Source organism: Galbitalea soli (genome assembly GCF_010686725.1).
Lineage (GTDB): Bacteria > Actinomycetota > Actinomycetes > Actinomycetales > Microbacteriaceae > Galbitalea > Galbitalea soli.
Genome location: NZ_JAAGWZ010000001.1, coordinates 919448 through 977118 on the forward strand (window position 1 = coordinate 919448; position 57671 = coordinate 977118).

The window sequence follows — 57671 nt, forward strand, 5'->3', positions numbered from 1 at the left end:
TGGCGCGCTCCCCCATGTAACCGCCCATGCTCACGAGAAGGTCGCGGAACGCCGCGAAGGCCTCGAAGACCGCCCGCTCGCCGGTCTTGCCGGAGTCGATGCGCGCGTTCACGTCGTCGCGCAGGGTGGGATCCTCGGCCATGAACGCTTGCGCGTCGAGCACGTCCTTCGCCGAACCGCCTGCCCTCTCGCCGCGCAGCCGGATGTCGGCGGCCGTTGCGGCGAGCGCACCGGCCACCCGCACCTTCTCGGCGTCCGGCGCGAGCGCGCTGGGCTCGTCGCCGGGCTCGGCGAGGGGTTCGGGCATCCGGAGGATCGGGCCGACGGCGAGGCCGCGGCCGATCCCGACTCCCTGAAGCACCATGGTCTGCAGCACTCCGCTCACGCGTCGTGGTCGGTGGTGAGCAGAGCGGCGAGCTGGTCGAGCACCGCGTCGGCCCCGTCGCCCTCGGCGCGAAGCGTCACCTGGTCGCCGTGCTCGATTCCGAGCGAGATCACTCCGAGGATGCTCGCGGCGTTGAGCGTCTTCTCGCCCTTGGTCAGCTCGACCGGGATGCCCGCGGCGTTGACGGCCTGCACGAACAGCGAGGCGGGTCGCGCGTGCAATCCGTGCGCGGAGGCGATCGTGACGGTGCGTTCAGCCATGAGGATGTCCTTCGTTATCGGGGGAGGTGGTGAGGAGGGAGAGCGTGAGGTCGAGCGCCTGCTCGGCACCGCTCGGACCGAACGCGGTCTCCGGCAGCAGCGCGGCGGGAACCCCGAGGGCTGCGGCCTGCGCGCTCAGCTCGCCGAAGGCGCCCGCGAGGTGCGGGCCGACCAGGAGGGCGGCGGCGTCCGGGAGCCGGTTCTGGATGTCGAGGTTGCTCGCGGCGCGCGCCACGAGGTCGAGGCCGCGGGAGGCGGCGAGGGCGCGCATCCGGCTGGCGAGGAAGGTGCTCGATGCACCGGCACCGCAGACGACCAGAACCGTGGTCATGGGATCGCCTCCTTGCGTTCCTCGTGGTGCGGCCGAACACGTGCGTTGTTCTTCCATGATTCACGGCGACTTCACGGTTTCGCCATCAGAGCTGTTTCCTCCCCCGCGGAAAAAAGGGTGCGGAACCGGTCGGGCCCCGCGCATTCTGGCTACAGTGACTGATGAATGAGCGATAAGTATGAGCGCCTGCTGGAGCAACTCCTCCAGGCCGACGGCTGGGTGACGGCGTCTGAGCTGGCGGATCAGCTGGGCGTGACCACCAGGAGCGTGCGCAGCTATGTCACGGCGGCGAAGGCGGCCGCGCACCCCCTGGCGATCATCACGGCGTCGACGAGCGGCTACCGCATCAACCGCGAGGCCTACGCGAGCTTCATCTCAGGGGCGCGCTCGCGCGACAGCGAGCCGGCGACCCCGCGCGACCGCGTGCATCACCTGGTGCGGCGACTCACCGAGGCGCCCCAGGGGCTCGACATCCACGCGCTCGCCGACAGCCTCTTCGTGAGCGAGTCGACGATCGAGTCCGATCTGCGCAAAGTGCGCGCGCTGGGAGAGGATGCCGGGGTCGCCCTGGCCCGGCGCGGAAGCGTCGTCACGCTGGCCGGCTCCGAGGTGGAGCACCGCAGGCTGCTCAGCAAGCTCTTCCACAGCGAGAGCGCGCAGGGATTCCTCGAACTCGAGAACGTGCAGAAGGAGTTCGCGTCCGACGGCCTCGCGGGCTTCAAGACCGATCTGATCGCGATGCTGGACTCGCAGGGCTACTTCGTCAACGAGTACGGAGTCAACAGCGTGCTGCTGCACGTGGCGATCGCCGTGGACCGCGTGGCCCGCGATCAGAGGCTGCCGGTGGTGGAGGGTCGACCTCGGGACGCGGCGACGGAACCGGTCTCGGCTGGGCTCGCGCAGCTCATCCAGCGTCACTTCGACGTCACGCTGGGCGACACCGACCTCGACTACATCGCGAAGCTGCTGACCACCCGGGTGATCACGCCCGGTCAGGGCCGCCCGGTCGCGGAGGTAGTGGAGAACTACGTCGACACCGAGAACCTCGCGCTCGTGCACCAGATCGTCGCGCAGGTCTCCGAGGAGTATCTGGTCGACCTCGACGACGAGGCCTTCATGGTGCGGCTCTCGCTGCACCTCGGCAACCTCGTCGCCCGGGCGCACGACAACTCCTACTCACGCAACCCCATGGTGCGATCGATCAAGACCTCCTACCCGATGATCTACGACGTCGCCGTCTTCATGGCCTCTCAGATCCAGCGGGCCAAGTCGATCACCATGAACGACGACGAGATCTCCTACATCGCGCTCCACATCGGCTCCTTCCTGGAGCGGCAGTCGCGACGCGAGGAGCGCCTCAGCTGCGCGATCGTCTCCCCCGGCTACTACGACATCCACACGATCCTCAGGGAGCGGATCGAACGAGAACTCGGCTCGGAGCTCAGCGTGGAGATCGTCGTGACCCGCACCGACGTCGACTGGACCGACTTCTCCACCGACCTCGTGCTCACCACGATTGCCGGCCGCGGCATCGGCGACTCGGTCGTCGTCATTCAGCCGTTCCTCACCGATGCCGACATCGAGAACGTGCGGCGCGCGATCGGCCGGGTACGCCGCCACCGCCGTCGCGCCCGCATCAAGGATGACCTCCTCCGCTACTTCGACGAGGAGCTGTTCTTCCGCAACCTGCACGCCCCGGACGAGACCGCGATGATCCGCCTGCTGGGCGAGCGCATGGTCGAGCGCGGCATCATCGACCAGAGCTACGTCGAGGGCGCCATCGAGCGCGAGCTGATGTCGTCGACCGCCTTCACCGACACGATCGCGGTGCCGCACGCGATGGAGATGAGCGCCGAGCGCACCTCGATCGCGATCGCCGTGAACGAGACGCCGATGGCGTGGGGCGAGAACCGCGTGAACGTGATCGCCCTCATCGCCTTCGCCTCGAGCGGGCGGAGCTCGTTCCAAACAGTGTTCGATCAGATCGTCGAGGTCTTCGCCGAGCGCGGGGACGTGCTCGAACTCATCCGACGCTCCACCGACTTCGCGAGCTTCATCGAAGAGCTGGTGCACGTCATCGACGAGTGACCGTCGTCGTCTGTGATCATTCCTCGTTCTGGGGGTTGTGGCGACCGCGCGTTCACTGCACGGTTGAGCTATGGACACGGGGGCGGAACGATACTGCGCGCGCGAAGCGCACGGCGACTGCCAGCGCCCGCGCGATCACCGTGGGCCGCACGGCGACCCCGTGCCCGGTGACTGGCCGACGCCCGTTCCACTGCCCGCCGGCTGGATCGGTCTGGGTCCCGCCTTGCGCTCCCCCGGCGACGACGCCTTCGCGATCGCGAGCCCCAACTGGCTGATCGCCGCCGACTTCGCGCGCGAGTCGGACCACGTGCGGGTGACGTCGTGGGAGCCGTTCCCCCACCACAGCCGCGCCCGCCGCAGTTATCACGCGCGACTCACACCCGCGGGTCTCGAGCCCGTCGACGAGGATGCCCGGCGCTGGTTCAGTATGTATACGCGGGCGACCCCGCTCCTGACCGCACTCGCCGCGGAGTTCGCCGCTCTCGCCTGAGCACGACGGGGAGCGCGGTGATCCGACGCAGACCGCTCGACAACGACGCACCGGGAGGGCGCACCCATGAGTACGGCATCAGACAATCTGACGGCGGCACAGCGGCACGGCATGGCCATCCGGCCGCTGGTGGGAGGATTCCCCGTCTTGGCGAAGGTTCTGCACGAGGCAGGCGTTCGACGGAACGAGTGGACGCTGCCCGCGGCGCAGAGCCTCTCCCTCACCGACCTCGGGACCGTGGTCCAGCTCGGAGAGCCGCTGGGCAGCGGCGCACTTGACGTCGCCCCGTTCGATCGGGAGGCCGTCGTCGCGGCGATTCGCGCCGATCAGGCCGGGAAGAGCAGCTTTCCCGAATTCTTGCAGGCGGCGTGGCGCGCGGGAGTCGTGCGGTATGTCGCGGATTTCGACTCCCGCACGGTCACGTATTACGGCGCTGACGGCCAGAGTTACGCCGAGTCGTACCCCGATGTCGAGCTGCCCGCGGCCGACTGACCCCGCGAGTCCGGGCCCGGCCAGAGGCAGTGCCCGTGGTTAACGCAAGAACCGTGAACACTCGGAAACTGACGCTTCCGGTTGTTCACGGTTCTCGTGTTGTGTGTCTATTTTGTTGCGGGGACAGGATTTGAACCTGCGACCTCTGGGTTATGAGCCCAGCGAGCTACCGAGCTGCTCCACCCCGCGGCACAAGAGATAACACTACCACAGGCCTGGAGTGACGCGTGCCCGCGGACGCTCACGGAGGCTCGCCCGCGGACGCCGGCCGGCCCAGCGAGAGCGGACGCCGGTCCAGCGAGGCGGGCGCCCGCGGTGGGGCGCCCCGCCTCGCTCTACTGGCCGCTCGCGGCGAGTGCGCGCTGGATGGCCGCCTGCAGCTGAGCGTCGGCCTGGGCCGCCGCCACCAGGTCGTTCGCCTTGTACGCCGCGGTACGGGCATTCAGCGCCGCCTGCGCATCCCTGAGCGCCTGGTCGAGCGCCGCGTTGCCCGTCGGCGTCGCCGTGCTGCCGGGTGTCGGTGTCGCGGTGCTGCCGGGCGTGGGGGTCGAGGTCGACTCTGCGCCCTTGTCACCGGCGGTGACGCCCGAGTCCCCGCCGAAGAGCGAGTTGAGCGCGGCATCCAGCGTGTCTTCGAAGGCGATGCTCGACCCGAAGCTCACGAGTACCTTGCGCAGCAGCGGGTACTGGGTCTCTCCCGTCGACTGCACGTAGACAGGCTGCACGTAGAGAAGGCCGCCGCCCACCGGCAGGGTGAGCAGGTTGCCCAGTTTGACCTGGGTGTCGCCCTTCTGGAGGAGTGCCAGCTGGTTGGCGACGTTCGTGTCGGTCTTGAAGTTGTTCTCGACCAGACCAGGCCCCGGTGTCGTCGTCTTGCTCGGCAGGGTCAACAGAGTGAGCTTGCCGTAGTCGGCGCCCGCATCCGAATTCGCGGTCAGATACCCCGTGAGCACGCTTCGCGAGGAGTCGCCGCTGCTCTTCGGAATGAACGTCGTGTAGAGCGTGAACGCGGGGTTCGCGGTGCCGGGGACCTTCATAGTGAGGTAGTACGGGGGCTGCTCCGGCGCGTTCGTCGTGAGCGACGAGGTCGGTTCTGCCGGCGTCGACCACTGGTCGTTGCCGGAGTAGAAGGTGTTCGGGTCGGTCACGTGGTACGAACCCAGCACGGCCCGCTGCACCTTGAACAGGTCGGACGGGTACCGCACGTGCGCGAGCAGCTGTGCGCTCATCTTGGACTTCGGCTCCACCGTGGCGGGGAAGATCTTCTCCCACGTCTTGAGCAGCGGGTCCTGATCATCCCACGCGTACAGGGTCACCTTGCCGCTGTAGGCGTCGACCGTCGCCTTGACCGAGTTGCGGATGTAGTTGAGGTTGTCGAGCGCGAAGTCGGGCTTGGGCGTGTAGGTATCCGCGATCGTGTTGCTCAGCTGCTCCACGGTCGAGTACGGGTAGTTGTCGCTCGTCGTGTAGCCGTCGACGATCCAGACCACGCGGCCGTTCACGATGGCGGGGTACGGGTCGTTGTCGAGGGTCAGGTAGGGCGCGACGGCCCCGACGCGGCTGCGTGGGTCGCGGTTGTAGAGAATCTGCGACTGGTCGTTGACCGCGTTCGAGAGCACGATCTCCTCCGACTGGAACTTGATCGCGTAGACGAGCCGCGTGAACAGATTGCCCAGCCGCGGGCCCCCGTTGCCGGTGAAGGTGGTCTTCTGGCCCTGGCTGTTGTCCTCCCCGGTCGGGTAGTCGAGCTCGACGTGGTTGGTGGTTCCCGCGGGGCCGCCGACGATCGAGTAGGCCGGGGAGTTCTCGCCGAAGTAGATGCGCGGCTCGAAGCTGCCGAGCGAACCGGTGCTGGGGATGCCCGACTCCAGGAACACCGGCTGGCCGGTCGACGCTCGCTGGTTGCCGTAGGCGGCGACCACCCCGTAACCGTGCGTGTACACGACGGTGTTGTTGTACCAGCTGCGCGAGGTGCCGAGTCCGGTCTGGTCGAGGTCGCGGACCGCGATCACGGTGTCCTGCGTCTTGCCCGCGATCATGTAGCGGTCGACGTCGAGGTGGGCCGGGAAGCCGTAGTACTGCTTGAACTGCTCGAGCTGCTGGAAGGACTTCTCGACGAGAGCGGGGTCGAGGATGCGGATGTTGGCCGTGGTCTCGGCATCCTGCCGCAGCGCGTTCTTCTGGGCCTCGGGCACCGCGTCGTACTGGATCTCCTTCACGCCGGCGACGCCGTAGGCGTCCCTCGTCGCGGTGATGTTGCGCTGAATGTAGCTGGACTCGAGCGTCTTGGCGCTCGGCTCCGCCTGGAAGCGCTGAACGATCGCGGGGTAGACGACGCCGATCACGAGCCCCGCCACCAGCAGAAGCGCGGTGCCGATGATCGGCAGCCGCCAGCGCCCGATGATCGCGGTGACGATGAACAGGATCGCGACGAGAGCCGCGACGATCGACAGGATCGCCCGGCTGGGGATCGTCGCCGTCACCTCGGTGAATCCGGCGCCGGTCGCGAGGAAGCCCGCGCTCGGCTCGGTGAGCGTGGCGTATTGGTCGAGCCAGATGCTCACGGCTTGCAGCCCGACATACACCGCGGCGGTGATCGCCAACTGGATGCGCGCGGTGCGCGAGATGCGCAACTCGCGCCCGTTGACGCGCAGAGCACCGTAGAGATAGCTCGTCGCGAGGGCCGCGATGGCCGCGAGGATGACCACGGCCGAGGCGAAGCCCACGACGCCGCGCCAGAACGGCAGGTCGTAGAAGTAGAAGGAGAGGTCGAGGTGGAACTGGGGGTCGGTCTTGCCGAAGGAGGTGCGGTTCAGGTACTGCAGCGCGATCTGCCAGCGCGAACCGGTCGACACTCCCGCGAAGATGCCGAGGATGGCCGGGATCCCGTACATCGCCAGGCGACGCAGCGGCTCGACGACCTGCTGGTAGCGGTCGAGTTGAGAGTTGAGCTTCGCGTAGACCGGGCGGAAGCGGAAGGCGACCTCGATGCTCACGAACACGGGAACGGCCATGCCGATGAAGCCGACCAGGAACATCACGAGCTCGGCGATCCACTGGGTGGTCAGCACGCCCAGGAATCCCAGCTGCGAGAACCACAGCACGTCGGTGTAGAGCCCCGCGAAGATGAAGAAGGCGATCACGAGGACGGCGATGATGACGGCCGTGATCGTCAGTGTCGCCCGGGTTCGGTTGGCGGGGCGATTCGGCGTTGAGGTCACGTGACCACTCCTGGCTCTCTTGGGGTGCTGCAATCTTAAAGGGGTCGGGTGGGAGAACGCCCCGCTATGACCCCGCTGCGCAGCTGGAGAGTGACGCCAGCCCCTTCCCCGAGGAGATGGCCTTCAGGGCCGTGAGCGAATCGTCGAGGGTCGCGACGGAGTAGACGTGCAGGCCCGACGGGATGTGACCGACCACCTCGTCGCAATTGGACCGCGGCGCGAGGAAGTAGCGCGCACCCGCACGGGCCGCCCCGTACATCTTCTGGCGGATGCCCCCGATCGCGCCCACCGTGCCCGCGCTGTCGATCGTTCCGGTGCCTGCGACGCGCTTCCCGCCGTTGAGTTCGCCCGGCGTGAGCTTGTCGATGATGCCCAGCGCGAACATCATTCCCGCGCTCGGTCCGCCGACATCCTGGAGCTGGATCTTGATGGGAACGGGGAAGGTGTAACTCGTGCCCACCGCGATGCCGAGAATCGGTGCCGGGGTCGCCGCGGAGCTCATGACGGGCGTGATCATCGCGGTGTGCATGACACCGTCGCGGGTGAACACGATGGTCGCGGGCGTCGCGGTGCCGTTGGCCGCGACGGCGGCCCTGAGCGAATCGACGTCGGAGAAGGATTGACCGTCGACCGTCTTGATGACGTCGCCGACCCGCAGCACGCCGTCAGCCGGGTAGCCCTTCTCCACGGTCGCGACGCTCAGAACCGTCGGGAAGGTGTAGCCGAGGGAGTGCAGGGCGGCGGCCACCGCATCCTGCTGAGACTCGGCCATATCGGCGGCGTTCTGCTGGTTGGACTGATCGACGGTCTCGCCCTGGGGGTAGATCTCGTCGATGGGCACGATCGCCTGGCTCGGGTCGAGCCACGCCGCGGCGATCTCCGCCCAGCTCGGCGGCGACTGGCGATTGCCGGTGATCGAGACGGTGAGCATGTCGAGACTGCCCGCGGTCGGGTAGGTCTTCGTGGTGGAGGGGATCGCGATGACCGGCACGGTCGTGCCCTTGTACTGCGTCTCGCCGACCGTGTTGAAGACGGGCCCGGGCTGCTCGATCACGTACGGCGCGGGCAGCATCGCGGCGATCGCGACTCCCACGATTCCGATGGCGAGGATGCCCCAGCCGATGTTCCGGCGGCGTCTGCTGCCGCGCGGCGCGTCGGGCGCCGTATCGGTGAAAATGGCCACCGGTGTCCTTCGTGAGTGGGGCTGGGTACGGGTGCCTCGGGCCTGTTCGCCACGGGCGCACTGCCGAAGGGGCCAGCCTAAGCCAGTTTTACCGACCCGTCGTTCGTGCGAGGGCTAGCGTAGTTCGCATGCCTGATGATTCACGGGAAGAACCCGAGGATGAGTTTCGTGACATGCTCCGCGAGTTCCTCGCGGGCAACACGAACATCGATCCCGCGAAGCTCGCGAGCGCGGCGGGGCTCCCGAACGACCCCGCGGTCATCGCCCAACTGATCCAGCAGCTGCAGAACGCGCTCCAGTCCAGCGGGGAGGGGGTCAACTGGGGCCTCGCACTCGAACAGGCGAAGGGGATCGCCGCGCGCAGCACGATCGTCTCGCTGCCCGAGGAGCGCGCCGCGCTCGAACAGGCGTTTCACGTCGCCGAGCTGTGGCTCGACGACGCCACCTACGTGTCCGAGCTGATCACCCCGCCGCGGCTCATGAGTCGCTCCGAGTGGGTGACCGCGACGATGGCGGTCTGGACCCAGCTCGCCGAGCCCGTCGCGACCTCCATCGCCAACGCGCTCTCCGAGGTGCTGCGCCAACAGGCTCCGGAGGAGCTCGACGACGTCATGGCGGGCGCCAGCACGCTCATGCGCAACGTCGGGGGGACGCTGTTCGCGATGCAGCTCGGCCAGGTGGTCGGACAGCTGTCGACGGAGGTCGTGTCCGGCGGCGATGTGGGGATCCCGCTGCTGGAGGAGCAACAGGCGGCGATCATCCCGCAGAACGTGATCGCCTTCGGTGCCGACCTCGATATACCCGTCGACCAGATCCACCTCTATCTGGCGGTGCGCGAGTTGGCTCATGCCCGCCTCTTCCGGCACGCGCGGTGGCTGCGGCTGCGGCTGCTCTCGTCGATCACCGAGTTCGCCCGCGGAATCCGCATCGACACCGAGCGACTGGAAGAACTCGCGGCCGAATTCGATCCGGAGAACCCCGAGCCCCTGCGCGAGGCCATGACGAGCGGTGCGCTCATCCCGCCCAAGTCGGAGGAGCAGCTGGAGGCGCTCGCGAGTCTCGAGACCATGCTGGCCCTCATCGAGGGCTGGGTCGACGTGGTGACCGCGGAGGCGACGAAGCGGCTGCCGAAGAGCGACGCGATCGCCGAGACGGTGCGGCGGCGGCGTGCCTCGGGCGGGCCGGCCGAGTCGGCGTTCGCCGCCCTCGTCGGGCTGGAACTGCGGCCCCGGCGACTGCGCGAGGCGGCCGCCATGTGGCAGGCCGTCACCGATGCGGTCGGCGCGAAGGAGCGGGACGCGCTCTGGTCGCAGCCCGACCTCGTGCCCACCTCCGAGGACATCGCCGACCCCGCAGCACTCATCGCGCGCATGCGCGGCGAGGCGAGCATGGATGACGTCGACCGCGCGATCGAGGCCCTCCTCGGCGACGACACGGATGACCGCCCGCACGAAGACGACTGACCCGAAGCGCGCCCCCGGCCGAGGGCGTCCGGCCACCGGCTGTGGATGACCCGCTCGCGGTCCCGTGCCGTGCGGTCATGCTGGGCCGATGGCCCTGCGACTCGACCCGCGTATCCCCCTCGTCTGGCGCACCCCGTTCGACCTCCAGCTCGGCGTGGATCCGCCGATCGTCGTGCTCCACGACCTCCCCGGCGCCGAGGAGCGGATGATCGCGGCGCTCGCGACCGGCGCCACGCGGTCCGCGCTCCTCGTCGTCGCCCGGGGGTGCGGCACCACCGATGCCGATGCCCGGCGCCGGGTCGACGCCCTCCTGCGCACCCTGCAGCCCGCCCTTCTGCCCACCACTCCCCCGCCGCCGACGCCCGACGCAGAGGGGTCGCGTGCACCGACGCCCGACGCAGACGGCTCGCGTGCACCCAGGATCGCCGTGCACGGCGCGGGGCGCACGATCGACCTCATCGCCGCTCTTCTTCGCGCTGAGGGCATGACCGTCGTCAGTGGTGCGCGCGCGACCCGGGAGCCGGCCTCCCTCGGAATCGCGGTCTGCCACTTCGCGGCGGACGGTGCGGCGACCGCGCCCTGGCTGCGACGCGACGTGCCGCACCTGCTCATCCGCTACTCCGATGCCGCCGTCGAGGTGGGGCCTCTCGTGGAGCCGGGGGTGACAGCCTGCTCGCACTGCATCGAACGACACCGCCGCGACGCGGACGCGGCCTGGGTCGCCATCGCCTCCCAACTGCTGGGGCGACGGAGCGCGGCGGAGTCGGAACTGCTCGCGATGGAGGCCGCGGCGGCGGCGGCGCGCCTCGTCCGCGCGCGCATCGAGGGCGGCCCGGAGGCGTCGCGGCGCGAGTCGACGTCGATCGTGATCGACGCCTCGACGGGGCGCACCTCGCCGCGAACGTGGACTCCGCACCCCGAGTGCGGGTGTCGCGATCCGCTGGCCGCGATCAGCGCAGTTCGGCCAGGAAGCGACTGGGCTGGCGCTGCTGAGCGCGATTCGCCCCGGCAGCCGCCCAGGAGAGCTGCAGGGAGCGGCGGGCACGGGTGATGCCCACGTAGAACAGCCGTCGCTCCTCCTCGATCCCGGCATCGGTGCGCGCGTAGCTGATGGGAAGGAGGCCCTCGCTGACCCCGGCGATGTAGACCACGTCCCACTCCAGGCCCTTGGCGCTGTGCAGGGTAGCGAGCGTGACGGCCGACATCGTGGGCTCGTGCTGCCCCGCCTGGCGCTCGAGCAACTCGGCCACGAACTGCGCCAGCGTCGTGCCGGGGGCGGCCGCCTCGGCGAGCCCCATGATCGCGTTGAGCGACTCCCAGCGATCGCGCACCGAGCCCGGCGCCTCCACGGGTTCCTGGGTCCAGCCGAGCGAGCGGAGCACGTCGCTCACGGATTTGAAGAGCGGCTCGCCCACGATCGAGATCGATGCCCCCTTCAGCATCATGATCGCCTCCTTCACCTCCTTGAGGTCGAAGAATCTCGTCGATCCGCGCAACTGGTACGGCACCCCCGCATCGCCCAGCGCCGCCTCGAGCGCGGCCGCCTGCACGTTGATGCGGTAGAGAATCGCGATCGACTCGGGCGGGGTGCCCTCGGCGATGCGCGCCGCGATCGAGGTCGCGATCTGCCTCGCCTCCGCCGAGTCGGTCGCCGCGACCTCCACGTGCGGCGGTGCTCCCGCGGGGGCGCCCGGCACCGCGTGCAGGTCGAGCGCGCCCGGGCGGCCCCGCATCACCCGATTCGCGGCGTCGATGATCGCGGGCGTCGAGCGATAGTTCTGTTCGAGCCGGATGACCGTCGCGTGCTCGTGCCGCGTCGCGAACCCCAGCAGGTAGTCCGGCGTCGCGCCGGCGAAGGAGTAGATGGTCTGACTGGCGTCGCCGACGACACAGACGTCGTTGCGCTCCCCCAGCCAGAGCGTCAGCAGCTCGTGCTGGAGAGGGGAGACGTCCTGATACTCGTCGACCACGAAGAAGCGGTACTGCTCGCGCACCTGCTGGGCGACGCGGGGTTCGGAGTCGATCATGCCCGCGGTAACGAGCAGCACGTCCTCGAAGTCGATCTGGCGCCGGTCGTCCTTCACCTTCTCGTAAGCGAGGTGGAGATCCACCATCGCGGCCACCGAGAGGCTCGGCGGGAGCACGCGCGTCTCGGCCGCCGCGGCGTACTGGTCGATGGTGAGGCGCGACACCTTGCGCCACTCGATCTCGGCGGCCGTGTCGCGCAGGGTCGCCGTGTCGAGCCGCAGCCGCACCGAGTCGGCGGCATGACCGAGGAGGCGCCCCTTGCTCTCGAGCAGACGCGGTACCGTTCCACCGACCACCTGCGGCCAGAAGTAGCCCAGCTGCGAGAGCGCGGCGGCGTGAAAGGTACGGGCCGCGACGCCGCCCGCCCCGAGAGCGCGCAGACGGGAGCGGAGCTCACCGGCCGCGCGCGTCGTGAAGGTCAGGGCCATGACGCGCCCCGGCGAGTACACGCCCGTCGCGACCCCGTAGGCGATGCGGTGCGTGATCGCCCTCGTCTTCCCGGTCCCGGCACCCGCGAGCAGCACGACCGGGCCGAGAAGTGCTTCCGCCGCCTGCCGCTGCTGATCGTCGAGGCCGGCGAGAAGATCGTCGGCCCCGGTCACCACAGCCCGTCGGTGATCGGTTCGCCGTACCACTCCTCGATGATGGCGTGAGCGATCGAGGTCGAACCGGGCAGCATGATCTCGCCGCGGGAGTCGCGCAGCTCCTCGCGCGAGAACCAGCGCAGGGCGAGGATCTCATTGCCGTCCGGCGTGAGGGTGCTTGTGACCCGCGAGTCGACGCGGGCCATGAAGCCGAGCATGAGCGAGGCGGGGAACGGCCAGGGCTGACTGCCCAGGTACACCGGGTCGGTCACGCGAATACCCGACTCCTCGAAGACCTCGCGCACCACCGCGGCCTCGAGCGACTCGCCCGGCTCGACGAAACCGGCCAGAAGGGAGAAGCGGTTGGACTCCCAGAGGGCGTTGGAGCCGAGCAGGAGCCGGTCATCCGCGTCGGTGACGCCGACGATGATGGCGGCGTCGGTGCGCGGGAAGACCTCGGTGCCCGAGACGGGGTCGCGGCGCACCCAGCCGCCCTTCTCGACGAGCGTCGGCTCACCGGTGCGCGGCGAGAAGGCGTGCGAGGCGTGCCAGTTGAGGATGCCGAGCGCCTCGGTCAGGATGCCCGCATCCCGGTCGCTCAATACCGTGCCCAGCGCGCGCAGGCTGCCCCACTCGGATTCGGCGAGGTGCCCCGCGTCGGCGAGGAGCACCGCGACGATGGGGGTGCCGACCGGTTCGGGACTCGTCGTCGAGGTCGAGCGGCCGAGGTACACCCGTAGCTCGGCCTCCGGGATCGCCCCCACCGGCAGGAGCGCGAGGGAGCTCGGGGAGGAGAGCAGGGCGGTGCCCTGGAAGATCGGCAGCACCCGCGTCGCCGGATCGGCCCACAGCTCATCGAAGAGGTTCTCGCGCTCGCGCGCGAGGTAGTCGCGGTCGACCTCGTAGCGCGAGAGCGGCAACCGGGAGAGGAAGGAGTTCGTCATCGGTTGACCCATCGGAAAGGCGTGGCGTGCGGGGGATGTGGGCGTGCTCGACCTACCCTGTCGGTATGGCTCGAACCCACTTCACTCTAGCCGCGCTGGCGACCTCAGCCGTGCCCGGTCTCGACGTCGTCGAGACCTCCGTGTTCGGTGGCACCGGGGCCGGCGACTTCGACTCCGCGCTGCTCACCATCCGCGACGGTCGTCACCTCATCGTTCGCCTGCCGCGCAACCAGCGCGCCGAGTCGGAGCAGTCCGCCGACCTCGTGGCCCTGCGCGCGCTCAGCGCCGGAGTGCGCACCCGACTCCCCTTCGGCGTCTCGAGCTTCGTCGGCCAGGTGCCGTTCCGCGGTACGCGCGCGATCGTCTACGACTTCGTCTACGGCTCGACCCAGGCGCTCGGCGCGCTCACACCGGAGCACTCGGCATCGGTCGGCCGCGCAGTCGCCGCGATCCACACCCTCCCCACGAGCTTCATCGCCGACGCAGGCCTCCCGGTGCTCACGCCGGTCGAGTGCCTGCGCGCGGCGATCACGATCATCGATCGAGCGGCCGCGACGGGTCTGGTTCCGGCCGCACTGCTGCGGCGCTGGGAGCGGGCGACCGAGGAGTCGAAGCTCTGGCAGTTCCAGCCGACCGTGATCAACGGCTCGCTGGGCGCCGCCTCCTTCCTGTACGAGGACGACGAGGTCACCGGCGTGCTCGGGTGGCAGGAGCTCCGGGTCGGGGATCCCGCGCGCGACCTGTTCTGGATGCTCGGCTCGCGTGGCGAGACGGTCGCCGAGGCCGGCTTCAACGCCTACAACACGGCTCGCGGCAACACCGACCGTCAGGTGCGCAAGCGCGCCATGCTCTACGCCGAGCTCGAACTCGCCAAGTGGCTGCTGCACGGCACTGAGGTGCGCAGCACCGAGATCGTGGATGACGCCGTGGAGATGCTCTCGGGTCTCGCCGAGAGCGTGCTCGGTGAGGCGTCCGAACCGATCGGCCCGCAGACCATGCCGACACTCGACGTCGACCAGGTCGAGGACATGCTCGACCACAGCGAGCGCATCGACCGCGCTGTCTGACCCTCGCGTCAGCGCGCCGCGACGCCGCGCCACAGCGCGACCAGTTCCTGCTCGTCGAACAGTCGGCTCGGCTCGATGACCCTGTCATCGGCGACGTAGTAGAAGACCGCGTCGATTCGTTCCGGATCGATGCCCCTCCAGCGCGCGTAGGCGAGTCGGTAGAGCGCGAGCTGGAGCTGCTTGTCCTCCAGGTCGCGGGCGTCCCGCGGAGCCTTGCCGGTCTTCCAGTCCACGACCTGAAAACGGTCGCCGTCTTGGTACACGGCATCGATCTTGCAGATGATGATCTGGCCGTCCAGGATCAGGTGGATCTCGCGTTCGACCTCGACGGGCCGGCGCATCGCCCAGGGCGACCGCTCGAAGGTGGCCTTGAGGGCTGTGAGCTGCGCGTCGTCGATCGGCGCATCGTCGATGTCGTGCTCGCCGGGCGGGGCATCCAGCTCCTCGAGGCCGGCAGCGGAACCGGACCGCTCTTCCACCCAGGAGTGGAAAAGTGTGCCGAGGCGGGTGGCGCGATACGGGCGTTCGGGCATCGGCCGGCGCAGCGCCGACGCGACCGCCGCGGGGTCGGTCACGAAGTCCTTGAAGCGGGAGGCGGGAACGCGGGTGGGCAGGGCGACGTACTGCTGGGCATCCCATCTGGCGGCGCGCTCGGCGAGCAGGAGGTCGACCTCGCGCTGGAAGCGACCCGCGTCACCCGGATCGACCGCGCGCACCGCCTCCGCCGCCGCCTCGACCCGACTGCGCCGTGATCCGAGCGGGTCGCGGGGCCACTGGAACGTCTCGACCTCGTCGCCGAGCGGGTTCTCGTCGCCGCCCGAGAACTCGGGCAGCGGCCCGATGAGCCCGCGACCCTCCAACTCGCGCAGGAGCGGGCTCGGATCGCGCGGCTTCGACTGGGTGGCCCAGTACGACCCGGTCAACAGCAGGGAGTGGCGGGCGCGGGTGACCGCGACGTAGGCGAGCCGACGCTCCTCCTGCACGTGTCGCTCCAGGACGCGCTCGCCGAAGGCCGTGCGCGCGTCGAGCACCTCTTTGCGCGTGGTCGCGAGCTGCCACTCGAACTCGGGGAGCTCGTCGGCGTCGCCGCGGAACGGCCAGGGCAGGCTGCCGAATCCGAGCCAGCCGGTGGAGCCCTCCACGGGGCGGGAAGGAAGTTCGTCGACGACGAGGCGCGGTACCACGACCGCGTCCCACTCGAGCCCCTTCGAGCCGTGGATGGTGAGGATCTGAACGGTTCCCGGCTCGGGGTCCTCGGGGCGCGGAGCGAGCCCGTCGCGCCACTCCGCCTCGCGCAGCCAGGCCAGGAAGCCGCGCAGCGAGGCGCTGTCGTCGACCGCGAGGTAGCTGGTGAGCGCGTCGAAGAACGCCTCCATGGTCGAACCGCCCAGCGGACGGAACTCGTTCGCGGCCACCTCGATGTCCAGCATGAGTTCCTGCTCGACCAGCGTGACGTAGTCGAGTAGATCGAGTCCGCCACGCGCCCGCAGGCGGGCGAACATCCGCCCCGCGGTGCGGAGTCGATCGAGGCCGACATCGCTGAAGCCGCGCAGGGCGCCGTGCCCGTCGCTCGCGGTGGCCACGAAGTCGAGGGCGTCGACGAGCGACCCGCCTTCGCCCTCGGCGACCGAGGAGCGGAACGCCTCGACGACCTCGTCGCTGAACTGCTGCTGAGCGTAGTCGCGCTTCGCGAGCCAGCTGGCCAGCGATCGCAACTCGCGGAGGTCGCGCACCCCGATCCGCCAGCGGGACCCCGCCAGCAGGCGCAGAAGGGGGCTGCCCGCGCCGGGATCGCCGAGCACCGTGAGCGCGCACACCAGATCGGCGATCTCCGGCTCGGCGAGGAGACCACCCACCCCCAGGACGTGGAACGGCACGTTCTGCTCGCGCAGCGCCTCCAGAAAATAGGGCTGCGTCTTCCGGGCACGGAACAGCATCGCCGCGGTCGGCGGCACGCCGTCCGCGCCCGGCTCGTCGAGACGGGTTCGCAACCACTGGGCGGCGGCACGCGCTTCGGCGCGGAGATCCTGCTCGAAGGCGACCTCGACCTCGCGGTCGGAGGCGACCGGGCCCGGCACCAGTCGCTCGACACCCACGCGGGTGTGTGCGGCGAGCGGCTCGACGATCGCGTTGGCGACACCGAGGATCCCGTGCCCGTTGCGCCAGCTGGTGGCCAGATTGAAGTGCTGGGCCGCCGCGGCACCGGCGCTCACCGAGAACTGGCGCCCGAACTGTTCGAGGTTCGCCGCGCTCGCCCCCCGCCAGCCGTAGATGGACTGGTTGGGGTCGCCCACCGCCATCACCGCCTGGTCGGCGAAGAGCTCGCTGAGGAGCCAGGTCTGCACGACGCTCGTGTCCTGATACTCGTCGAGGAGTACGACCCGGTGCCGGTCACGCAGTTCGTCGCGCACGCGCGGGACCTCGCGCACGAGCGTCAGGGCGAGCGCGACCTGATCCGAGTACTGCACGAATCCACGCCGGGCTTTCTCCCGGTCGAAGGCCCGGGCGAGATCGAGGAGTGCACCCAGCCCGTCGACGGTCGCGGCGAGGCGATCGATGTCGGGGTAGGCGCCGCGCCCGCCCGGCGGGAGGTCGACGATCCCGGCGAACCGTCGCGTGAAGTCGCGCACCGCATCCGTGTCGACGATGTTCTCGCTCACCTCCGCGCTGAGGCGCAGCACCGCCTTGGTGATCGCGTCGACAGACCGCCCCAGCTCGGGGAGCCGGCTGTCGGTGCTGGCCACAACGAGCGATCGCGCCAACTGCCAGGCGGAGGCCTCGCCGAGAACGGTGCCGTCGCTCTCCCGGCCCAGGAGCATCGCGTTGTCGCGGTAGATGACGTTGGCGAAGGCGTTGTAGGTCGAGACGAGCGGCGTCTCGAAGGGGTCGTGGTCGCCTGCGACGAGGCCGCGATCGGCGAGCTGCTGGATGCGGCGTCGGATGCGCTCCCCCAGTTCTCCGGCCGCCTTGCGGGTGAAGGTGAGCCCGAGGATCTGCCCCGGCTGCACGAGGCCGTTGGCGAGCAACCACAGCACGCGATTGGCCATCGTCTCCGTCTTGCCGCTGCCCGCGCCCGCGATGACGAGCGCCGGACCGAGCTCCGCCTCGATCACCTCCCGCTGCTGAGGGGTGGGCGGCGGGAGCCCGAGTTCGCGCGCGATCTCGAGCGCGCTTATTCTCGCGGCCTCAGTCACTCGACACCGCCCGTACCCGATGGAGGGCCGGTGCCCCCGACGCGGTCGCACCCCACCCCGTGTATTCGACGGAACCCTGATACGAGGCCAGAGCCATTCCCGCGGCGGCCTGCCGGATCCGCACGCGGAACCCCTCCAGCTCCGCAGGGGTGAGGGGCGCCTGCGTCTGCTCCTTGTACAGCTTCGAGCGCTCGCCCTGCTTCACGAAGAGCAGTTTCGCTCCCCCGGCGTGGTGGTCGCCGAGCTCGGCGAGATACTCATCGAGAACCCCCTCGGCGTAGGCCAGCTGATAGGCGCCCAGCTGGGCGTGGCCGGCGACCTTTGCTGCGGCGGGCGGCGTGCCGGTCTTCAGATCGACGATGACGATCGCCCCGTCGGGCGAGCGCTCGATCCGGTCGATCGACCCGCGCACCTCCGCCCTGTCGACCTCGAGAGTGAAGCGACGCTCCGCCGCGACGAGCTGCTTTCCGTCGCGCGCGAAATCGGCCAGGTACTCCGCGATCCCGGCGGCGAGCACTCGCGCGGCTCGCTTCTGCGCCTCCGCCATCCACGGCGACTCGAACAGGAGTTCACCCCAGCGCGACTCGACCGCCGACCAGATCGCGTCGACCGAGGAGTCGGTGGCGGTCTCCATCGCCCAGTGCAGGATCGTACCGAGCCCCATCGCGACCGTGGACTCCCCGCCCGCCATCGAGTCGATGAACCAGTCGAGCGGCGAGTTCTCGAACTTCTCGAGCTGCGACGGGGAGACGGGAACGCGCTCCTCCTGCGCGTAGAGCGGCGCCTCGGTCGAGACCGGGATGAGACCGTGCCAGTCGACGGGATCCGCGCCGGGAACGCGCTCCGCCGCGAGCCGGGCGAGGGCAGCGGCCGCGGCCCGGCGATCGGCCGCCGGTCGGGAGTCGTCGGCGAGGTCGCGCCGGAGCCGGCCGGTGAGTCCGCGAAGCGAGAGGGGCGGCAGCGACCCTGCGTCGAGGGGCGGAGTGCCCTCCGGAAGGAGGGAGAAGAGCACGCTCGCGGACTCGTCCTCGTTGGCGACCGCGCTCAGGATGACCTGCTCACGCGCGCGCGAGACCGCGAGGGCGAAGATGCGGAGCTCGTCGTCGAGCACCTGCTTGCGGGCATCCGTCGCGTTCGCGTCGATGCCCCGAATGGCGTCGACGAGTTCGCCCGCCCGCAGCAGGGAGTTGCGCAGGCGCGTGTTGGGCCAGGCGCCCTCCTGCAGGCCCGCGATCACCACGGTGTGAAAGTCGAGCCCGACCGCGCCCGAGGGGGTCGTGACGAGTACCGCGTCGTCGCTCGGCTGCGGCGAGAGGGTGTCTTCGGGGACATCCGCGTCGAGCACATCGCCCAGGAACACGGTGGCGTCGACACCCGGTCGACGCTCGACGAACCGCTTCGCCGCCGTGAACAGCGCCATCACGCCATCGAGATTGCTGTTGGCCTCCGCCGCCGTGATTCCCGCGCTGAGCGCCTGATCGAACCACTCGCTCGCGAGCCCGCTGCGATCCCACGCCAGCCACAGGAGCTCCTCGATCGTGCCGCTGTCGTGGTGAAGCTCGCCGAGATCGTGCAGGATGCGCGCCAGCCGGTCGGCCCGCCGACCCGAGCGATGATCGATCGTGGCGAATCGCCCCGGTGCGGCCAGGGCCTCGACGAGCAGCTCGTCCGCCGAGCGGGTGCCGCCGCCCACGATCTCCTCGGCGCGCAGCGCGAGCCGAAGTCGGCGCAGCGCCAGCCGGTCGAGCCCGCCGAAGGGGCCGAGAAGGAGCTCGGTCGCCGTCTCCGCGCTGAGCGGCGCCCGCCCGATGCCGACGTCGACGACCGTGAGCAGCGCGCGAGCTGCGCGATCCTCCCGCATCGGCGTCGACCCCACGGTCGTGCGGGCGGGGACCTCCGCGAGCGCGAGGGCTCGTCGGAGGCCGGGCGCGGCGGCGCTGCTGCGCACGACGACCGCGATGTCGCTCCAGGGAACCCCGTGGATGAGATGGAGCTCGCGCAGGTGGCGGGCGAGTGCCGCGGTCTGCCGCCCGGGGGTGAGCGCGTGCAGGCGGCGAAGCGGTGTCGGCGCGTCGTCTCCGACCGCTCGCGCGCGTCGCTGCCCCACCGCGCCCGCGACGCCGATCCGCTCGACGGCCGCCCCGACCAGCTCTCGGATCGCCGGTCCGTGCCGGTACACCGTGGACAGCACCAGCGGCTCGGGCGCGCCGCCGAGCAGGCCCCCGAGCGCCGCGACGATCGCGGGCTGACCCCCACGGAAGGCGTTGGCCGCCACGTCGGGGTCGCCGAAGCCGACGACGGCGATTCCGCGTGCCGCGAGAGCGCGCAGCAGCTCGATCGTCGACTGGGTGGCCTCCTGGAGGTCGTCGACGACCACGAGCCGGGTGCGCGCGACGCGCTCGCCCGCCGATCCCGCGTGGATCGCCTCGATCGCGAACCTCGACAGCTCCGCCGCGTCGAGCTGCGCGGAACGGTAGGCAGTGACGACCGCGAGGTATTCCTCGATGAACTCCGCCGCCGCCGCCCACTCCGGACGCCCCTGCGCGCCGGCCAGCTCGCGCAGTCGCGCGGGGCTGATGTCGAACTCGGTGGCCCGCATCATGAGCTCGCGCAGCTCGGTACGGAAACCGCGCAGCCGGCGAACCTCGGGACCGAGTGCCTCCGGCCAGTCGGGGCCGCCGCCCTCCTCGAGGTGACCGTCGAGGAGGCCCGCGATGTCGGCGTCCTGCTCGCCGCCGGTGACGAGCCGCGGCGTCGGCGCGCCCGCCGCGCGAGCCGCCCCGCCGACGATCTCGAAGGCGAGCGAGTTCACGGTGCGCGCGAGCGGCCCGTTGGTCGGGATGCCCAGCCGCAGGGCCAGCTGATCGCGCAGTCGAGTAGCCGGCGCCCGCCCCTGCGTGAGCACCATCACCTCGTCCGCCGACCAGCCGCGCCCCAGCACGCGATCGGCGACCAACTCGATGAGCGTGGTGGTCTTGCCCGAGCCGGGCGCCCCGATCACGGAGCGCGAGGCGTCGTCCGCGAGCGCGAGCACCGCTCGCTGCGACTCGTCGAGGGTGACCGCCGCGGCGGACCCGCCCGTCAGGCGCGCCGCCACACGGGACGAGCGCGCCGCGCGGTCGAATCCCTGGATGCTCACCCGAGCAAAGCTAGTGGACGCGACCGACATCCGGAGGTCGGCGTTCTGCCGTCAGTGAACGGCGGCGGGGGCCGCCCGCGAACTGTCGTAATCTTGCCTCGTGGACATTCGCATCGGCATTCTGAACAGCCCCCGTGAGATCAACTTCGAGACGTCCCAGTCGGCGGCGGAGATCGAGAAGGTCATCGCCGACGCTCTCGGCAGCGGCGCCGCCTACTTCCGTCTCTCCGACGACAAGGGCAAGGTGTACATCATCCCTGTCGCGGCATTCGGCTACATCGAGGTCGGTTCCGAGGTCTCCCGCCGCGTCGGCTTCGTCGCCTGACCATGGAACTCCTGTTCGTCGTCCTGATCGCGTTCGCGATCGGGCTCGGCGCTCACTACCTGCTGCCGCATCGCGCGAGCACCGGCAGCATGCTGTCGGCCTCGGTCGCCGCCGCGGTGTCCTCCCTCGTGTGGGTCGCTCTCCTCTGGGCCGGGCTCACCTTCGACGGCGGCTGGATCTGGGTGATCAGCCTCGTCGTGGGTGGCGCCGTGGCGCTCGCCCTGTCGATCGTTCTGCCACGACGCCGGGCGGCCTCCGACGCGGCGCTCTTCACCCGGCTCGCCAAGGCCTGACCGCCCCGGGGATGCGGTGACCACGGCCGCGCCCTCCCGCACCGTCCGCCGCAGCGTCGCCCGCGGCGCCGCAGCCCTCGCGTGCCTGCTCGTGCTGGTGGGATGCGTGGGTCGGTCATCCGCCACGCCCGCACCGACCGCGACGGCCGGGCCGGTCACGCTCGCGGTCTCCGTCTTCCAGTACCGCTCCGACTACGCCATTCGCGGCCTTCAGATCCACGTCGAGAACACGGGTGCGGGTGACATCACCGTGACCGCGGCGCGGTTCACCTCGGCGTTCTTCCCCGGGGTCCTCTCCTCGCGCTCGGCACCCTCGCCCGTGTTCGCGGGGAGTGCGACCGATTTTCCGGTGATCCTCCCCGCCTCGGTCTGCTCGGCGCGGTCGCCGGAACCCCGGGTGATCGTGTCGTACACCGGGCCCGGCAGCTCGCACGGAACCGTCACGGCGACGCCGCCCGATCCCTTCGACTCCCTCGGCGTGATCCACGCCCAGGACTGCAGTCGGGCCGCGTTCGAGCGCATCGCGCGAATCTCGGTGGCCCCGCACCTCGCGTTCACGATGAGGGGCGGCAAACCGGTCTCGCTGCTCGCGATCACCCTCACTCCCACCGGGGCCGGGGGCGAGGCGCGCCTCGACTCGATCGGCAGCACCACGCTGCTCCAGCAGCCGGGGGCGCAATTGCGGATGATCGGCGCCACCCTCAGCGCCCGGCGGCCCCCACTCCGCCTCACCATCGACTACATCCCGAGTCGCTGCGAGCAGCACGTGGTCGCGGAGGACAAGGTGGGCACGGTGATCCCCTTCCGGGTCGACGTCGGAGACTTCCACACCGCCGAGTTCGGGGTGCCGGTGGGAGCCGCACTGAAGCTCGAGTACTACGCCTACGTCGCCCGCTACTGCGGGTGGTGAGCGGAACAGCCGGGGTGGCGAGTGGCGGCTGGTGAGCGGAGCAGCCGGGGTTGCGAGTGGCGAGCCGCGACCGACGCGACTACGCGGTGAGGCCGAGGGCGTCCATCCGGCGCGTGTGGCCCGCGATCACCTCGGAGAACACGGGCTCGATGCGCGCCTCGTCGGAGTCGTGGTTGTCGGAGGCGCGGAGCACGGCCCGCGCCACGAGCATGGTGTCGCCGACGAGCCGCCGACCCCACAGAGCGAGCCGGGCGCCGAGACGGGGATTGGCGGCGATCGCCGCGGACAGCAGTTCGGCGAGCTGCTTCTCGCCCCGCGGTGCGGTGAAGATCGCCGTGACGCGCTCCCCCACCGGCTGGGGCAGCCCTTCCGCGACCCTCAGGAAGAAGTCGTCGAGAAAGCCCGCGGTGACGTAGCAGGTGATGAGCGACTCGAACCAGTCATTGCCCTGCGTGAATCGCTGGAAGCGGTCGATGTCGGGTGCGTCGGTGCGCATCGCGGCGCCGACGTCGCCGTGCTCGCGCTCGATCTCGGCGACGAGCGCCTGATAGGTGTCGAGTGAACGGGCCGCGGCCTCGCTGAGAGCGGCCTTCGCCTCGGTCGTCGGCGCGTTGGCGATCACACGGCTGAGATTCTCGAAGATGGTCAACTGCACGTAGGCGGCGTGCCCCAGGAACGACAGCGCGTCCGGGGTGAGCTCGGCGAGGTCGACGCGGGTGCTCGCGGCCGTGACCTGCGAGCGCGGCCGGAGACGGGGGGCATCGACCCGATTGCGACGTCGCCAGAACCAGTTCACCACGGCACCAAGCTTATGGGTCGGGCACCGTGACACGCGCCGTCGATGTCGCCTGGCCGCCTCCGCGCGGGAGGACCCGCTAAACTGAGCGCACTGCCCCCCATATCTGGCGGGGGCCTTACGCCCCAGGACAAAGCGGGCGTATCTCGTAACCTGACAGGGCTTTCTTTTGACATTCGCAGAACTCGGTATCGACCAGGACATGGTCGAGGCACTCGCTACCAAGGGCATCATCGAGCCCTTCCCCATTCAGGAGCAGACGATCCCGATGGGGCTCGCCGGCCAGGACATCATCGGTCAGGCCAAGACCGGCACCGGCAAGACCCTCGGATTCGGACTGCCGCTGCTGCAGTCCCTCGGCCTCGACCCCGAGCCCGGCGTCAAGGCGCTCGTCGTCGTGCCCACCCGGGAACTCTGCGTTCAGGTGGCGGAGGACCTCGAGCTCGCCTCGTCCAACCGCGCCACCAAGATCGTCGCGATCTACGGCGGCAAGGCCTACGAGGGTCAGGTGGAGCAGCTGAAGGCGGGCGCGCAGGTCGTCGTCGGCACTCCCGGACGACTCCTCGACCTCGCGAGCCAGCGCATGCTGTCGCTCAAAGACGTGAAGGTCATGGTGCTCGACGAGGCCGACAAGATGCTCGACCTCGGCTTCCTCTCCGACATCGAGAAGCTGTTCGCGCAGACCAGCCCGACCCGGCACACGATGCTGTTCTCGGCGACGATGCCCGGCCCGATCGTGGCGCTCGCCCGTCGCTTCATGAACCGCCCGATCCACATCCGCGCGACCGACCCCGACGAGGGCCTGACGCAGGCGAACATCAAGCACGTCATCTACCGCGCGCACAGCCTCGACAAGGACGAGGTCGTGTCGCGAATCCTGCAGGCCGAGGGCCGCGGCAAGACCGTCATCTTCACCCGCACCAAGCGGGCGGCGGCCAAGCTCGTCGAGGAGCTCAACGACCGCGGCTTCAACGCCGCCGCCGTGCACGGCGACCTCAACCAGGAGCAGCGCGAGCGCGCCATGGCTGCGTTCAAGGCGGGCAAGAAAGACATCCTGATCGCGACCGACGTCGCCGCACGCGGCATCGACGTCAATGACGTCACCCACGTCATCAACCACACGATCCCCGACGACCACGACACCTACCTGCACCGCGCGGGCCGCACGGGCCGTGCCGGCAAGACCGGCATCGCGGTCACCTTCGTCGACTGGGATGACCTGCACAAGTGGTCCCTCATCAACCGCGCCCTCGACATGGGTGTCCCCGAGCCGGTCGAGACCTACTCTTCGTCACCGCACCTCTTCACCGACCTGGACATCCCCGTGGGGTCGAAGGGGCGGCTCAAGCCGAGCCCGGTCCCCAAGGTGGAGGGTGCCGCCTCGCACCCGCCGCGCGAGCAGCGCTCGGGCGACCGCCAGCGCAGCCGCACCCGCGGTGGTTCCTCGCACTCCGGCACCACCAACACTGCGGCCGAGCAGAAGCCCGCCGGCGCCGGCACACACGACGGCACCACTCCGGCCCGCCGCCGGACCCGCCGTCGTCGCCCCTCCGGCGGCGCCCCCGCCGCGCCCACGAGCTAGCCCGGCCGAAGCCCCCGCGGCGGCCACGAGCTGGCCCGGCCAGCGCGCCCGCCGCGCCCACGAGTGAGCGGCCCGGCCGCGGCGCCCACGAGCGGGCAGCCCGGCCGACGCGGTCAACCGCGATGCGGTGCCGACCCGGTGCCCGCCGCGATGAGCAGCGCGAGCACCGCGGGGTCGGTCGTGTTCTCGGCGAGACGATTCGGCTTGCCCTCGCCGTGGTAGTCGCTCGACCCGGTGATCTGCAGGCCGAACTTCGCGGCGAGCTCCAGGAGCCGACGCTTGCCGTCCTCGGTGTTGTCGCGGTGGTGCACCTCGAGACCGAAGAGTCCGGCATCGACGAGGTCGCGCACGGCGCTCTCCTCGATGACGCGGTAGCGGCCGTGGGTGGCGGGATGGGCAAGCACGGGCACGCCGCCCGCTGCGACGATCATCCGCACGCCATCGAGCGGTGAGGGCGCGTAGTACTTCTCGTAGTACCCGCTGCGCCAGTGCAGGATCGTCTCGAAGGCGGCGCTGCGATCGGAGACATCGCCGTTCGCGACGAGGGCGTCCGCGATGTGCGGCCGCCCGATCGTGCCGCCGTCGATCGACTGCGCGAGCACGTCGTCCCAGGTGATCCCGTAGTCGCGCGAGATCCTCTCCACGATCCGCTCGGCGCGGTGCATTCGTCCATCGCGGATGCGTGCCGTCTCGGCCAGGATCGCCGGATCGCTCGGATCGAAGAGATAGGCGAGCATGTGCACGCTGGCCGGCCCGAAATTGGTGCTGAGCTCCATGCCGGGGATGACCGTCAGCCCGGTGCCGTCCGCCGCCTCGAACGCCTCCGCCCATCCCGCCGTCGAGTCGTGATCGGTGATGGCGACGGTGGAGAGGCCCGCGGCGACGGCCGCCTGGACCAGTTCGGTCGGGGTCTCCGTGCCGTCCGACACGCTGCTGTGCGCGTGCAGATCGATCGGGCCCTCGGGTGACATTCCCCCATCGTATTCGGCGGCGCCGCACTGCCCACTGTCACGACGAGTGCGTAGGCTCATCGGGTCATGATTCGCCGCATCCTCGCCGCTCTCGTCATCCTCGTCGTCGCGGCCGCCCTGCTCGTCGCGGTGTGGCCCGCCCCCTTCGGGCTGGAAGCGGCTCCGGTCGTCGCCCAGGTGGTCGCGCTGCGCGGGGTCGATGTCGCGATCGCCCTCGCGGGACTGCTGGTGTTCGCCATCATCGCCCTCCTCTCCCGCCGAGCACGCGGGTTCGCGGGCGTGATCGCCGCGTTGTTGCTGGTGTTCTGCCTCGCGAGTGTCGCGGTGCTGGGCAGTCGCGGATTCGTCTCCGTCGCCGCCCCCGCGAAGCGCTCCGGCGATATCACCGTTCTCTCCTGGAACACCAAGGGCGACGCGCCGGGTGCCGCCGCGATCGCGGAGACGGCGCTCGCCCAGCACGCCGACGTGATCGCCCTGCCGGAGTCGACACTCGCGCTGGGCAAGGCGATCGCGCTGCGCATGAAGGCGGCCGGGCATCCGATGTGGGTCTACTCGCGGTCGTTCGACTACATCGCCAAGTCGCGCTCCACGACCCTGCTCATCAGCGCCGCCCTCGGCACCTATACGGCGAAGGCGACGAGCCCCACGACCTCCGTACTGCCCACCGTGATCGCCACACCGGACGACGGCACCGGCCCGACTTTCATCGCGGTCCACGCCGTCTCCCCGATCCCGCGCGAGATGCGCAACTGGCGCAACGACCTCGCGTGGCTCTCGAGCACCTGCACGGGTGGCGACCTCATCATGGCGGGCGACTTCAACTCCACCCTCGACCAGTTGAACCCGCTGCGCAGCAGGGACGCCGACGACTTCGGTCGCTGCACCGATGCGGCACGTGTCGTGCACACCGCGGGGGTGGGCACGTGGCCGACCACCCTGCCACCGCTCCTCGGTGCGCCGATTGACCACGTGCTCTACGGCTCAGCGTGGCGCGCGAGCTCCGGCCACGTGATCACCACCGAGGACGGCTCGGGCAGCGACCATCGCCCGATCGTGATGACGCTGAGCCCGGCTCGGTGACGCTCGCTCGACTCGGTGTCGCTCGGCGGGGGCAGAATGGAGAGCATGGCTGAGTCTGAGGCGCCCCGCGCCACCGAGAACCGTTCGACCACCCCCGTCTCCTCGACGTTCAAGCAGTACATCTCCGAGCACTGGGCCGAGCGGGCGGATGCCCTGCCGCAGCCGCGCGAACAGGCTCCGTTCGCCGCCGCCCGCCGCGCCGCCATCTCCGCCCTGCACCCCGGCAAGCGACTCATCATCCCCGCGGGCGCCGCGAAGACGCGCTCGAACGACACCGACTACGCCTATCGCGCGCACTCCGCCTTCGCGCACCTCACCGGATGGGGCAGCGACTCGGTCGCGGGGAGCGTGCTCGTGCTCGAGCCCACGCCCGACGGGCACGACGCGACCCTGTACTTCCGCGAGGCGGCGGGACGCGACTCCGACGAGTTCTATGCCAACCCAGAGATCGGCGAGTTCTGGACGGGTCCGCGCCCGTCCCTCGCGCACGTCGCGGCCGACCTCGGGCTCGCCACGCGCGAGCTCGGCGCGCTCGGCGCCGTGATCGAGGCCGTCGATGCCGACACGGTCATCCTGCGAGACGGCGACCGCGACCTCACCGATCAGGTGGATGGCCGACGCCTGCTCGCGGCCGACACCGAGTCGCTCGAGACGGATGCCGACGCCGAACTGGCGCGAAACCTCTCAGAGCTGCGGCTCGTGAAGGACGCCTACGAGATCCGGCAGATGCGTCTCGCGGTCGCCGCGACGAAGCAGGGCTTCGACGACGTGATCGCCGATCTGGGCGAGATCACGGCGCATCCCCGCGGTGAGCGCCTCGTCGAGGGCACGTTCAATCGGCGCGCGCGGGCCGAGGGCAACACCGTGGGCTATGACACCATCGCGGCGAGCGGACCGCACGCGTGCATCCTGCACTGGACCCGCAACGACGGCCCCGTCGCTGCCGGGGACCTCATTCTCGTGGATGCCGGCATCGAGCTGGATTCGCTCTACACCGCCGACATCACGCGCACGCTGCCGGTCGGCGGAACCTTCACCGAGGTGCAGCGTCGCGTCTACGAGGCGGTGCGCGAGGCGGCCGACGCGGCCTTCGCGATCGTGCGACCGGGAATCCGGTTCCGGCAGATCCACGAGACCGCGATGGCGGTCATCGCCCGGCGCACGGCCGAGTGGGGCCTCCTGCCGGTGAGCGCCGAGGAGTCGCTCGACCCCGCGCAGCAGTACCACCGCCGCTACATGGTGCACGGTACGAGCCACCACCTCGGCATCGATGTGCACGATTGCGCGCAGGCGCGGCGCGAGCTCTACCTGGAGGGCGAACTCGAGGCGGGAATGGTGTTCACGATCGAGCCGGGCCTCTACTTTCAGCCGGACGATCTGACCGTGCCCGAGGAGTACCGCGGAATCGGGGTGCGGATCGAGGACAACATCCTCGTGACCGAGTCGGGCGCCGAGAACCTGTCGATCGCCATTCCCCGCACGGCCGACGAGGTGGAGGCGTGGCTCGCGCGGAACGGACGCGCTGGCTAGTCCAGCTCTGCCGCTCGGCTCAGCGCTTCCTGCGCCCGCACGATCTGGTCGGCCGGCACCACGACCTGGTAGTTGCTCGCGATCACCTGGTGGGTCGAAGTGAAGTCCCGGCGCCGCCGGTTGATCGCGAAGGTGCCCACACCGAAGAGCATGCCCGAGCCGGCACCGATGAGAATGGCCGCGAGCACGTACCCGACGTTGGGGGTGGTGGTGAAGATGAAGAACAGCAGGCCCGCGAACAGGCCGAACCAGGCCCCGCTCGCCGCGCCGGCCGCGGCCGCGCGTCCATAGGTGATCTTGCCGGTGACGCGTTCCACCGTCTTCAAGTCGTTGCCGACGATCGAGACCTTGGTCACGTCGAAGTCGGCCCGGGAGAGCTTCTCGACCGCGGCCTGCGCCTCCAGGTAGCTCTCGTAGGTGCCGAGAGCCTCCCCCTTGGGCAGTTCGGGACTCGATACGGGACGACGCGAAAACGGCGATGGGCTGGTCACCCGCCCATTGTTCCATGCGCGACTACGCTTGTACCCGTGAGCGCTACGAGAGTATTCGTTGCCCGCCTGGCCGGGAGCTCCGTTTTCGACCCCCAGGGCGACCGTATCGGCCGCGTCCGCGACGTACTCGTGGTCTACCGCAGCACCGACTCGCCCCGCGTCGTGGGCCTCATCGTCGAGGTCCCCGGCAAGCGCCGGGTGTTCCTCAACATCGGCCGGGTGACCAGCATCGGCTCCGGGCAGATCATCGCCTCCGGCGCGATCAACCTGCGTCGCTTCGAGCAGCGGGGCGGCGAGGTGCGGGTGATCGCCGAGATGCTGGGGCGCAAGGTGATGCTGCGCGGCCAGTCCGGCGAGGCCACCATCGAGGACGTCTCCATCGAGGAGCAGGGCCCCGGCGAGTGGGAGATCGCGCAGCTGTTCTGCCGGCGCCCCAAGACGACCGCCTCGCCCTTCGCGAAGGGACCGACCTCCTTCGTCAACTGGCGGGACGTGATCGAGAAGGCGTCGGCGGTCGGCGAGTCGCAGTCGGCCACCCAGCTCATCGCGAGCTACTCCGACCTGCTGCCGGCCGACCTCGCGAACGCGATGCTCGATCTGCCGGAGCAGCGCATGCTCGAGGTGGCGGAGGAGCTGTCGGATGACCGGCTCGCGGACGTGCTGGAGGAGATGCCCGAGACCGATCAGGTCGACATCCTCAACCAGCTCGACGACGCGCGCGCTGCCGACGTGCTCGACCAGATGCAGCCGGACGACGCGGCCGACCTCATCGCGCAGCTGAGCGATGAGCGCGGCGAGGCGCTCCTGGAACTCATGGAGCCGGAGGAGGCGGAGGACGTGCGCTTCCTGCTCTCCTACGGGCCCGACACGGCGGGTGGTCTCATGACCACTGAGCCGATCATCGTCTCCGCCGACACGACCGTGGCCGAGGGCCTCGCGCTCATCCGCCGCCACGAGCTCGCCCCGGCCCTCGGCGCGGCGGTCTGCGTGACTCTGCCGCCGTACGAGCCGCCGACCGGCCGATTCCTCGGGATGGTGCACTTCCAGCGGATGCTGCGCTACCCGCCCAACGAGCGGCTCGGCACGCTTCTCGACCAGAGCCTCGAACCGATCTCGGTTCACGCGCACGCGGCCGAGGTCGCGCGCATCCTCGCCAGCTACAACCTGGTCTCGGTGCCCGTGATCGATGAGAACCACCGTCTGGTCGGGGTGGTGACCATTGACGACGTCCTCGACTACCTGCTGCCCGATGACTGGCGAAGTACCGACCACGAGAGCAGTAGACCGTCGCGCTACAGCGACACTTCCACTTCGACCATTCCCGTGAAAACAAGGAGGACAGGCCATGGCACGCACTAGCCGCGACGACACCACGCGCCTCGACTCCCCGAAGGGTCTCCGCTCCAATTTCGTGCCCCGCTTCGAGAGCCGCGATCGCTTCGGGCGCTTCACCGAGTGGGTGGCCCGCAACATGGGAACCCCGTCGTTCCTGATCGGGCTCACGGTGTTCTGCATCGTCTGGATCTTCTACAACTTCACCGCTCCCGAAGCGTGGCGCTTCGACTCCTCGAAGTACGGGTTCACCGTGCTGACGCTGATCCTCTCGCTGCAGGCCTCCTACGCGGCACCCCTGATCCTGCTCGCGCAGAACCGACAGGATGACCGCGACCGCGTGCAGATCGAACAGGATCGCCAGCGCGCCGAACGCAACCTCAACGACACCGAGTACCTGGCACGCGAGGTGGTGAGCCTGCGGCTCGCCATCAAAGACATGGCGAGCAAGGACTTCATCCGGGCGGAGTTGCGCGGACTGCTGGAGGAGCTGGAGCGGGATCGCAGCGACAAGGAGAAGGAAGCGGTTGAGTAGCTCCGGGGCCGACGTCGAGCGAGCAGTCCGCACCGCGCTCGCCCGGGTGATCGACCCCGAGATCCGCCGCCCGATCACCGAACTCGACATGGTGGGCGGCGTGACCGTGGTCGAGGGGCGCGCGCGGGTGGAGATCCGGCTGACGATCGTCGGGTGCCCGGCCGCCGACCGCATCGAGTCCGACGTTCGTGCGGCAGTCGCCGCGGTTCCCGAGGTCACGGAGACGACCGTCGAGGTGTCGGTGATGACCCGCGAGCAACGGGATGCCCTCACCACCCGGCTCCGCGAGGGGCGGCCGAAGGCGCAGCAGTTCGGCCCCGACTCGCTCACCCGCGTCTACGCCGTGACGAGCGGCAAGGGCGGGGTCGGCAAGTCGACGCTCACGGCCGGACTGGGCGTGGCGCTCGCGAGGCGGGGCTTGCGCGTGGGAATCGTCGACGCCGACGTCTTCGGGTTCTCGATCCCCGGCATCCTCGGCGTGGAGGGCGTGAAACCGACCCAGTTGGGCGGGATGATCCTCCCTCCCGTCGCGCACGAGGTGAAAGTCATCTCGATCGGCATGTTCGTCGAGTCGTCGAGCACCGCCGTCGCCTGGCGCGGACCGATGCTGCACCGCACCATTCAGCAGTTCCTCACCGACGTGTTCTTCGGCGATCTGGACGTGCTCCTGCTCGATCTGCCACCGGGCACCGGCGATGTCGCGATCTCGGTCGGCCAGCTGCTCCCCCAGGCCGAGGTTCTCGTCGTCACGACGCCCCAGGCCGCGGCCGCCGATGTGGCGGTGCGCAGCGGGATGGTCGCGCGGCAGACGGGTCAGCGCGTGATCGGCGTGATCGAGAACATGTCGGGGCTGGCCCAGCCCGACGGCTCGGTGCTGGAGTTGTTCGGCCGGGGCGGGGGCGCGGAGACGGCGCGGAGACTGTCTGAGGGCGCCGAGGAGGTTCCGCTGCTCGCGACGATCCCGCTCAGCGTCGCACTCCGCGAGGGCGGCGACAGCGGGGCGCCCGTGGTGCTGACCGATCCGAGCGATGCGGCCGCCCGTGCGATCGACGCGCTCGCGGAGCGGCTCGCGACCCGGGCGCGCGGGCTGCAGGGGCGCCCGCTGGGGTTGTCGATCTCCTAGCGCCGAAGGCCGCGGGGTGGCGTAGGCCGAGCGGCTGCGCGGCTGTCGCGGCGTGGTGGCGCAGGGCGCGCGGCTGCGCGGCTGTCGAGCTGTGTGGCGTAGGGCGCGCGGCTACGCGCGGCGCGTGGGCACGCGACGGTAGTCGTCGCGCACGGCGACGACGATGGTGCCGATGATGGCCGCGGCAGAGAGTGCTGCGACGGTGATGATCTCGATCATGGGGTTCTCCTCTTCACTGGTGCAACCCCATTCCAGCCGACTCTATTCTTTAGCACAATCGAATGTTTCTGAATCAACTATGTAGGCTACCTACATGGATGTGCGCCGTCTCGAACTGCTCAGAGAGCTTGCCGAGCGGGGCAGTGTCACCGCCGTCGCGCGGGCGACGAATCGCACCGCGTCCGCCGTCTCGCAGCAGCTGAAGGTGCTCGAGCGGGAGGCGGGCATCGCGCTCACGGAGAAGGCCGGGCGCGGCATCCGCCTCACCGGTGCGGGCCGGATGCTCGCCCAGACCGCCACCGACGTCGCCGTCGCCCTCGAGCGCGCGGATGCCCTGTGGGAGGACTTCAAACGCGCCCCCGCCGGCGAGGTCACCCTGACCACGTTTCCGACCGGCGGGCAGATGCTGCTCCCCGGGCTGCTTGCCGCGGTCGCCGCGGTGCCCGGGCTGAGTCTGCTCTGCTCCGACCAGGACCCGGTACTTCCCGACTTCGCCGACCTCACTCCGGACTTCGACATCGTGCTCGCCGACGCCGGTGGAGTCATGCCGACCTGGCGCGACCGCGGACTCGTGGTGGTGCCGCTGCTGAACGAACCGCTCGATGTGGCACTGCCGGAGGGTCATCCGCTCGGGCGGAAGGCGACGCTCTCGCCGTCCGACGTGCGAGACGAGACCTGGATCGGCGTGCCGGTCGGGTTCCCGTTCGATCGCATCCTTCAGGAGATCGAGAATGCGAACGGCTCCCCGGCTCACGTCGCACAGCGCTTCGTCGACAACGGGATCGTCGAGACCCTTGTCGCGGCCGGGCACGGTATCGCGATCTTGCCGCGATTCACGACGCGCGACCGCGAAAACGGGCTGATCACGCGACCACTCACGGGAGTGCGCTCGCACCGGCAGGTCTTCGCTCTGATGCGACCCGACCGCGCCGTGCGACCCTCCGTGCGTCTCGTCGCGGACGCCCTCCGCGCCGAAGCGGCGCGTGTGCAGGAGTTCTACGAGTCCCTCTGAGTCGCCGGGTGTAGGTTGAGCCCATGTCCGGTTCTCTCCTCGACCGGTCGACCGCGACGGCGCTGGTCTCCGGCCTCTCGCGCTCCGGGTCGGCCACGGTTCCCGTCATCGCACCCTTCACCGGCAGCGTGCTGCACGAGCTGCCGACCAGTTCGGCGCACGACGTTCGCGATGCCGCCGCAACGGCCCGCATCGCGCAGACGGCGTGGCTCCGGTCGGGCTACGCGCACCGCCGGGCGGTGCTGCTCAAGGCGCACGACCTTCTGCTCGCCGATCGCGAGCGGCTGCTCGACGTGCTCCAGACCGAGACCGGCAAGACGCGCGGCCAGGCTTTCGAGGAGCTCTTCCAAGGGGCGGGTGTCACGCGCTACTACGCGGTGTCGGCGGCGCGGGTGCTGCGCGAGCAGCGACGGCGGGCGGGCATCCCGCTCGTGATGTCGACGACCGTGGCGTTCAAGCCGAAGGGCCTCGTCGGCGTCGTCACGCCGTGGAACTATCCGCTGAGTCTCGCCCTGATGGACGTGATCCCCGCCCTCGCCGCGGGCAATGCGGTCGTGCAGAAGGTCGATAACCAGGGTGCGCTCACGGTACTCGCCGCCCGTCAGGCGTTCATCGCCGCGGGACTCCCGAAGGCGCTGTGGGCCGTTGTCGCGGGCGATGGCGAGGAGATCGGCAACGCCGTGGTGGACGTCGCCGATTACGTCTGCTTCACCGGATCGACGGCCACCGGTACGCGCGTCGGCGTTCGTGCCGCGGGACGACTGATCGGCGCCTCGCTCGAGCTGGGCGGTAAGAACCCGCTCATCGTGCTCGGCGACGCCGATCCGACGGCCGCCGCCGAAAGCGCGGTGTACGCCTGCTTCTCGTCGATGGGCCAGCTGTGCGTGTCGATCGAGCGGATCTACGTGCACCGCGCGATCTCCGACGCGTTCATCCGGCAGTTCGTGGCGCGCGTGAACGCGCTGCGACAGGGCCCGGCACTCGACTACTCGACCGATGTCGGGTCGCTCACCTCGGCCGCACAGCTCGCGCGAGTGCAGGCTCACGTCGACGACGCGATCGAGAAGGGTGCGCTGCTCCTCGCCGGTGGCCGCGCCCGCCCCGAGCTCGGGCCGTACTTCTATGCGCCCACGGTGCTCGCCGAGGTGACGAGCGAGATGGAGTGCTTCGCGCACGAGACCTTCGGGCCCGTGGTCGCCATCAGCACCTTCAGCGACGAGGATGACGCGATTGCGGCCGCGAACGCCTCGGAGTTCGGCCTCAATGCCTCGGTCTTCTCACGCTCCGTCGCGCACGGTCGGCGAGTCGCCGCCCGCATCTCCGCCGGCAGCGTCAACATCAACGAGGGCTACCGCGGCAGCTTCTCGAGCCTCGATGCGCCCATGGGCGGCATGAAGCACTCGGGGCTCGGTCGCCGCAACGGGCCGGAGGGCCTGCTTCGTTTCGTGGATGCTCGCACCGTCTCGGCCGCCACCGGGCTCCTGGCCCTCCCCCGCACCGGCGCCGAGTTCGCCCGGTTGTCCGGTCCCATGCTGCTCCTGCTGAGGATTCTGAAGGCCCTCGGCCGGCGCTGAACCGCCCCGCTAGGTGGCTTCGCTGTCGAACGGTGCCGGTGTGCCGTTCAGCGCGGCCTCGCGCCGCGCCTGCGCCATCCGGCTCGTGGGCGGCGTGATCACCTGAACGGGCGTCTCGTCCTCGAGGAGAGCCTCGCGGATGATCCGCCGCGGGTCGTACTGCCGCGGGTCGAGCTTCTTCCAGTCGACCTCGTCGAACTCGGGGCCCATCTCCTCGCGCATGCGGTCCTTGGCGCCGTTCGCCAGGTCGCGCAGGGTGCGGATCATGCGCGCGAGCTGCTGGGCGGCGCGGGGCAGTCGCTCGGGGCCGAGGATGAACGCCGCGACGGCGCCGACCAGCAGCAACTTCTCGAACGTCAACCCAAGGAACACCCGCTCAGAATAGCCTCTCCCGCCGCGTGCTGACCCTAGGCTGGTGTCGCACAAGGAGTACACGTGGCCGAGAAGGAATTGAGCTGGAAGTTCGCAGAGGACTTCGTCGTCGAGAACGCCGACATCGCGCAGGCGAGGCAGCACTCGCTCGAATTGGGCGTTGAGCCCGTCAGCCCCGCTGTCGGCGCGCAGATCGCCGTCGTCGCAGCCGCGACGGGAGCACGATCGATGATCGAGGTCGGAACGGGTCTGGGCGTCAGCGGCCTGTGGCTCTTCCGCGGTGCGCCCGAGGCCACTCTCACCTCCATCGACATCGAGGTCGACTACCAGCAGCACGCCCGCCGGGCGTTCTCCGACGCCGGAATCACCGCCAACCGAGCGCGACTGATCGCGGGCCGCGCGCTCGATGTCCTCCCGCGCATGAACGAGGCGAGCTACGACATCGTTCTGGTCGACGCCGACGCGAACTCGGTGATCGAGTACGTCGAGCACGGCCTCCGCCTCGTGCGGGTCGGCGGCACGGTGCTCGTCACGCACGCGCTGTGGCGCGGGCACGTGGCGGATCCCGCTTGGCGCGATGAAACGGTCGCCGACTATCGAACGCTGCTCACAGAGATCGCGAGTTCGACGGCGGTGATCAGCGCGCTCTCGCCCGCGGGAGACGGATTGCTGCAGCTCACCCGCATCAGCGACTGAACGGGTGAGACCCCGCCGGATCGACCGGCGGAATCTCACCCGAAAAGGCGCTGGCTGCTAGCTCTGGACGACGCCCGCGAGTGCGTCGTGAAGCTCTTTGGCTTCGGCGTCGTTCACAGAGACGACGAGTCGCCCACCACCCTCGAGGGGCACTCGGACGATGATGAGGCGACCCTCTTTCACAGCCTCCATTGGGCCGTCACCGGTCCGCGGTTTCATGGCTGCCATGAGTAATCCCCTTTCACAAAGATACGTTTCTATTATCGTCTATTTCTCGAACACACGGAAAACGAGCGCGTTTCACCCGATCACGGCGGGGTCCAGTCGTAGCCGTCGTACCAGTAGCAGGCGTAGACCCAGGCGATCTGGCCGAGGGTGGCGAGCACGATCATCCCCGCCCGATACGCGCGCGACCGCGGGGCCGCGATCGCCCCCAGCAGCGGAAACGCGGGGATGAGCAGGCGGAACACGCTCGACTGCGGAAAGAAGACCGCGAGCAGGTAGATGACCCAGCTCGCTGTCCAGATGCGGAGTTCCGGCCCGAGCCGCCGCACGGCCGGGAGCAACAGCGCACCCGCGAAGCCCGCGATCAGCACGACGAGGAGAACGATCCCCCAGGGCTGCTGCGGAATCCACCAGTTCGCTCCCTGAATCCACGGAGTGAACGGAACCAGTTCGGTCCACCCGACATAGGGCTGGCGCCATGACAGCTCGGTGGCGGTGTAGGCGTTCGGCACCCCCGTCGCGAGGCCGGCGATCGCGGGCCAGGCGTAGCCGAGCGCGGCGCTGCCGAGAGTGGCGAGGACGGTCGCGCGCACCTCCCGGGGCGGGAACGGATCCTCGGCCCGTCGCAGCCATCGCGCGATCGCGTAGAGGCCGAGCGCGAGCGCGAACGGCAGCCCGGTCGGTCGGGTGAACGACATGACCGCGACGAAGACCATCATCAGTCCATAGCGCCGACGCTGAAGGAACAACAGAGCGCCCATGAGGAAGAACAGCTGCATCGATTCGGCGTACGCGACCTGGAAGATCGGCGAGAGCGGCGCGAAGAGCAGGAGCGCCACCGCGAACATCGCCTGACCCGGGTCCACGCGGGGCACGAGCAGCTGGCGGAAGAGCAGCGCAGAACCGAGCAGGAAGAGCGCGGAGACGATCGACCCGACCACGAAGAACAGGCCGATCGTGTGGGCGGTGAGGAGATCCACGAGCACGGGATACGCCGGCAGGAACGCCCACGCGTTCTGGTTGATGTGCCCGTCGGCGGTGAGCGGCAGGGTCGCCGGGTAGCCGCCCTGCGCCACGTAGCGATACCAGCCCGCATCCCAGAATCCGGCGAAGGAGAAGTAGTCGGGGTGGGCACCGGCCCAGAAGCTGGCGGGCTGGATCGCTGCGAAGACGAGCAGGATGCCCGTGCTCACGATCCGCGACGCCACGAACAACAACAGCACCTGGATCCACCACGGACGCGCGCGCAGTCGCGCCCACGCGCCGCCCGGCACGACCGGTATCGCCGTCGCGACGGAGTCAGTCACCGTGCCCGCTGAGCCATGATCGCAGCCCCGCCTCGCACGCGCTGATCTGTTCCACCGGAACGCGCTCGTCGTCGGCATGGGCCTTCATCGGATCGCCCGGACCGTAGTTGACGGCGGGCACACCGAGCGCCGAGAAGCGGGCGACGTCCGTCCAGCCGTACTTGGGCCGCGCGACCCCGCCGACCGCGGCGAGGAACTGCTGGGCGAGCGGGGCGTCGAGGCCGGGGCGGGCGCCCTCGGCGAGATCCACGACGGTGAGCTCGTAGCCGGGGAACAGCTCCCGCAGGTGGGCGATCGCCTCCTCCCCGCTCCGACTGGGCGCGAAACGATAGTTGACGTGCACCATCGCCTCGTCGGGGATGACGTTGCCGGCGACCCCGCCCGTGATCCCGACGGCGTTGAGACCCTCGCGATACACGAGCCCGTCGACCTCGACCTCGCGCGGCACGTAGTGGGCGAGCGTGTCGAGGAGGGGGGCGAGGTCGTGGATCGCGTTGTGCCCGACCCACGAGCGTGCCGAATGGGACCGCAGTCCGAATGCGCGCAGTTCCACCCGGAGGTTTCCGTTGCACCCGCCCTCGACGATCGAGTTGCTGGGCTCGCCCAGAATGGCGAAGTCGCCGGCCATGAGGTCGGGGCGATTGCGCGCGAGGCGCCCGAGTCCGTTGAGGGCCGCAGAGACCTCCTCGTGGTCGTACCAGATCCAGGTGATGTCGACGGGCGGCTCGGTCAGCTCGGCGGCGAGCTTGAGCTGCACCGCGACGCCCGCCTTCATGTCGACCGTGCCGCGCCCCCAGAGGTACTCGACGCCGTCCTCGGTCTCGTAACGGGTCGGCAGGTTGTCGTTGAGCGGCACCGTGTCGGTGTGACCAGCGATGACGACCCGCCGCGCGCGACCCAGGACGGTGCGGGCGACGACGGTGTCGCCGTCGCGGATGATCTCGAGATGCTGAGCGCCGGCAAGGCTGGCGACGATCGCGTCGGTCAGAAGACCCTCGTCGCCCGACACCGACTCGATGTCGCAGATCTGACGCGTCAGGTCGATCGAGGTGGCCTGCAGGTCGAGGACGGGAACGGCAGTCGATTCGCGAGTCGGCACCCCTCGATTCTAGGCTCCCCGCTGATCGGTACTCTTGTCGCATGACTTCCCGCGCCGCCTGGGGCTACGGCCTCGCCACCGTCGCCGACAACGGCACCGTGCTCGACACCTGGTTCCCCTCCCCCGTGCTCGGAACCCTGCCGGAGAAGACCGAGCGGTGGATCGCGCCGGCCGAGCTCGAGGCACTGCTGGGCACCGACCCGCGTCGAGCGGTGCGCATCGACTTCACGACGGTCGAGATCGATCTGGATGCCCCGCCCGCGTCGACCCCCGACGCCTACCTGCGCCTGCACCTGCTGTCGCACCTGCTCGTCGCGCCGAACACGATCAACCTCGACGGCATCTTCGGGCACCTCCCGATCGTGGCGTGGACCACGGCCGGCCCCGTTCACCCGGATGACCTCACGCGCCTTCGCCCGCTTCTGCAGCGCGCGGGCATCTCGGTGCACGGCATCGACAAGTTCCCGCGACTCCTCGACTACGTCACCCCGGCGCGGGTGCGGATCGCGGATGCCTCGCGCGTGCGTCTCGGCGCCCACCTCGCCCCCGGCACGACGGTCATGCACGAGGGCTTCGTCAACTTTAACGCGGGGACGCTCGGCACCTCGATGGTCGAGGGCCGCATCTCCCAGGGGGTCGTCGTGGGCGACGGCTCCGACATCGGCGGGGGTGCATCGATCATGGGCACGCTCTCCGGTGGCGGAACGGAGCGCGTCGCGATCGGCCGCCGCGCGCTGCTCGGTGCCAACGCCGGCATCGGTATCTCGATCGGCGACGACAGCGTCGTCGAGGCCGGCCTCTACGTGACCGCGGGAACGAAGGTCACCGTGCTGGGCGACGGTGAACCGCGCGTCGTCAAGGCGGTCGAGCTGAGCGGCGTCGCCGGCCTGCTCTTCCGGCGCAACTCACTCAGCGGTGCCGTCGAGGTCATCGCCCGTCGCGGAACGGGCATCACGCTCAACGCGCAGCTGCACGCCTGAACGCGCGAGGCTAGCGCTGCGGCCAGGCCCGCAGGGGCGGTCCGGTGTAGACCTGCTGCGGCCGACCGATCTTGGTCGCCGGGTCGTCGTTCATCTCGCGCCACTGAGCGATCCAGCCCGGCAGGCGCCCGATCGCGAAGAGCGGGGTGAACATGCGGGAGGGGAATCCCATCGCCTTGTAGATGACTCCGGTGTAGAAGTCGACATTGGGGTAGAGCTTCCGCGAGATGAAGTAGTCGTCGGCGAGCGCCACGGCCTCGAGCTCTTTGGCGATGTCGAGCAGGTCATCCTGAATGCCCAGCGACTGCAGCACCTCGTCGGCGCTCTCTTTGACGAGGCGCGCGCGGGGGTCGAAGTTCTTGTACACCCGGTGGCCAAAGCCCATCAGGCGCACGCCCTCCTCCTTGTTCTTCACGCGCTCAACGAACTTGGCCACGCCCTCGCCCGATGCCTTGATCTCGCCCAGCATCTTGAGCACGGCCTCGTTCGCGCCGCCGTGAAGGGGACCGTAGAGCGCGTTGATGCCGGCCGACACGGAGGCGAAGATGTTGGCCTCGGTCGAGCCGACGAGGCGAACCGTGGAGGTGGAGGCGTTCTGCTCGTGGTCTTCGTGCAGGATGAGCAGGCGGTCGAGGGCTTTGCTCAGCACCGGGTTCACCTGGTACGGCTCGGCCATGGTGCCGAAGTTGAGCTTGAGGAAGTTGTCGACGAAGCTGAGGCTGTTGTCGGGGTAGAGGAAGGCCTGGCCCAGGCTCTTCTTGTGCGCATACGCAGCGATGACGGGCAGCTTGGCGAGCAGGCGGATCGTCGAGATCTCGACCTGCTCGGGGTCGTGCACGTCGAGCGAATCCTGGTAGTAGGTCGACAGGGCCGACACCGCGCTCGACAGCACCGACATCGGGTGGGCGTTGTGCGGGAGGGCGTCGAAGAGGTGGCGCATGTCTTCGTGCAGGAGCGTGTGCCGGCGTACCTTCTCGTCGAACGCCGCGAGCTCGGAGGGGCTCGGCAGCTCCCCGTAGATGAGCAGCCAGGCCACCTCGAGGTAGGTGGAGTTCGCCGCGATGTCCTCGATCGCGTAGCCGCGATAGCGCAGGATTCCGGCGTCGCCGTCGATGTACGTGATGCTGCTCTTGGTGGCCGCGGTGTTGACGAAGCCGCCGTCGAGCGTGTTGAGGCCGGTCTGTCTGCTCAGCGATGAGATGTCGATGGCGTCACGACCGTCGACCGCGCGCACGATCGGAAAGTCTGCGGTGCCTCCGGGGAAATGCAGTGTGGCCTTGTCGGCGTTTTCGCTGGCAGCATCGTTCACCCTTACAGCCTAATTGGCACTCGGGTGTACCGTGACATCCGCTAAGAAGAGCGCGATTCCATTGGAGGAATGGCTAGAGTGACGGCCGTCGGTCTGCGCGTCACGACTGAGGCTCAGCGTGTCGCGAGCTGAGACAGCCGCTCGACCGCCTCGGCGATGTCGGCGTCGCTCGCCGTGAGCGCGATCCGCACGTGCTGGGGCGCGTCGGCCGTGTAGAACGACCCCGGAACGACGAGGATGCCCAGCTCGGCGAGCGCCTCGACCGTCAGCCAGGCGTCCTCCCCGCGGGTCGCCCAGAGGTACAGCCCGGCGACGCTGTGGTCGATGCGGAACCCCGCCGCGGTCACCGCGGCGGCGAGCGCGACGCGCCGGGCGCGGTAGCGCTCGCGCTGCACGCTGACGTGCTCCTCGTCGGCGAGGGCCGCGATCATCGCCGACTGCACGGGCGCGGGAGGCAGAAGACCGGCGTGCTTGCGCACCGCCAACAGTTCGGCGATGAGCTCGGAGCACCCCGCGACGAAGGCGGCGCGGTAGCCGGCGAGGTTGGACTGCTTGCTCAGCGAGTAGACCGACAGCACGAGGTGGCGGGAGTCGCCGACGACGCGCGGATCGAGGATGCACGGCGTGGGCTCATCACCCGCCCAGTTGAGCTCGGCGTAGCACTCGTCGTTCACGATGACGGCACCGAGCTCGCGCGCACGGGCCACGCGCACCCGCAGCGCCTCGAGGTCGAGAACACCGCCATCGGGATTGCCCGGCGAGTTGAGCCAGACGAGGCGCGTGTTCGCCGGCCACTCGGCGGGATCATCGCACGGCAGCGCCTGGGCGCCCGCGATCGCGGCACCGATCGCGTAGGTGGGGTACGCGACGGTCGGGAACACCACGACGTCGTCGGGGCCGAGGCCGAGCATGAGCGGGAGGAGGGCGATCAGCTCCTTCGAGCCGATCGTGGGGAGGACGTTGGCGACGCCGAGGGTGACGCGCCGTCTGCGGCCGTACCACTCGACGATCGCCTCGCGCAGGGGAACGGAGCCGGCGGTCAGCGGGTAGGAATGGGCATCCGTCGCCCGTGCCAGCGCGTCACGGATGATCGACGGCGTCTCGTCGACGGGCGACCCGACCGACAGGTCGATGATTCCGCGGGGATGCCGGCGAGCCCGGTCGCCGTACGGGACGAGAGTGTCCCAGGGGAAATCGGGAAGCTCGAGCGGCATTACTCGGCGGCTTGCGGCGGCAGCGCGCTCACGAGCGCGTGGTCGCCGGCGATCACGCCGACCTTCGCCGCGCCACCGGGCGAGCCGAGCTCGTCGAAGAACTCCACGTTGGCCTTGTAGTAGTCGGCCCACTGCTCGGGAAGGTCATCCTCGTAGTAGATCGCCTCGACGGGGCACACGGGCTCGCAGGCACCGCAGTCGACGCACTCGTCGGGGTGGATGTAGAGCATCCTCTCCCCCTCGTAGATGCAGTCGACCGGGCACTCGTCGATGCACGCGCGGTCTTTGACGTCGACGCACGGGAGAGCGATCACGTAGGTCACTGGAGCGGTGATCCTTTCACTACTGGGGCTTTCATCCTACCGGCCGATCGCGGGGTGATTCGCGGCCAGGCCAGCACCACGAAGGCCACGGCCGTCGGCGCGATCGCCCACACCACCCCGACCGCGTTGTTCGGGATCAGCACCGTGCCGCCGCCGCTCGTGGAGGACAGGAGCGCGACGGTGCCGATGAGACCCACGGCGGCCGCACCCGGGTACACGCGCGTGTCGAAGGCGATGCGCAGGCCCGCGAGCAGCGCGATCACGAGGGCGATCGAGAAGAGGAGGCCGAGGGGCACCGCGACGGTGCCGATCAGCGACGACGATTGGTGATTGATCGTGAGGATGACCCCCGCGCAGACCCCGAGGATCAGGGTTGCGACCGTGCCCGCGATCCGGGTCGCGAGCGAGCGCTCACGGAAGGGCACCGGCCCGTCGGGCTCGTGGTGCACGCGTCGAAAGCGCTCCACCACGTCGATCGGCTGCCACTCACCATTGGAGAGAGCGAAGGAGTCGTCGGTGACGACGAGCTGGGTGCGGTGAGCGCTGAGCGCGGCGCGCTTGCGGTCGAGCACCTCCGCCACGTCGACCTCCATGAGCCCGGTCGCACCCGAGCCGCGCGGCTCGATCGCGAAGAAGGGGATTCCATACACCTCGGCAGCCCGACGGGCGGCCTGCTGCGCGCGGATGTGGTCGGGGTGCCCGTACCCGCCCCACTCGTTGTAGCTCACCACCGCGGTGGGGTGCGTATCGAGGATCACCGCGGCGATGTCGGCCGCGACCTCGCCGAAGTCGGCCGCGGTGAGCGAATCGGGGCCGGCGTCGTCCGTCGCCTCCGCGCCCGCGCTGCCCCACTGCATGCCGGAGTCCCGGTAGCGGCGGGGCGACTGCTTCGCCCAGCGCGCGTGGGCGTCGCCGAGGAAGCGGTGGTCGGTGACGCCGAGGACGGCGAGTGCCGCGGCGAGTTCGGAGGCGCGGTGCTCGGCCAGGGCATCCTGATCGCGGAGCAGATACTGGAGTTCGTGCGGGATGACCTCCCCGCGTTCACCGCGCGTGCAGGTGAGCACCGTGACCGCGGCGCCCTGATCGACGAGCGTCGCGATGACTCCCCCGGTGGCGATCGTCTCGTCGTCGGGGTGCGCGTGCACGAAGAGTACGCGTTCCTGCTCGGCCATGATCCCTCCCCCGACAAGGGTAGTTGGACAGATCGCGAGGGCCGGGTTAGGGTTGACTAAGTAAGCGTAGCCTTACCAACATTCACAGTCTTTTCGCCGCACGCACTCGTCAGGATCCTCGCCGTATGCTCGCCACCCTCGTCATCGGTCTCCGCGAAGGCCTCGAAGCCGCGCTCATCGTGGGCATCATCGCCGCGTTCCTCCGCCGCACCGGCGCCTCGCTGCGGCCGATGTGGCTCGGCGTGGCCGCGGCGATCGCCCTCAGTCTGGGCGTCGGCGTCACCCTCGAGATCATCTCGGCCGAGCTGCCGCAGGCGCAGCAGGAGGCGTTGGAGACGATCATCGGCGTCATCGCGGTCGTCTTCGTGACCTCCATGATCGCGTGGATGAACCGGCACGCGAAGGGCCTCAAGCGCGATCTGGAGCGTTCCGCGGCGACCGCCGTGCGCGGGGGAACCACCTGGGCGCTCGTCGCCATGGCCTTCCTCGCCGTGCTCAAAGAGGGCTTCGAGACCTCCGTCTTCCTGCTCGCCGCCTTCCAGTCGTCGACGAGCTCCCTCGTCGCCGGCGCGGGCGCCCTGCTCGGGATCGGGATCTCGGTCGGCATCGGAATCGGCATCTACCGCGGGGGTATCCGCCTCAACCTGTCGAAGTTCTTCCGCATCACGGGCGTGTTCCTCGTCTTCGTGGCCGCGGGCCTCGTGCTCAGCGCCGTGCGAACCGCCCACGAGGCCGGCTGGATCCAGATCGGGCAGCAGGCGACGATCGACCTCGGCTGGCTGGCCCCCACCGGATCGATCCAGGCCGCCCTGCTCACCGGGATCCTCGGCATTCCCGCCGACCCGCGGCTCATCGAGGTCCTCGCCTGGGCGCTGTACCTCGTTCCCGTCCTCGCCTACCTCCTCTGGCCCGTCGCGCTGCGCCCCGCGCCGGAGCGACTCCCCCGCCTCTGGGTGACCCTCGCGGCGGGACTGGCCGCGGTGGGCATCGTGCTCGCGATCGCGGTGCCGCTGCCGGGCGCGCCGGCGACGGGGCCGGCGACGCTCGTCTCCAGCACCGGCGCCCGCCTCGGATCGGCGACGCTGCAGCAGACCGCGGGCACCGTCGTCGTCACCAGTCGCGTCGGCGGCGAGACCATGGTCTGGCGATACGCCACCTCCGCGATGCGCACCGCCGACCACGAGGGGCTGGCCGCCCGAGTGTGGAACTCCACGAGTGAGACCGTGCCCACGGGGCGTCCCACCTCGCTCACCCTCGATGAGCTGGTCGCACTCGCGGGCGGCCGCCTGCCCGTCGGTATCAACGCGACCCAGGATCCGGGGCCGTTCGACGCCGCCTGGGCGACCCGCACCGAGTCGACGGTGTGGATGACCGGCACCACACTCCTCGACGCCTCCCGCCGCACCGTCACCACCCTGACACTTCGCGGTGGCGGCCTCGCCTCCCCGCGCACGATCTCCGTGACGGCGGCCGACCCGGTCTCCTGGACCACCGACGCCGCCTACGCACCCGGGGTGGCCGCGGCGCTCACGGCGGCACGCCAGGCACGCGCCGAGTTGCTGCTCTGGAAGCTGTGTCTGCCCGTGCTGTTCGGGGCGGCGTCGGCCGCGCTCCTCGTCGCGGCCGCCCGCGCCCGCCGGCGCCAGCGCGGCGAGCAACGCGACGAGGCCCGCGACCGCACGTCCGCTGCCGCGGACGCCGAGCGACGGCTCACCGCGGGCGTCTGACCGGTCGCTCCGCACCCCCGCACCGCACTCCGCACTCCGCACTCCGCACTCCGTACCCCTCACACCACACTTCCGCGCGATCGCCGCGCCCCTCTCGAAGGAGAACTCTGTCATGACGCCCGTCCACCGTCCCCGCCGCCTGGCCGCCGTCGGCGCCGGTACCCTCATCACCGCCCTGCTGCTGGCCGGGTGCGCCTCGACCGCGGGCTCCCCCGGCGGCGCCTCGACAGCATCCGGCTCGGCCGCGCTCGCCGAGGTCGTCGGCGGCGCCTCGCAGGTTCGGGTGACCCTCGACTCCTCGGGTGCCGGTGACGTCTGCACCATGAGCAGCAGCCGCGCGAAGGCCGGACCGGTCACCTTCACCGTCGAGAACAGGAGTGCCACCGGGATCACCGAGCTCGAGCTCATGAGCGACCAGCGCATCCTCGGCGAGAAGGAGAACCTCGTGCCGGGACTCGCCGCCGTCTCGTTCACCGTGACGCTGACCGGCAGGAGCTATCAGCTGTACTGCCCGGGAGCGAGCACAGAGCTGCAGACCTTCACTGTCACCGGAACGAGCACCGGCGGAGGGAACGAGAGCGTGCAGGAGGAGCTCGCCACGGGGACCGCGGGGTATGCGGCCTACGTGACGCAGGAGGTCGACAACATGGCTGCGGGGGTCGCCGCTCTGCGGCGCGCGATCGACGCCGGCGATCTCACGGCGGCGCAGCGCGCGTACGCCCAGGCGCGCCCCTACTACGAACGGATCGAGACCGACGTCGACGGTTTCGTGCTCAGCGGTTTCGACGCGACCGACAACGCGGGCAATCTCGACTACCTGATCGACATGCGCGCGTCGAACCTCGACCCGGCGGTGGGCTGGCACGGATTCCACGCGATCGAGCGCGATCTCTTCGGTCGCGCCGCCATCACGGCGAGCACTCGCGCCCTCGCCGCCGAGCTCGTGACGAATGTCGGCCGCCTCGACAGTCTCTCGAAAACGCTGAGCTACAAGCCGGAGGATCTCGCCAACGGCGCCTCCGACCTCCTCGAGGAGGTGCAGTCGTCGAAGATCACGGGCGAGGAGGAGGCCTACAGCCACATCGATCTCGTCGACTTCGCCGGCAATCTGGAGGGCGCCCAGCAGGCCTTCGCCTACCTGAAGCCCGGTCTCACGCTCATCGACCCCGCCCTCGCGAGCAGCGTGCAGGAGGAGTTCAGCACCGTGACCGAATTGCTGGCCCGTCATCGCGACGCGAGCGCGCTCGGTGGCTACGCGCGCTACACGGCGGCGCTCCGCGAGCAGGCGGCGCCGGGGCTCTCCCGCGCGGTCGAAGCCCTGCACGAGCGCCTCGCGACGATCGCCGAGAAGGTGGCGACGGCGTGAGCGAGTCGGATGACCGACCGACCGGGTCCGCGCAGGGTGCCGTCTCGCGTCGCGGCTTCCTCGGCGGGGCGGGAGGCCTCGCCGCGAGCGGCCTCGCGGTCGGCGGGATCGCGGGCGCGGCGGGAGGGTTCGCTGCGGGGTACGGCACGCCGGCTCCGGCGGCGGCGAGCGCGGCGGAGGTCGCGCATCCCTTCTACGGTTCGGGGCACCAGGCCGGGATCCGAACCGAGCCGCAGAGATACACGGTGTTCATGAGTTACGACCTCACGACGAGCGTCGCGCGCGACGTGGAGGTGCTGCTCGCACGGTGGTCGGCGGCGATCGCACAGCTCGCGAAGGGGCTCACCGTCGGAAGCGTGGAGCCGCACCGACCGGATGCCGTCGGGGTCGACTCGGGCGAGGCCCTCGATCTCGGACCGGAGGGGCTCACGGTGACGATCGGATTCGGCCCCGGGCTCTTCGACGAGCGCTACGGGCTCGCCGCGCGTCGGCCGCGACACCTCGCCGAGCTGCCGGCGATGCCGAGCGATCAGCTGCAGCCCGCCCTGACGGGTGGCGACCTGAGCCTGCAGGCCTGCGCCGACGACCCGCAGGTCGCGTATCACGCGATCCGCACGCTCACCCGGATGGCCAAGGGAACGGCGACCACCCGCTGGACGGTCACCGGTTTCGGTCGCGCCTCCGCGGGCCCGACGCAGCAGACGCCGCGCAACCTCATGGGGTTCAAGGACGGCACCCGCAACATCGTCGACGACGCGGACTACGAGCGCTGGGTCTGGGCCGGCAGCGACGACCAGCCGTGGATGACCGGCGGCAGCTACCTCGTCGCCCGCAAGATCCACATCGCCACCGAGACGTGGGACACCGACCGCATCAGCGACCAGAACGCGGTGGTCGGGCGCACCAAGGTGGAGGGCGCGCCCCTCACCGGCAGCCGCGAACACGATGTGCCGGATTTCGAGGCCCGGGACGCGAGCGGGCAGCCGGTCATCCCCGCCACCTCGCATGTCGCGCTCGCCGCGCACGAGAACAACGGCGGGGTGAAGATCCTGCGGCGCGGCTACAACTACACGGAGGGGATCGACGCGCTGGGGCAGATCGACGCCGGTCTGCTCTTCCTCGCCTACATGCGCGATCCGCAGCAGTTCATCACGCTGCAGACGAAGCTGGGACGGGTCGATCGTTTGAACGAGTACATCGCGCACATCGGGTCGGCGGTGTTCGCGGTACCACCGGCGGCGCGCCAGGGCAGCTACATCGGCGCGGAACTATTCCGCTCCTGACGCGGCTCCTACTCGCTCGTGGCGGGCGTCACGGTGTAGTTCACGATGTACCCGTCCTTGTCGTTCACCACCGCGATGACGATCCCGTAGCTCTTGTCGGCACCGACGATGGCTGCGCCATCAGTCGAGCCGCTCGCGTCGATCGGCAGATCGAACCCGGCCGCCTTCAGGTCACCCTTGATGGTGTCGGTCGGGTCGCTCGTGCCGTCGTAGCGGATGCTGATGTTCCACGACTTGCCCGCGCCCTTGCCCACCGCGATCGCGGTGAGAACCTTGCCCGAGACGAGCGGAACGCTCTGCGGAAAGTCGCTCGGCACCGTGGTGCCGCCCACGTCGACCTGCCCGCCGGTCGCCTGTTTGACGATCGTCTGCAACGGGTTGCCGCTGCATCCGGCCAGCGCCGGGGTGAGCGCGAGGGCGCCCAGGAGGGCGACCGGGATCAGGAACTTCTGGCGACGCGTCGGCATGGCGTGCTCCGATGATCATTGGGGGGCTGATGCGCCACAGCCTAGTGCGCCCGACTGCCGCTCACAATGCGCGCGGACACCGTCCCGGGTGGGGGTGCGCCCCACCCGAGACGGGTGCGACCGATCGGGTCAGGCGTTCTGCTTCTTGAGTCGCGACGCGGCGCGGGCGCGCGCGTTGGCGTCGAGCTCGACCTTGCGGATGCGCACGAACTCGGGCGTCACCTCGACGCACTCGTCTTCGCGGGCGAACTCGAGGCACTCCTCGAGGGTCAGCCGACGCGACGGCGTCATGCGCTCGAAGTTGTCCGCGGTGGACTGGCGCATGTTGGTGAGCTGCTTCTCTTTGGTGATGTTGACGTCCATGTCGTCGGCACGCGAGTTCTCGCCGACAACCATGCCCTCGTAGACCTCCTGGGTGGGCTCGACGAAGAACGACATGCGCTCCTGCAGAGCGACCATCGCGAAGGGGGTCGCGACGCCGGCGCGGTCGGCGACGATCGACCCGTTCGTGCGCGTCGTGATCTCGCCCGCCCACTGCTCGTAGCCGTGCGACACCGCGTTGGCGATGCCCGCACCGCGGGTGATGGTGAGGAACTCGGTGCGGAAACCGATCAGGCCGCGCGAGGGCACCACGAACTCCATGCGCACCCATCCGGTGCCGTGGTTCGTCATGCTCTCCATGCGCCCCTTGCGGGCGGCGAGAAGCTGGGTGATCGCGCCGAGGTACTCCTCCGGCGCGTCGATGGTCAGGTGCTCGTAGGGCTCGTGGATCTTGCCGTCCACGCGCTTGGTGACCACCTGCGGCTTACCGACGGTGAGCTCGAAGCCCTCGCGGCGCATCTGCTCGACGAGGATGGCGAGCGCGAGCTCGCCGCGTCCCTGCACCTCCCACGCGTCGGGGCGGCCGATGTCGACGAGCTTGATCGACACGTTGCCGACGAGCTCGCGGTCCAGGCGGTCCTTGACCATGCGTGCGGTGAGCTTGTGCCCCTTGATCTTGCCGATCAGCGGGCTCGTGTTGGTTCCGATCGTCATGGAGATCGCGGGGTCGTCGACCGTGATGGTCGGGAGCGGACGCACGTCGTTGGCATCGGCCAGCGTCTCGCCGATCGTGATGTCCTCGATGCCGGCGACGGCGACGATGTCACCGGGGCCCGCCGAGTCGGTCGGGAAGCGGTCGAGCGCTCGCGTGATGAGCAGCTCGGTGATGCGCACATTGCTGACGGTGCCGTCGTGCTTGACCCAGGCGACCGTCTGGCCCTTCTTGAGGGTTCCGTTGAAGACGCGCAGCAGCGCGAGGCGACCGAGGAACGGCGAGGAGTCGAGGTTGGTGACCCAGGCCTGCAGCGGGTGCTCGTCGTCGTATTTCGGAGCGGGGATGTGCTTGATGATCGCGTCGAACAGCGGCTCGAGGTCGTCGTTGTCAGGGAGCTCGCCGTCGGCGGGCTTGTTCCAGCTCGCGGCGCCGTTGCGGCCGGAGGCGTACACCACCGGCACATCGAGGATGGCGTCCAGGTCGAGGTCGGGCACGTCATCGGCCATGTCGCTCGCAAGACCGAGAAGCAGGTCCTGCGACTCGGAGACGACGTCGTCGATGCGGGCGTCGGGGCGGTCGGTCTTGTTGACGAGCAGGATCACCGGCAGCTTCGCCTCGAGCGCCTTGCGCAGCACGAAGCGGGTCTGCGGCAGCGGACCCTCGCTCGCGTCGACCAGCAGGACGACGCCGTCGACCATCGACAGCCCGCGCTCGACCTCGCCGCCGAAGTCGGCGTGGCCGGGGGTGTCGATCACGTTGATGGTGATGGGGCCGTCGCTCGCGTGGATGCCGGCGTAGGAGACCGCCGTGTTCTTCGCGAGGATGGTGATGCCCTTCTCGCGCTCGAGGTCGTTCGAGTCCATGGCGCGCTCTTCGAGGTGCGCGTGTGCGGCGAAGGAGTTCGTCTGGCGGAGCATGGCGTCGACCAGGGTGGTCTTGCCATGGTCGACGTGCGCGACAATCGCGACGTTACGCAGGTCGTTACGGGTGGCAATAGCCATTGCTTCTGTTTCCTTGCATGAGAGGGGCGCGTCTCTCGCCGGAAGTCCGCGAGGATTCAGCGAGCGGCACGGCAGCGAACGATCGCTGGGAGGGAGTCTGGGGTGCGCAGGAGGAACACCTGTGGCATCCTGCCCCTCCAGTCTACCGTGCTGGGCGCGTTGCTGACCGCGCTTCGCGGCGTTCTCTCTGCAGGGCAGGATCGGGAAGCGGGACCGCGGCGATCAGTCGCTGCGTGTAGGGGTCCTTCGGATTGCGCAGGATCTCTTCCTTGGACCCCTGCTCGACGATCTTGCCGCGGTGCATCACGGCGATGCGGTGGGACAGCAGATCGACGACCGCGAGGTCGTGCGAGATGAAGAGGCAGGCGAACTGCAACTGCGACTGAAGCTCCTGCAGCAGCACGAGGAAGCGCGCCTGCACCGACACGTCGAGGGCCGAGGTCGGCTCATCGGCGACCAGGAGGGCGGGGCTGAGCGCGAGGGCGCGCGCGATTCCGACGCGCTGGCGCTGGCCGCCCGACAGCTCGTGCGGGTAGCGGTTGCGGAACGACCGCGGGAGTTCGACCTGATCGAGCAGGGTCTCCACGCGGCGGTCGAGGTCGGCGCCCTTGGCCACCTTCGACAGCAGGAGCGGCTCGCCGATGCTCTGGCCGATCGGGAAGCGCGGGTTGAGCGACGATCCCGGGTCCTGGAAGACGATGCCGATGTTGCGGCGCACCTCGCGCAGCTCCTTGGCGGAGTTCGTCGAGAGCTCGCGGCCGTCGACGGTGAGCGAGCCCTCCGCGATGGGCAGCAGCCCGACGGCGGCGCGGCCGATGGTGGTCTTGCCGGAGCCCGACTCGCCGACGAGGCCGACGACCTCCCCGGGGAAGATCTCGAGGTTCACACCGTCGACCGCGCGGAAGGCCGGTACCCGGCCGCGCTTCGGGTATTCGATCGCGACGTCCTTCATCGAGAGGATCGGGCGCGCGTTCGTGCTCTCGGCCTCCTTGAGGGCCTCGGTGACGATCGCCTCACCGGTGCCGAGGTGCGGCACCGCCGCGAGCAACTGCTTGGTGTAGGGATGCTCGGGGTTCGAGAACACCGAGGCGACGCTCCCCGACTCGACGACGACGCCGTCCTTCATGACGAGCATCGAGTCGGCGAGGTCGGCCACGACGCCCATGTCGTGGGTGATGAGGATGATCGCGCTGTTCAGGCGGTGGCGCAGGTTGCGCATGAGGTCGAGGATCTCGGCCTGCACGGTGACGTCGAGCGCGGTCGTCGGCTCGTCGGCCACGAGGAGCAGCGGGTCGCAGGAGATCGCCATGGCGATCATCGCGCGCTGGCGCTGACCGCCGGAGAGCTGATGCGGGTACTTGTTGAACGTCGTCTCGGGGGTCGGCATCTCGACCATCGTCAACAGCTCGATGGCGCGCGCCTTCGCGTCGTCCGGTGCCATCTCGGTGTGCGTGCGCAGGGTCTCGACGATCTGGAATCCGATCGTGTACACCGGGTTCAGCGCGGTCATCGGCTCCTGGAAGATCACGGCGACGTCCCGTCCGCGCACGGCGCGGAGGCGGCTGCCGGTGAGGCCGACGAGCTCGCGTCCGTTGAGCTGCACGCTGCCCGTCACGCGTCCGTTCGGAGGAGTGAGCCCCAGCAGCGCCATCGAGCTCGAGCTCTTCCCCGAGCCCGACTCACCCACGATCGCGAGGACTTCGCCCGGGTGCACCTGGTAGTTCATGCCGATCGCCGCGGGGTACCACACGCCGTCGACCCAGAAGTCGACGCCGAGGTTCTTCACGTCGAGGATCGGCTCCGTGGTGCGACCGGGGGTGGGGGTCGTGGTGCTCATCGAATGGTCCGTTCTGTCGTGCTGCGCGCGACCGAGGCGGGGTCGTGCCCCACAATGGTCGAATGGATTCTCGTAGGGGCGACGTGACGCTCAGATCGCGACTGAGCCGCATCCTCACGGTGTTCGTCGTGCTCATCTGCGTGGTGGGCGAGGGTGGATTCCTGCTGCGGGGCGACTACTCGACCGGACTCCACGCGGTGGGGCCGTTGGGCCTCGTCGCGTTCGGGATGTACCTGCTCTACTGGGCGCCCGCCATCACGATCACGCCGGCGACCGTCGTGGTGGTCAACCCGCTCCGCACCTGGGAGGTGACCTGGCCGGCGATCGTCGACATCGAGACGCGCTGGGCGCTGACGATCGTCACCGCGGCCGCGAGTCGAATCACGGTCTGGGCTGCCCCCACACCGAGCGCCGCCGGCGCGGCGACCCGCATGCGACGCAACGTCTACGGTCAGGCGGTGTACGAGCGCTCCCGCCCCGCGCAAGCGAGGCGCAGCGGCGGTGACATGACCGCGGCGCAGCGCCGCGAGCTGCCCGGTTCGGTTGCGCGTCTCGCACCGCTGTTGCTCACGCAGCAGTGGGAGGAGTACCGCGAGGCCGGCCTGCTGGGCGCCGTGGAGGGCGCGGGGGTGACCCGTCGCTGGCACCGCGGTGCGATCATCGTTCTCGCCGCCCTGGTGGCGGCCACGATCATCGGTGCGCTGCTGCCCTGAGCCGCTCATGCTCCGGCATCCGCAACCGGCCCCGCGTCGGTGACCGGCTTGGGGCGCGCCTCGGACTTCTCCTTGAGGGCCTTTCGCCCGAGCGAGCGACGCTGACGCGGGTCGAAGGCGTCGCGGAGCCCGTCTCCGATGAAGTTGATGCTGAGGGCGATGATCACGATGAAGATACCGGGCCACCAGAACAGCCACGGCCGGGTGGTGAACGCGGTCTCGTACTGGCTGATGAGCGAACCGAGTGACACATCGGGAGCGTGCACACCGAGGCCGAGGTAGCTGAGCGCCGTCTCGGTGAGGATCGTCGCCGACATGGTGAGCGTGGCGCTCACGATGATGACGCCGACCGCGTTCGGGAGGATGTGGCGGAAGATGATGCGCGCCGCGCTCGCTCCGGCGACCCGCGCCGCCTCGACGAACTCGCGTTCTCGGAGGGCCAGCACTTCGCCGCGCACGAGCCGCGCGAGACTCGTCCAGACGAGACCACCGAGCACGAGCGCCAGGGCGATCGATCCCGCGTTGGAGAAAAGGTGGGCGACGATCGCCGCGAGCAGGATGAGCGGAACGATGATGATGAGGTCGGTCAGGCGCATCAGCAGCGAGTCCACGACGCCGCCGACGTAGCCGGCCACCGACCCGATGACGGTGCCGAGCACGGTCGACGCGACACCCGTGACGAGGATGATCATGAGCGACTGCTGCATGCCGCGCATGACCCGCGCGAACATGTCGTGACCCACGTCGTCCTGGCCGAAGGGGTGGTTGCCGAGGTGGATGCCGGATCCGCCGAGCCACTGCGGAATCAGGCTCAGCGTCGGCGCCGTGCCGTTCTCGGGCTGCGGCACGGCGTCATAGGTCCACTTCCACCACCCGGTGGTGTGCCAGCCGAGCACGTTGATGCCGATGGCGCTGAAGGAGAGGATGACCACGAGCAGCAGCACGACGAGGCTTATCATCGCGCCCTTGTGCCGCAGGAAGCGGCGGAGCACGATGCGGCCGAGGCTGAGGCCCTCGACCTCCTTCATCGCGATGGCATTCTCCGCCTTGTCGCTGCCCCCGCCGTCGCCGGGGGTTCCGGCCGGGGTGGCGTCGCCGGCGAACTGCTCGCTGCGCACCTTCTCGTTGCGCGGGTCCTCCGAGTTCGGACCCGTTCCGATGTCGCTGCCGATGGCGGGACCCTGTCCCAGTGGTGAACTCATGCCGATACCCGAATTCGTGGATCAAGACCCGTGTAGATGAGGTCCGCTAGTGCGTTGAAGACGACGGCCGCGACCGCCGTGATGAGGAACACGCCCATGATGGTGTTCACGTCGACGATGTTGATCGCTCCCTGGAACAGAGCTCCCATGCCGGTCCAGCCGAACACCGACTCCGTGACGACCGCGCCACCGATGAGCGCGCCGAAGTCGAGCGCGATGACCGTGGTGACGGGGATCAGCGCGTTGCGGAAAGCGTGCCGCATGATGACCGTGCGCTCGGTGAGGCCCTTCGCGCGCGCGGTGCGGATGTAGTCCTGGTTCATGACGTCGAGGAGGCTCGCCCGCGAGTAGCGGCTGTAGCCGGCGATCGACGCGAGGATCAGCGCCATCGTGGGCAGCAGCAGGTGGGTGAAGCTGTCGAGGCCGGTGATCCAGTAGTCGGCCGTCAGGTCGGGAGTTCCCGATCCGATGGTCGCGACCGGGCGGCCCTGTGCCACCTGGTTGAAGTAGACGTCCCACGACTTGAGGAAGCGGTCGAGCAGCAGGAACAGCGCCATCACGAAGCCCGTGAGGGCGCCGGTGCGCACGGACTGGCCGCGGTCGACACCTCCCCAGAAGTAGCCGGTGGCTCCGCCGATCGCGGCGATGAGGATCACGATGAGCGCGACCGTGAAGAAGTTGATGATCGCGTACTGGTTGAAGAGCGCCTGCAGCGGGAAGTAGAGCACGAGACCGATGCCCACGACCGAGAGGGCCGTGTTACGCGACTTCTTGTTGGCCCACCCCGTGGAGAGAACGGTGATCAGGTAGGCGGCGCCGAGCGACAGCACCACGAACGCGACCGGCCCGAGGCTGGGGTTCTTGAGCCAGCCGGTGAGGCTGATGTAGGCGAGCACGACTCCCGCGGCGGCCCCGGCGATCACGAAGACGAGGATGCGCCGTCGCAGGTCGCCGCCGATGATGCCCATCCAGACGATCCCCGAGACGAGCGCCGTGACCACGATGGTCACCGGCCCGATCACCGGGTCGGCCAAGAAGTTGTTGAAGCCGATCGCGGCGAACTGCTTGAGCATCACCGCGATCCAGAAGATCGGCAGGGAGAAGAACAGGAACGACACGAAGGTGGCCGTGTAGTCGTAGGTCGTGTACTGGCGCAGGGCGGTCGTGATGCCGATCGTGAGTCCGACGACGATGGCGACGATCGTGGCACCGGTGACGAGGGTCAACGTCGACCCCATCGCGGTGGACAGCTCGGAGGTCACGGACTGGCCGTTGGGCGAGTGACCGAGGTCGAGCTTGCCGATGACGCCGGCGAGCAGACCGCCGAGCCAGAGGAAGTATCGAAGGAAGGGCGGGATGTCGAGGTGAAGCAGTTGAACGCGCTGCTGGATCAGCTGCGCCTTGTTGATCGCGTGCGATGACTCGAGGTCGGCAAGCGGGTTGCCCGAGAGGGCGGAGAGAATGTAAACGAGGTACGAGGCCACGAACAACACCGCGATCGACGCGAGGGTCCGGCGGGCCAAAAATGTCAGCACAGAATGCCTACCTTTCTAGGCGGGTTCTTTCCGGCAGAGAGCCGGGGTCGCATCGCGACCCCGGCTCCCGTTACTTCAGAACCGTCTTGGAGTTTACTTCTTCACGGTCCAGTCGAAGAAGTTCCAGAACACGTTCGGCACCAGCGGTGCGTCGGACACGTTCTCGACGGTGTTGGAGTGTGCCGTCACGTCGGGCAGCTGGAACAGGATCATCGACATCGCGTCGCCCCATGCCTGCTTGTCGACGTCCTGCAGAAGTGCGATCTGCTTGGCGTTGTCCTGCTCGGTCTCCAGTGCCTTGAAGTCGGCGTCAACCGTCTTGTTCGAGTAGCCGTTGAAGTTGGAGTTGCCGCCCGTGATGAACTGCGACTCCGCACCGGTACGGGCGAGGCTCGTGTACGACCACGCGAACACCGTCGCGTCGTAGTTGTACTTGCCGCTGCCCAGACCGTTGGCACCGAAGAAGTCGGCGGTGGGCTTGCCCACGTCGACCACGTTGAAGCCGGAGGCCTTCGCAGCCGCCTGCAGGAGCTGGAACTCACCCGCACGACGCGGGTTGTCGTTCGCGTAGGCGAACTTGACCGTGACCGGGGTCTTCACTCCGGCCTTGGCGAGGAGCGCCTTGGCACCGGCGTTGTCGAGCGTCGCGTAGTCGGAGGAACCGTTCGCAGCGACCGAGGCGTCGTAGCCGTCCTGACCCGGAATGAAGGTCTGGGAGTTGTCCGGCTTGATGTTGCTCGCCAGCGGCTTGATGAGGCGCTCGATGATCTGGTCACGCGGGATCGACTTCAGGAAGGCCTGGCGAACCAGCAGCGCCTTGGCGGCGTCGCCGCCGTACGTGGCCGGGTCGAACGGTCCCTTGTTGTTGAAGGTGAGGTCGATGTGCTCGTAGTCCGAGGTCGGCGTGGTCGTCGTGGTGACGCCCTTGACCGCGCTCAGCGCCTTGACGGTGTCGGAGGTCGCCTGGCCGTAGATGATGTTGACCTCACCGTTGGAGAGAGCCTGCACCTGCGCGGTCTGGTCGGCGATGAAGCGAACCGTGATCTTCGAGACGTGGGTCTTCGGGCCCCAGTTGTACGCCGGGTTGGCCGTCAGGGTCACGTACTGGTTCTTGACCAGCTTCGAGATGACGTACGGGCCGTCGGTGACGAGCGCGGCCTTGTTCGACGGCATGCCCTCGAAGTTGAACCCGGTCGCCCACGCGGTGGCGAGCTTGGTCAGGGTCGCGGTGTCGTTGTCCTGGATGGCCTTGACGACGGCATCCTGTGCGGCCTTGCCCTTCTTCGAGTCGATGCCGGCGAGCTCCCAGGTGGAGGCGGCGGGCATGTTCACGATGGGCTGGAGCTCCCAGTCGACGTAGGGCTTGTCGTACACGAACGTGATCGACTGGCCGTTGTCGGAGATCTCCGGGGTCTTGGTGATGAGGTCGAAGCCGGTTCCGGCGTAGACCGAGGTGAAGTTGACGCCCTTGGGGTCGTTGTACTTCGTAATGCTGGACGCCCAGTTGAGGAGCATGTCCGATGCGTTGACGGGGGTTCCGTCAGACCACTTCACACCCTTGTTGATCGTGTACTTGATCGTCAGCGGGTTGTCGCTGACCTTGGTGTACGTGCCGAACTTGGTGTTCTTCACCAGGGCGGGGGTGTTGTCGTAGTAGTTGAAGCCAGAACTCGTCATGTAGATGATGTTCTGGTTGTACGTCGAGTTACCCGTCGTGGTGTTCGCGTTGAGCGAGCTGAAGGCCGAGTTCTGGGCGACGGTCACCGAAGTCGATGCTGTGACCTCTGAACCCGATCCACCCGAGGATGAGCAGCCCGACAAGACGAGGGCGCCCGCCGCAACGACTGCGGCGAGCGCAGTCCAGCGTTTGATTTTCAATTTTCCTCCTGTGCAAAGTGGAGCTAACGGCAGGACGATTCCTAGCGTTCTGCCGCGCTTATTAGTTGCCACACTAAAACGGGTGTCAACCATCGCCAAACTGTAAACAGAAACGTTACACATTGGTAACGCGCACTCACTTTCCTTGCGCGCCACGCAACAGATCCTCGATGGACCGGGCAAATACGCATGAAAAGTGCGTGTGTGCGGCGTCTATGATTCGAACCTTCATATCGGGTCGGCGTATCATCGCTGACGTGCCGCCGTCTCCACCGCCCCTGCCGCGC

General features: G+C 69.3%; 50 protein-coding genes and 1 tRNA gene (2 of these 51 running past the window's edge). 24 read left to right on the plus strand and 27 right to left on the minus strand.

What is annotated here, in order from left to right:
- The 3 genes in view from ptsP to G3T37_RS04340 are tightly spaced (at most 17 nt apart) and all read right to left on the minus strand, a layout consistent with a single transcriptional unit that may run on beyond the window.
- Window positions 1–364 carry the 5' portion of a phosphoenolpyruvate--protein phosphotransferase gene (ptsP, locus tag G3T37_RS04330; RefSeq protein WP_163472213.1) on the minus strand. It extends 1316 nt beyond the left edge of the window, so the window shows 364 of its 1680 coding nt (coding positions 1–364); its start codon is at window positions 362–364; the stop codon falls past the left edge of the window.
- A gap of 17 nt (window positions 365–381) precedes the next feature.
- Window positions 382–645 carry an HPr family phosphocarrier protein gene (locus G3T37_RS04335; protein WP_163472214.1) on the minus strand — a complete coding sequence of 88 codons (264 nt, stop codon included), beginning with the start codon at window positions 643–645 and terminating at the stop codon, window positions 382–384.
- A complete protein-coding gene (locus tag G3T37_RS04340; RefSeq protein WP_163472215.1) occupies window positions 638–976 on the minus strand; it encodes a PTS sugar transporter subunit IIB in 339 nt (112 codons plus the stop codon). Before G3T37_RS04340 ends, G3T37_RS04335 begins: the two co-directional genes overlap by 8 nt.
- A gap of 165 nt (window positions 977–1141) precedes the next feature.
- Here G3T37_RS04340 and G3T37_RS04345 point away from each other — a divergent pair, with 165 nt between their 5' ends.
- The 3 genes from G3T37_RS04345 to G3T37_RS04355 all read left to right on the plus strand — a co-directional run bounded on the left by G3T37_RS04345 (window position 1142) and on the right by G3T37_RS04355 (window position 4046).
- Window positions 1142–3064 carry a BglG family transcription antiterminator gene (locus G3T37_RS04345; RefSeq protein WP_163472216.1) on the plus strand — a complete coding sequence of 641 codons (1923 nt, stop codon included), beginning with the start codon at window positions 1142–1144 and terminating at the stop codon, window positions 3062–3064.
- A 160-nt stretch (window positions 3065–3224) separates the two neighbouring features.
- Window positions 3225–3554 (plus strand): hypothetical protein, encoded by a 330-nt coding sequence (locus tag G3T37_RS04350; RefSeq protein ID WP_163472217.1) that lies wholly within the window; start codon window positions 3225–3227, stop codon window positions 3552–3554.
- Between the two features lie 66 nt (window positions 3555–3620).
- Window positions 3621–4046 carry a DUF1398 domain-containing protein gene (locus G3T37_RS04355; protein ID WP_163472218.1) on the plus strand — a complete coding sequence of 142 codons (426 nt, stop codon included), beginning with the start codon at window positions 3621–3623 and terminating at the stop codon, window positions 4044–4046.
- Between the two features lie 115 nt (window positions 4047–4161).
- Here G3T37_RS04355 and G3T37_RS04360 read toward each other — a convergent pair.
- The 3 genes from G3T37_RS04360 to G3T37_RS15265 all read right to left on the minus strand — a co-directional run bounded on the left by G3T37_RS04360 (window position 4162) and on the right by G3T37_RS15265 (window position 8450).
- Window positions 4162–4235 (minus strand) — tRNA-Met (locus G3T37_RS04360).
- Between the two features lie 146 nt (window positions 4236–4381).
- Window positions 4382–7267, minus strand: a complete 2886-nt coding sequence (locus G3T37_RS04365; protein ID WP_174247729.1) for a UPF0182 family protein — start codon at window positions 7265–7267, stop codon at window positions 4382–4384.
- A gap of 64 nt (window positions 7268–7331) precedes the next feature.
- Window positions 7332–8450 (minus strand): S16 family serine protease, encoded by a 1119-nt coding sequence (locus G3T37_RS15265; protein ID WP_163472219.1) that lies wholly within the window; start codon window positions 8448–8450, stop codon window positions 7332–7334.
- 128 nt (window positions 8451–8578) lie between these two features.
- On the opposite strand from G3T37_RS15265, the gene G3T37_RS04375 reads away from it, so the two are divergent.
- Window positions 8579–9913 (plus strand): zinc-dependent metalloprotease, encoded by a 1335-nt coding sequence (locus tag G3T37_RS04375; RefSeq protein WP_163472220.1) that lies wholly within the window; start codon window positions 8579–8581, stop codon window positions 9911–9913.
- A gap of 88 nt (window positions 9914–10001) precedes the next feature.
- Window positions 10002–10964 (plus strand): TOMM precursor leader peptide-binding protein, encoded by a 963-nt coding sequence (locus G3T37_RS04380; protein ID WP_163472221.1) that lies wholly within the window; start codon window positions 10002–10004, stop codon window positions 10962–10964.
- Here G3T37_RS04380 and G3T37_RS04385 read toward each other — a convergent pair.
- Both G3T37_RS04385 and nudC read right to left on the minus strand, forming a co-directional pair.
- Window positions 10864–12546, minus strand: coding sequence for a UvrD-helicase domain-containing protein (locus tag G3T37_RS04385; RefSeq protein ID WP_163472588.1), 1683 nt, complete (start codon window positions 12544–12546; stop codon window positions 10864–10866). The genes G3T37_RS04380 and G3T37_RS04385 overlap by 101 nt on opposite strands.
- Complete coding sequence (nudC, locus tag G3T37_RS04390; protein ID WP_163472222.1) at window positions 12540–13469, minus strand: NAD(+) diphosphatase; 930 nt, start codon at window positions 13467–13469, stop codon at window positions 12540–12542. Before nudC ends, G3T37_RS04385 begins: the two co-directional genes overlap by 7 nt.
- A gap of 65 nt (window positions 13470–13534) precedes the next feature.
- Between nudC and G3T37_RS04395 the strand changes: the two genes are divergently transcribed.
- Complete coding sequence (locus G3T37_RS04395; RefSeq protein ID WP_163472223.1) at window positions 13535–14536, plus strand: phosphotransferase; 1002 nt, start codon at window positions 13535–13537, stop codon at window positions 14534–14536.
- An 8-nt stretch (window positions 14537–14544) separates the two neighbouring features.
- Here G3T37_RS04395 and G3T37_RS04400 read toward each other — a convergent pair whose 3' ends face one another.
- Together G3T37_RS04400 and G3T37_RS04405 are read right to left on the minus strand one after the other, a co-directional pair.
- Entirely contained in the window at window positions 14545–17730 is a 3186-nt protein-coding gene (locus G3T37_RS04400) for a UvrD-helicase domain-containing protein (RefSeq protein ID WP_194241326.1), read from the minus strand.
- Window positions 17723–20869: a PD-(D/E)XK nuclease family protein gene (locus G3T37_RS04405; protein WP_163472224.1), complete on the minus strand. Its 3147-nt coding sequence runs from the start codon at window positions 20867–20869 to the stop codon at window positions 17723–17725. The genes G3T37_RS04400 and G3T37_RS04405 overlap by 8 nt, the downstream gene beginning before the upstream one ends.
- 100 nt (window positions 20870–20969) lie before the next feature.
- On the opposite strand from G3T37_RS04405, the gene G3T37_RS04410 reads away from it, so the two are divergent.
- The 3 genes from G3T37_RS04410 to G3T37_RS04420 are packed head-to-tail and all read left to right on the plus strand — an operon-like array spanning window position 20970 to window position 22397.
- Window positions 20970–21194, plus strand: a complete 225-nt coding sequence (locus G3T37_RS04410; RefSeq protein WP_163472225.1) for a DUF3107 family protein — start codon at window positions 20970–20972, stop codon at window positions 21192–21194.
- A gap of 2 nt (window positions 21195–21196) precedes the next feature.
- Complete coding sequence (locus G3T37_RS04415) at window positions 21197–21487, plus strand: hypothetical protein (RefSeq protein WP_163472226.1); 291 nt, start codon at window positions 21197–21199, stop codon at window positions 21485–21487.
- A 16-nt stretch (window positions 21488–21503) separates the two neighbouring features.
- Window positions 21504–22397, plus strand: coding sequence for a hypothetical protein (locus tag G3T37_RS04420; RefSeq protein WP_163472227.1), 894 nt, complete (start codon window positions 21504–21506; stop codon window positions 22395–22397).
- 79 nt (window positions 22398–22476) lie between these two features.
- Here G3T37_RS04420 and G3T37_RS04425 read toward each other — a convergent pair whose 3' ends face one another.
- Window positions 22477–23196 (minus strand): ferritin-like fold-containing protein, encoded by a 720-nt coding sequence (locus G3T37_RS04425; RefSeq protein WP_163472228.1) that lies wholly within the window; start codon window positions 23194–23196, stop codon window positions 22477–22479.
- A 166-nt stretch (window positions 23197–23362) separates the two neighbouring features.
- Here G3T37_RS04425 and G3T37_RS04430 point away from each other — a divergent pair, with 166 nt between their 5' ends.
- On the plus strand, window positions 23363–24775 hold the full coding sequence (locus G3T37_RS04430; protein WP_163472229.1) for a DEAD/DEAH box helicase: 1413 nt from the start codon (window positions 23363–23365) through the stop codon (window positions 24773–24775).
- Between the two features lie 113 nt (window positions 24776–24888).
- Here G3T37_RS04430 and G3T37_RS04435 read toward each other — a convergent pair whose 3' ends face one another.
- Window positions 24889–25746: a PHP domain-containing protein gene (locus G3T37_RS04435; RefSeq protein WP_163472230.1), complete on the minus strand. Its 858-nt coding sequence runs from the start codon at window positions 25744–25746 to the stop codon at window positions 24889–24891.
- 66 nt (window positions 25747–25812) lie between these two features.
- Here G3T37_RS04435 and G3T37_RS04440 point away from each other — a divergent pair, with 66 nt between their 5' ends.
- Window positions 25813–26826 carry an endonuclease/exonuclease/phosphatase family protein gene (locus G3T37_RS04440; protein ID WP_163472231.1) on the plus strand — a complete coding sequence of 338 codons (1014 nt, stop codon included), beginning with the start codon at window positions 25813–25815 and terminating at the stop codon, window positions 26824–26826.
- A 45-nt stretch (window positions 26827–26871) separates the two neighbouring features.
- Entirely contained in the window at window positions 26872–28356 is a 1485-nt protein-coding gene (locus G3T37_RS04445; RefSeq protein ID WP_163472232.1) for an aminopeptidase P family protein, read from the plus strand.
- Here the strand turns inward: G3T37_RS04445 and G3T37_RS04450 are convergent.
- A complete protein-coding gene (locus G3T37_RS04450) occupies window positions 28353–28847 on the minus strand; it encodes a general stress protein (RefSeq protein WP_163472233.1) in 495 nt (164 codons plus the stop codon). The genes G3T37_RS04445 and G3T37_RS04450 overlap by 4 nt on opposite strands.
- A 36-nt stretch (window positions 28848–28883) precedes the next feature.
- On the opposite strand from G3T37_RS04450, the gene G3T37_RS04455 reads away from it, so the two are divergent.
- The 5 genes from G3T37_RS04455 (at window position 28884) to G3T37_RS04475 (ending at window position 34642) form a co-directional block, all read left to right on the plus strand.
- Window positions 28884–30206, plus strand: coding sequence for a magnesium transporter MgtE N-terminal domain-containing protein (locus G3T37_RS04455; protein ID WP_163472234.1), 1323 nt, complete (start codon window positions 28884–28886; stop codon window positions 30204–30206).
- Window positions 30193–30714 carry a DUF1003 domain-containing protein gene (locus G3T37_RS04460; RefSeq protein ID WP_163472235.1) on the plus strand — a complete coding sequence of 174 codons (522 nt, stop codon included), beginning with the start codon at window positions 30193–30195 and terminating at the stop codon, window positions 30712–30714. Before G3T37_RS04455 ends, G3T37_RS04460 begins: the two co-directional genes overlap by 14 nt.
- Entirely contained in the window at window positions 30707–31837 is a 1131-nt protein-coding gene (locus G3T37_RS04465; RefSeq protein ID WP_241732088.1) for an Mrp/NBP35 family ATP-binding protein, read from the plus strand. Before G3T37_RS04460 ends, G3T37_RS04465 begins: the two co-directional genes overlap by 8 nt.
- Window positions 31838–32150: 313 nt before the next feature.
- Window positions 32151–33068, plus strand: coding sequence for a LysR family transcriptional regulator (locus G3T37_RS04470; protein WP_163472236.1), 918 nt, complete (start codon window positions 32151–32153; stop codon window positions 33066–33068).
- A gap of 23 nt (window positions 33069–33091) precedes the next feature.
- Window positions 33092–34642 carry a succinic semialdehyde dehydrogenase gene (locus tag G3T37_RS04475; protein WP_163472237.1) on the plus strand — a complete coding sequence of 517 codons (1551 nt, stop codon included), beginning with the start codon at window positions 33092–33094 and terminating at the stop codon, window positions 34640–34642.
- A 9-nt stretch (window positions 34643–34651) separates the two neighbouring features.
- Here the strand turns inward: G3T37_RS04475 and G3T37_RS04480 are convergent, their stop codons facing one another.
- Window positions 34652–35014 (minus strand): twin-arginine translocase TatA/TatE family subunit, encoded by a 363-nt coding sequence (locus G3T37_RS04480; protein ID WP_163472238.1) that lies wholly within the window; start codon window positions 35012–35014, stop codon window positions 34652–34654.
- A gap of 63 nt (window positions 35015–35077) precedes the next feature.
- Here G3T37_RS04480 and G3T37_RS04485 point away from each other — a divergent pair, with 63 nt between their 5' ends.
- The gene (locus G3T37_RS04485; protein ID WP_163472239.1) at window positions 35078–35710 is read left to right on the plus strand and encodes a class I SAM-dependent methyltransferase; all 633 of its coding nucleotides are present in this window, start codon (window positions 35078–35080) and stop codon (window positions 35708–35710) included.
- A gap of 57 nt (window positions 35711–35767) precedes the next feature.
- Here the strand turns inward: G3T37_RS04485 and G3T37_RS04490 are convergent, their stop codons facing one another.
- The 3 genes from G3T37_RS04490 to dapE form a co-directional block, all read right to left on the minus strand.
- Window positions 35768–35938, minus strand: a complete 171-nt coding sequence (locus tag G3T37_RS04490; RefSeq protein ID WP_163472240.1) for a DUF3117 domain-containing protein — start codon at window positions 35936–35938, stop codon at window positions 35768–35770.
- 80 nt (window positions 35939–36018) lie between these two features.
- The gene (locus G3T37_RS04495) at window positions 36019–37242 is read right to left on the minus strand and encodes a hypothetical protein (RefSeq protein WP_338401178.1); all 1224 of its coding nucleotides are present in this window, start codon (window positions 37240–37242) and stop codon (window positions 36019–36021) included.
- The gene (gene dapE, locus G3T37_RS04500) at window positions 37235–38341 is read right to left on the minus strand and encodes a succinyl-diaminopimelate desuccinylase (RefSeq protein WP_163472241.1); all 1107 of its coding nucleotides are present in this window, start codon (window positions 38339–38341) and stop codon (window positions 37235–37237) included. Before dapE ends, G3T37_RS04495 begins: the two co-directional genes overlap by 8 nt.
- Before the next feature lie 41 nt (window positions 38342–38382).
- Here dapE and dapD point away from each other — a divergent pair, with 41 nt between their 5' ends.
- Window positions 38383–39321, plus strand: a complete 939-nt coding sequence (gene dapD, locus G3T37_RS04505; RefSeq protein ID WP_163472242.1) for a 2,3,4,5-tetrahydropyridine-2,6-dicarboxylate N-succinyltransferase — start codon at window positions 38383–38385, stop codon at window positions 39319–39321.
- 10 nt (window positions 39322–39331) lie between these two features.
- Here the strand turns inward: dapD and G3T37_RS04510 are convergent, their stop codons facing one another.
- From G3T37_RS04510 to G3T37_RS04525, 4 genes are all read right to left on the minus strand, one after another.
- Window positions 39332–40630, minus strand: coding sequence for a citrate synthase (locus G3T37_RS04510; RefSeq protein WP_163472243.1), 1299 nt, complete (start codon window positions 40628–40630; stop codon window positions 39332–39334).
- A gap of 113 nt (window positions 40631–40743) precedes the next feature.
- Window positions 40744–41844 (minus strand): succinyldiaminopimelate transaminase, encoded by a 1101-nt coding sequence (dapC, locus tag G3T37_RS04515; protein ID WP_163472244.1) that lies wholly within the window; start codon window positions 41842–41844, stop codon window positions 40744–40746.
- Complete coding sequence (fdxA, locus tag G3T37_RS04520; RefSeq protein ID WP_163472245.1) at window positions 41844–42167, minus strand: ferredoxin; 324 nt, start codon at window positions 42165–42167, stop codon at window positions 41844–41846. The genes dapC and fdxA overlap by 1 nt, the downstream gene beginning before the upstream one ends.
- A complete protein-coding gene (locus G3T37_RS04525; RefSeq protein WP_163472246.1) occupies window positions 42164–43339 on the minus strand; it encodes a PIG-L family deacetylase in 1176 nt (391 codons plus the stop codon). The genes fdxA and G3T37_RS04525 overlap by 4 nt, the downstream gene beginning before the upstream one ends.
- Window positions 43340–43464: 125 nt before the next feature.
- Between G3T37_RS04525 and efeU the strand changes: the two genes are divergently transcribed.
- The 3 genes from efeU to efeB all read left to right on the plus strand — a co-directional run bounded on the left by efeU (window position 43465) and on the right by efeB (window position 47715).
- Window positions 43465–45066 (plus strand): iron uptake transporter permease EfeU, encoded by a 1602-nt coding sequence (gene efeU, locus G3T37_RS04530; RefSeq protein ID WP_163472247.1) that lies wholly within the window; start codon window positions 43465–43467, stop codon window positions 45064–45066.
- Window positions 45067–45178: 112 nt separating this feature from the next.
- Window positions 45179–46432: an iron uptake system protein EfeO gene (gene efeO, locus G3T37_RS04535; protein ID WP_163472248.1), complete on the plus strand. Its 1254-nt coding sequence runs from the start codon at window positions 45179–45181 to the stop codon at window positions 46430–46432.
- Window positions 46429–47715 (plus strand): iron uptake transporter deferrochelatase/peroxidase subunit, encoded by a 1287-nt coding sequence (gene efeB / locus G3T37_RS04540; RefSeq protein WP_163472249.1) that lies wholly within the window; start codon window positions 46429–46431, stop codon window positions 47713–47715. The genes efeO and efeB overlap by 4 nt, the downstream gene beginning before the upstream one ends.
- 8 nt (window positions 47716–47723) lie before the next feature.
- Here the strand turns inward: efeB and G3T37_RS04545 are convergent, their stop codons facing one another.
- The 3 genes from G3T37_RS04545 to G3T37_RS04555 all read right to left on the minus strand — a co-directional run bounded on the left by G3T37_RS04545 (window position 47724) and on the right by G3T37_RS04555 (window position 52056).
- Entirely contained in the window at window positions 47724–48182 is a 459-nt protein-coding gene (locus tag G3T37_RS04545; protein ID WP_163472250.1) for a hypothetical protein, read from the minus strand.
- A 129-nt stretch (window positions 48183–48311) separates the two neighbouring features.
- Window positions 48312–50219, minus strand: coding sequence for a translational GTPase TypA (gene typA, locus G3T37_RS04550; protein WP_163472251.1), 1908 nt, complete (start codon window positions 50217–50219; stop codon window positions 48312–48314).
- Window positions 50220–50361: 142 nt separating this feature from the next.
- A complete protein-coding gene (locus tag G3T37_RS04555; protein ID WP_163472252.1) occupies window positions 50362–52056 on the minus strand; it encodes a dipeptide ABC transporter ATP-binding protein in 1695 nt (564 codons plus the stop codon).
- Between the two features lie 62 nt (window positions 52057–52118).
- Between G3T37_RS04555 and G3T37_RS04560 the strand changes: the two genes are divergently transcribed.
- The gene (locus G3T37_RS04560) at window positions 52119–52769 is read left to right on the plus strand and encodes a PH domain-containing protein (protein WP_163472253.1); all 651 of its coding nucleotides are present in this window, start codon (window positions 52119–52121) and stop codon (window positions 52767–52769) included.
- A gap of 5 nt (window positions 52770–52774) precedes the next feature.
- Here the strand turns inward: G3T37_RS04560 and G3T37_RS04565 are convergent, their stop codons facing one another.
- The 3 genes from G3T37_RS04565 to G3T37_RS04575 all read right to left on the minus strand — a co-directional run bounded on the left by G3T37_RS04565 (window position 52775) and on the right by G3T37_RS04575 (window position 57270).
- The gene (locus tag G3T37_RS04565) at window positions 52775–53971 is read right to left on the minus strand and encodes an ABC transporter permease (protein ID WP_241732089.1); all 1197 of its coding nucleotides are present in this window, start codon (window positions 53969–53971) and stop codon (window positions 52775–52777) included.
- Window positions 53968–55506 (minus strand): ABC transporter permease subunit, encoded by a 1539-nt coding sequence (locus G3T37_RS04570; protein WP_163472254.1) that lies wholly within the window; start codon window positions 55504–55506, stop codon window positions 53968–53970. The genes G3T37_RS04565 and G3T37_RS04570 overlap by 4 nt, the downstream gene beginning before the upstream one ends.
- A 93-nt stretch (window positions 55507–55599) precedes the next feature.
- Complete coding sequence (locus tag G3T37_RS04575) at window positions 55600–57270, minus strand: ABC transporter substrate-binding protein (protein ID WP_163472255.1); 1671 nt, start codon at window positions 57268–57270, stop codon at window positions 55600–55602.
- Between the two features lie 329 nt (window positions 57271–57599).
- On the opposite strand from G3T37_RS04575, the gene G3T37_RS04580 reads away from it, so the two are divergent.
- On the plus strand, window positions 57600–57671 hold the 5' end (the start) of the coding sequence (locus G3T37_RS04580) for a CPBP family intramembrane glutamic endopeptidase (protein ID WP_163472256.1). It continues 780 nt past the right edge of the window; only the first 72 of its 852 coding nucleotides appear in the window; its start codon is at window positions 57600–57602; its stop codon lies beyond the right edge, outside the window.

Excerpts from the sequence above, each read along its gene's own strand:
- typA (WP_163472251.1), bottom strand. The coding sequence starts at position 50,219 with ATGGCTATTGCCACCCGTAACGACCTGCGTAACGTCGCGATTGTCGCG.
- G3T37_RS04380 (WP_163472221.1), top strand. The coding sequence starts at position 10,002 with ATGGCCCTGCGACTCGACCCGCGTATCCCCCTCGTCTGGCGCACCCCG.
- G3T37_RS04490 (WP_163472240.1), bottom strand. The coding sequence starts at position 35,938 with ATGGCAGCCATGAAACCGCGGACCGGTGACGGCCCAATGGAGGCTGTG.
- G3T37_RS04345 (WP_163472216.1), top strand. The coding sequence starts at position 1,142 with ATGAGCGATAAGTATGAGCGCCTGCTGGAGCAACTCCTCCAGGCCGAC.
- efeU (WP_163472247.1), top strand. The coding sequence starts at position 43,465 with ATGCTCGCCACCCTCGTCATCGGTCTCCGCGAAGGCCTCGAAGCCGCG.
- dapC (WP_163472244.1), bottom strand. The coding sequence starts at position 41,844 with ATGCCGCTCGAGCTTCCCGATTTCCCCTGGGACACTCTCGTCCCGTAC.
- G3T37_RS04415 (WP_163472226.1), top strand. The coding sequence starts at position 21,197 with ATGGAACTCCTGTTCGTCGTCCTGATCGCGTTCGCGATCGGGCTCGGC.
- G3T37_RS04375 (WP_163472220.1), top strand. The coding sequence starts at position 8,579 with ATGCCTGATGATTCACGGGAAGAACCCGAGGATGAGTTTCGTGACATG.
- G3T37_RS04335 (WP_163472214.1), bottom strand. The coding sequence starts at position 645 with ATGGCTGAACGCACCGTCACGATCGCCTCCGCGCACGGATTGCACGCG.
- G3T37_RS04525 (WP_163472246.1), bottom strand. The coding sequence starts at position 43,339 with ATGGCCGAGCAGGAACGCGTACTCTTCGTGCACGCGCACCCCGACGAC.
- dapD (WP_163472242.1), top strand. The coding sequence starts at position 38,383 with ATGACTTCCCGCGCCGCCTGGGGCTACGGCCTCGCCACCGTCGCCGAC.
- G3T37_RS04460 (WP_163472235.1), top strand. The coding sequence starts at position 30,193 with ATGGCACGCACTAGCCGCGACGACACCACGCGCCTCGACTCCCCGAAG.
- G3T37_RS04355 (WP_163472218.1), top strand. The coding sequence starts at position 3,621 with ATGAGTACGGCATCAGACAATCTGACGGCGGCACAGCGGCACGGCATG.
- G3T37_RS04470 (WP_163472236.1), top strand. The coding sequence starts at position 32,151 with ATGGATGTGCGCCGTCTCGAACTGCTCAGAGAGCTTGCCGAGCGGGGC.
- G3T37_RS04440 (WP_163472231.1), top strand. The coding sequence starts at position 25,813 with ATGATTCGCCGCATCCTCGCCGCTCTCGTCATCCTCGTCGTCGCGGCC.
- G3T37_RS04545 (WP_163472250.1), bottom strand. The coding sequence starts at position 48,182 with ATGCCGACGCGTCGCCAGAAGTTCCTGATCCCGGTCGCCCTCCTGGGC.
- G3T37_RS04395 (WP_163472223.1), top strand. The coding sequence starts at position 13,535 with ATGGCTCGAACCCACTTCACTCTAGCCGCGCTGGCGACCTCAGCCGTG.
- G3T37_RS04340 (WP_163472215.1), bottom strand. The coding sequence starts at position 976 with ATGACCACGGTTCTGGTCGTCTGCGGTGCCGGTGCATCGAGCACCTTC.
- G3T37_RS04475 (WP_163472237.1), top strand. The coding sequence starts at position 33,092 with ATGTCCGGTTCTCTCCTCGACCGGTCGACCGCGACGGCGCTGGTCTCC.
- G3T37_RS04435 (WP_163472230.1), bottom strand. The coding sequence starts at position 25,746 with ATGTCACCCGAGGGCCCGATCGATCTGCACGCGCACAGCAGCGTGTCG.
- G3T37_RS04565 (WP_241732089.1), bottom strand. The coding sequence starts at position 53,971 with ATGAGTTCACCACTGGGACAGGGTCCCGCCATCGGCAGCGACATCGGA.
- nudC (WP_163472222.1), bottom strand. The coding sequence starts at position 13,469 with ATGACGAACTCCTTCCTCTCCCGGTTGCCGCTCTCGCGCTACGAGGTC.
- G3T37_RS04560 (WP_163472253.1), top strand. The coding sequence starts at position 52,119 with ATGGATTCTCGTAGGGGCGACGTGACGCTCAGATCGCGACTGAGCCGC.
- efeO (WP_163472248.1), top strand. The coding sequence starts at position 45,179 with ATGACGCCCGTCCACCGTCCCCGCCGCCTGGCCGCCGTCGGCGCCGGT.
- G3T37_RS04555 (WP_163472252.1), bottom strand. The coding sequence starts at position 52,056 with ATGAGCACCACGACCCCCACCCCCGGTCGCACCACGGAGCCGATCCTC.
- G3T37_RS04445 (WP_163472232.1), top strand. The coding sequence starts at position 26,872 with ATGGCTGAGTCTGAGGCGCCCCGCGCCACCGAGAACCGTTCGACCACC.